The organism is Streptomyces sp. NPDC096205, from assembly GCF_044763135.1.
Lineage (GTDB): Bacteria > Actinomycetota > Actinomycetes > Streptomycetales > Streptomycetaceae > Streptomyces.
In genome coordinates, this window is the sequence record NZ_JBIWFS010000002.1 from 1,240,116 (window position 1) to 1,295,335 (window position 55,220).

A 55,220-nucleotide genomic window follows, 5' to 3' on the forward strand; every position below is an offset into this window, starting at 1 on the left:
CGCTCACCTCGGCGAGCGTCTCGCCCTCGGGGACGCCGTCGCGCCAGATCAGCCAGCCGGGGCGTATCGCCTGTATCTCGGCGGGGGTCATGCCCTCGTAGGCGCCGTAGTGGTACTCCATGAGCGCGTCCCAGGTGGTCGCGCGGTCACCGAACCCGGCGAGTTCGCAGGTCTCCCGCGCGCGGACGAGCGGGCTGGTGCGCACCTCCACGCCGGGCAGCCCGTCGAACGGCGCCCGGTGCAGGCGCTCGCCGAGCAGCTTGGCGCCGCGGCGGCCCTCCTCCAGCAGCGGCACGTCCGTGCGGCCGGTGTGCTTGCCGGACAGCGACCACTCGGTCTGTCCGTGCCGGGCCAGCAGGATGCGCGGTGCCATGGGGGGCCTTTCCGGGAGAAACCACAGGCGGAACCCCTCCATCATCGCGCACGCCGTACCGGGGCAACCCCGGGGCCGGGGGCTGCGTCTTTGAGGGCCGGAGCCCCGCACAGGCGTGGCATACGGCGTAAAGTGGCCGACCGGGCCATCCGGCGCCACGCACGGAGACAGGGGGAGGGCGATCGGATGCCGCAGTCCGAGATGTTGCGCGCGGAGGCGGCACCACCGCGTCTGCGCTGGTGGACCGAGCTGCCCCTGATCCTGCTGGTCTACGCCTGCTACTCGGCCGGCCGGCTCCTCGCCCGGGACGACGTCACGACGGCCGTCGACCACGGCCTGGCGATCCTGCGCGTCGAGAAGTTCCTCCACCTCAACGCCGAACACCCGCTCAACCGGCTGTTCACCCGTCACACCTGGCTGGGCGTGCCGGCCGACTTCTGGTACGCCTCGCTGCACTACCTGATCACGCCCGCGCTGCTGGTGTGGCTGTTCCGCTCGCGTGCGGTGCGCTACCGGGCGGCCCGCACCTGGCTGATGACCTCGACGTTCCTCGGCCTGATCGGGTTCTCGCTGCTGCCGACCTGCCCGCCCCGGCTGCTCGACGCGGGGCACGGCTTCGTGGACACGATGGCCCAGTACAGCTCGTACGGCTGGTGGGGCGGCGAGGCGAGCGCGCCGCGCGGGATGGGCAATCTGACGAACCAGTACGCGGCGATGCCGAGCCTGCATGTGGGCTGGGCGCTGTGGTGCGGGGTCATGCTGTGGCGGTTCGGCGGGACGCGCCTGGCGAAGACGGCCGGTGTGGTCTACCCGCTGGTGACCACGATCGTGGTGATGGGCACCGCCAACCACTACTTCCTCGACGCCGCCGCGGGCGCCGCCGTGATGGGCGTCGGCCTGCTGCTGACGCCGCTCGTGCTGCGGGCGGCGGACCGCGTCCGCGGGTCCGTGGCGCTGCGGTCCGGCAGTTCCCCGCAGGTCTCCGAGGGCGCACAGGCCCCGATTGTCAGTGGCGGATGCCAGACTTCGGCGGGTGAGCGATTTCCACGGCAGCGTGAGTCCGCCCTCCCCCAGGGAGCCGGGCCGGACGCCTCCCCCGCGGACACGGGCGACGGGGCTCCGGCAGCGGCTCGCTGAGCTGCGCGGCCCCGAGGTGGCGGCGAGAGCGCTGGACGCGCGCGCCCTCGCCGCGCTGGCCGCCAACCCCGGGTGCCGGCGGCGGGCGATCCTCGACGGGGCGGGGGTGGACAAGGCGGCGCTGGCGAGCGCGCTGGGCTCCCCCTCGGCCTTCGGCCAGTCCCAGTTCGCGCTCACGCGCGGCAACGCCTTCGAGGCGAAGGTCAAGGCGGACGGCGGCGCGGAGCTGCTGCGGCTGGTGCACCGGGTGCTGGCGCCGGGCACCGAGCCGCCGCACGAGGCGTCCGTGCCCGACCTGTCGGCGATCGGCCCCGAGGGCCGTACGGCGCGCACCGCGCTGGCGCTGCGCGAGGCCGTCGAGGCACCGGGCACCTGGACGCTGCTCGACCATCCGATGCTCGCGCTGGACGTCGCGGGCTCGCCGGCCTTCCTGGAGCCGGACGCGGTCGTGGTGCACCCCGACGGGTCCTGGTCGGTGGTGGAGATCAAGTCGTTCCCGATGCTGGACGGTTCGGCGGACCCGGCGAAGGTGGGCGCGGCCGCCCGGCAGGCCGCGGTGTACGTGCTGGCGCTGGAGGAGGTCGCCGCGCGGCTGGAGGCGCCCCCGCGCGTGCATCACCGCGTCGTGCTGGTGTGCCCCAAGGACTTCTCCAACCAGCCCACCGCCTCCGCCGTCGACGTACGCAAGCAGCGGGCGGTGACCCGGCGCCAGCTGGCCCGGCTCACCCGGCTCGAGGAGATCGCCGACGCCCTGCCGGAGGGGGTGTGCTTCTCCCCCGAGCTGCCGGCCGAGGAGCTGGCGGCGGCCGTCGCCTGCGTGCCCGCGACCTACGCGCCGGAGTGCCTGTCCGCCTGTGAGCTGGCCTTCCACTGCCGCGACCGGGCCCGCGCCGCCGACGTGGTGACCACGCTGGGCCGCCCGGTCCGCGCGGAGCTGGGCGCCCTGACCACGGTCACCGACGTCCTCGCGGCCGCGCGCGGGGAGAGCGGCGACCCCGATGACCCGGCGGTGGCGGCACTGCGCCGGGCGGCCCGGCTGCGGGCCGAGGCCCTGGGCGGGGCGCGGGCGGAGGTCGCCGTATGTCGCTGATCGCCACGCTCGCCCGGCTGGAGGCCGTCGAGACCGGGGTCGCGCAGCCGTTGGCCACGGTGCGGCACCGGCATCTGTCCGAGCGGCCGCTGGTGTGCGTGCCGCTGACCACCGCGGGTGAGGCGGGCGCCCCGCTGGGCGCCCTGGTGGGCACCGACCGGGACGCGCCCCGGCTGCTGGTGGTGCCGCAGCCGCGCGACCGCGACCTGAGGTCCGCGTTCCTCGCCGACCTGGCGGACGTCGTCCTGCCGTACATCGAGTCGTACGCCGATGCCGTCGAGGTCGCCGAGCGCACCGAGACCGACCCGGAGACCGGCAAGCGGGTCAAGGTCGAGGTCGACCTGTGCGCGGACGCGCCGCAGCTGATCGTGCCGAGCCGGGCCGGTGTGGAGTACGTGCGGCTGCTGGGGCGCTCGATGCGCTTTCGGCGTACGGCCGAGCAGGACCCGGAGACGCCCTATCCGGCGCCGCCGCGCGTGCCGCTGCTGGGCCGCTGGCTCACCCACTTCGGGGAGCGGGCGCGGGTGCCGGGCTCCTCGCTGCTGCTGGCGCTGACCGATGTGCTGGCCCGGCACTGGGCGACCGGCCAGTCCACCCTGGAGGACCAGCACCTGGGCGCTCTGCTCGCGTGGATCGACCCGCCCGCGGGCTCGACGGGTGCCGAGGCCGCGCTGCGGGCCGAGCTGGCGCGGGACGCCGGGGGGCAGCTGGAGTGGCCGCCCGCGGGCCCGGCCACCGACCCGGCGTTCGACAACAAGCTGCTCGCGCCGGCGTTCGAGCGCTACGACAAGGCGCGCGCGGCGCTCGCCGCCGCCGAGGACGGCCTCCAGGCCGACGACCGCCTCGGCGAGCTCACCGCGGCCGAGCGGCACATCCGCGACCTCGTCCTCAGCCGCACCCGCCCCACCTGGGACGCGCTCTGGCGGGGCCTGGACCTGCTGCGGGCCCTGCCCGAGGCGGCGCACGCCGAGGAGCGGTGGACGCGCGACCGCTGGTCGTTCACCGGGCACCGCGACCGCGTGCTGGCGGGCGAGCCCCCGCAGCCGCGCCGCGACGACGCGGTGACGGCGGCGAACAAGCTGGCCGCGCGCGAGCGCGAGCAGGCCCGCCTGGAGGCGCAGGAAGCGCTCGACGACCCGCTGGTGATGGCCGGGCGGCGGCTGGCCGGGGAGGCGTTCGCCGGTGAGGTCGTCGACGTCGTCATGGCGTACTCCGAGGGCAAGCGGCCGAGCCCCCGCCCGCTGGTGACGCTCCGCACCGACGACCGGCCGCATGTCGGGGAGCGCGCGCGGGTGTACCGCTCGCTGGGCGGCAAGCCGCAGACGGCGGAGGTGGTGGGGTACGAGGAGAGCGCGCAGGACGCCCTGGTGGTGCTGCGCATTCTCGACAAGATGGGCCGCGGCAAGGAGCCGGAGCCCGGTTCGGTGCCGGAGAAGGGCGACGCGCTCTGCTTCACCGCCTTCGAGCACGAGCAGCGCGGCGGCGCGAAGCTGCCCGACGCGGAGAACACCCCGTGGACCCACGGCGGCCCGCCCGGCGAGGAGCCGGCGCCCGCGGCCGACCCCGTCACCGAGGAGGACCTGCTGTGACCACGCAGACCGCGTTCGACCCCGGCGCCGCCGCGACCCGGGCCACCGAGGCGATCCTGCACGACACGCTGCACGGCACCGACCGCGGTGTCGTGGTGGACTCCCCGCCCGGGGCCGGCAAGTCCACGCTGGTGGTGCGCGCGGCGCTGGAGCTGGCGGAGGCGGGCCGCCCGCTGATGGTGGTCGCGCAGACCAACGCCCAGGTCGACGACCTGGTGCTGCGGCTCGCCGAGAAGAGCCCGGAGCTGCCGGTGGGTCGCCTGCACAGCAGCGACTCGGACCCGTACGACAAGGCGCTGGACGACCTGCCGAACGTACGCAAGTCGGCGAAGGCGGGCGACCTGGCCGGCCTGCCGGTGGTGATCTCCACGGCGGCGAAGTGGGCGCATGTGAAGGTCGACGAGCCCTGGCGGCATGCGATCGTCGACGAGGCGTACCAGATGCGCTCGGACGGGCTGCTGGCCGTGGCGGGCCTGTTCGAGCGGGCGCTGTTCGTGGGTGACCCGGGGCAGCTGGACCCGTTCGCGATCGTGGGCAGCGAGCAGTGGGCGGGCCTGTCGTACGACCCGTCGGCGTCGGCGGTGACGACGCTGCTGGCGCACAACCCGGGCCTGCCGCAGCACCGCCTCCCGGTGTCCTGGCGGTTGCCGGCCTCGGCGGCCCCGCTGGTGTCGGACGCGTTCTACCCGTACACGCCGTTCCGCAGCGGCACCGGGCACGGCGACCGGCGGCTCACCTTCGCGGTGCGCTCGGACGGCTCGGGCCCCGACCGGGTGATCGACGAGGCGGCGGAGTCCGGCTGGGGCCTGCTGGAGCTGCCCGCCAGACACACGCCCCGCACGGACCCGGAGGCCGTACGGGCGGTCGCGGCGGTGGTACGGCGCCTGCTGGACCGGGGCGGCGCGGCGCTCTCGGAGCGCTCACCGGACCCGACGCCCCTCACGGCCGACCGCATCGCCGTCGGCACGGCCCACCGCGACCAGGCGGCCGCGATCCGCGCAGCCCTGGCGGAACTGGGCGCGGCGGACGTCACCGTCGACACCGCCAACCGACTCCAGGGCCGCGAGTACGACGTCACGGTCGTCCTCCACCCCCTGTCCGGCCGCCCCGACGCCACGGCCTTCCACCTGGAGACCGGCCGCCTCTGCGTCCTCGCCTCCCGCCACCGCCACGCCTGCATCATGATCTGCCGCGCAGGCGTGACAGACCTCCTGGACGACTACCCGTCCACGGAGCCGGTCCAGCTGGGCACGGTGGTGAAGTTCCCGGACGGCTGGGAGGCCAACCACGCGGTCCTGGCCCGCCTGGCGGAACACCGGGTCAGCTGGCGGCCCTGAGACGGGCCGCCAGGACGGTGCGTCAGTGGCGGGTGAGAGAGCCGAGGGCGCCGGTCGCCTGGTCGAGGACGTTGCCGATGGTGCAGTGGTTGGTGTGGTCGCCCGTCCAGGCGCCCCCGACGGGCACGACCGCGAGTTCCTGGAGACAGACGGCGGCGGCGCTGAAGTTCCAGTTGTTGGCGGCGTTGACGCCGGGGCCCAACGCTGAGTCTCCGTCGTTCGCGAAGGCGGGCGTGGTGGTCATGAGGGCAGCGGCGGCCAGCAGGCCGCAGGTGATGATCTTGCGCATGCCGTGACAAACGCCGCGGAGCCCAACCGGTCACGGGCCTCGCGCCAGAGGCCCTCTTGCGCCCCGCGCGACAATGGAGGGTGGTCCGCCCGCAGGCGCGCCATCGGACACGTACGAGGAGGACATGACATGGCGGAGCACACGCCGCGCCCGAACGAGCCGCGGCTACGCCCCGCGCCCCTGCTCTTCGAGCCCGCCGAGGCCGCCGGGGACCCGGAGCACTTCTTCGACCTGGAGTCGATCGACGACCCGCGGGCGCTGCTCGCGCGGGCGACGGAGCTGACGCAGGCGTTCCGTGCGGCGGCCGACCGGGCGATGGAGTTCCAGGCGATCGCGGCGGCGCAGCTGGCCGACCCGCGGCGCTTCGACCGGCTCACGGCCGCGGCCATCGCGGAGCGGGCCGAGTGGACCGAGGACTATGCCAAGAAGATGGTGGAGTTCGGCCAGAGCCTGCTGCGCGGCGAGAACGGCGCGGGTCACGCCGACCCGGTCTGACCCGACCGCCCGCCCGCCCGGCATATGCCAGCCGGGCGGGCAAGATACTCCTGCCCGCCCACCCCTGTCCCGATTTCCGGCAACCCAGGGAGACGGCACGCTCACACCCGGTACATCTGGTGGGCATGAGCAGCTTTCGGAACGACCTCGCGGGAGTCACCCCGGACGGAGCCGCCTGGCTCGCCTCGGCAGGAACGTATCCGCGTAGCACGCTCGCGTTCTGGGAGGAGCGCCCGGACGCCCCGGTGGTCCTGCCGTGCGGCTCCGCCTTCGACGTGGTGAGCGCGCCCGCGATGTTCGGCCGCCGGATGCTGGACCGGCTGTGGGACGACGGTCCGGGCTCCGGCCCGGTGGCGGCCTACCGCGGCCGCATGCTGCTGTTCGCCGCGCCGGGCACGGCCCAGCGGCTGCCGTCGCTGCTGGAGTGGGAGGAGTTCGGCTCCCGCGACCGGGCCCGTGACCGCGACGACCGCGACCACGACCCCGACCTCGGCGGCAGCAGCCGTACGGCGGCGATCCCGCCCCTGCTCTGCCACGGCACCGGCGACGCCGTGACCGTCCCCGCGCCGGCCGGCGGCCCCGCCGAACCGGGCCCCCTGGAGTCCCGCTGGCTCGTCGCCCCCGACACCCGTCAGCCCTGGCTGCCGGGGCCGGAGGTACTGCTCTGGGCGGCCGTACGGGCGGCCCGTGCGGCGGTGCGGATATCGATTTTTCCTCCCGCCGATCAGGATGCTAAGGTCTACGACGTCAGCAGGCGCCGCTAGCTCAGTTGGTTAGAGCAGCTGACTCTTAATCAGCGGGTCCGGGGTTCGAGTCCCTGGCGGCGCACAGCTAAAAGGTCGCTGACCTGGATGAGCGCCCTCGGTTCTCCGAGGGCGCTCATCTGTTTTCTCCGTACGCGATGCCGCTGCCCGTACGCAGTCTCACGCCGGGGCGATCTTCACGGTCCACGCCCCCGCAGGGGTCCGCCCCTCCACCTCCACGCGTACGTCGTCACCCGGCACGGTGAAGCTCTCGCCGACACCGACCGGCGCGTCCGCGAGAGGCGGATAGACGGAGGTGTCCCAGCATGCCTCGGTCTCCGGGTGGGCGTCGATCACCTCCACCGGCCCGCGTCCGGAGGCGGCCGCGCTGCTCACCCGGTACACCAGCACCCCCGAGCGGCAGGTACCCCTGTCGTTGCCGACGGGGCCGCGCGCCTCGAAGGCCAGCGCGCTGTCCGGCCCGGTGCGCACGACGGCCAGCTTGGTGCCGCGGCCCAGTCCGAAGACCGGCGCGCCCGCGGCCCCGGCCACCGCGACGCCGGGGCCCGCGCCGAGCGGCTCCAGCGTGAGCCACGTCGGCCCGCCGCCCGGCACGCACACCACCTGGCGCGGCTCCAGCCAGCCCAGCTTCCACTTGTGCCAGGCGAACAGGTCCGGCGCGAGGCCGAACTGGCTGCCCATCAGGTCCCAGTCGCCGACGTACGTGTCCCAGTCGCCGGTGCCGTCGGCCGGCCGGTGATAGAGGTCCGGCAGGTCGAAGACATGCCCGGTCTCATGGGCGAGGACGAGCCGGTCCGGCGGATGCTTCTCGAACACGGTGACGAACCTGCGGATCTCCGTGCCGTCGGCCCGCAGCGGCACGTCCAGGTTGACGACCTTGGTGGCGTCGGAGTCCACCCCGGGCGCGTCCGGGTCGGCGACGAAGTACACGACGTCGTACGCCGAGAAGTCGACCTGTCCGTCGGAGACGGCGAGGGCGTCACGCAGATAGGCGGCGCGATGGGCGGCGTTCCAGTCGCGCCGTATGGCGTACGCGGTGGAGGGGCGGGGCATGGTGAGCCACTGCCGCAGCGGGCGCGGGCGCAGGGTGAACCGGCCGTAGGAGGCACGCTCGAAGAAGGTGCTGGTGGCGGGGAAGTGATCGGCCGTCAGCTGCTCCGGGCTGGTCAGCGGCTCGGCGTCCGGGAAGGACAGAAAGACCAGGACGGCGTTCAGCTCACGGGCCGGCTTCGGATAGGCGGCGTTCCAGGTGTCGACGCCCTCGGAGTGATGGGCCTCGGTGCGCGTGAGGGCGCAGGGGGAGGAGGAGAAGGGCTCGGCGACCGAGGGGGCGCCGATGAAGGAGGTGGCGGCGAGCGCCGACATCGTGGTGAGGACGGCCGCGGTGCTGCGCAGTGGGGGGCGCGGAAAACGACGCGGCACAGGAACCTCCGGATGCGGTACACGGGGACACCGCGTCCAGCCTGTGCGACTTTATTGATATATGCCCTGTTTGCCTGCATCGGACGGGTGAGCACCCGGCGGCAACGCCCCCGAGCACCCGGCAGGCGCCCCCCGAGGAGCCGGTGCGTACGCCACCGAGCGCCGGGCCACGCCCCCGACACCCCCGAACCGCTCACGGTCCGTCACAATCGGTCGGCTGCCGAAGAAACCTGTCCAGCCAGGGGCAGAAACGATCCATCAGAAAGGCGGGTCATCACGCGGCGTACGGGGGACACTGAAGAACGGCTGGAAGGGCCGGAAGGCAGCCTCTATGATCGGCACACTTTCCTGACACTTCCTGCCCGGACAGAGATCGAGCAGAGACCCAGCAGATCGAGTGCACTGCGGGAGCGAGCGGTGAGCGCAGCGTCCGAAGGGCCGACGGCCGCGGCAGACCTCGTCCGGCCGGCCGTCACAGACAGTGATCCCGAAGCTTCTCGTCGTACCGGCACGGAGGTCACCCGGGCGGTGGAGGCGGGAGCTTCCTTCCGGTCCGCGTTCGCCTCGGCGCCGCTGGCGATGGCCGTCGTCGACCGGGACGGACTGGTCGTGACCGCCAACGACAATTTCACGGCGCTCTTCGGCACCGCCGCGCGCCCGCCCGCCGGACAGGTCGCCGCCGAGCTGGTCGACCTGACCTCCGACGGCCGTACCTGGCACGCCTACCGCGAGGTGCTGCGCGGTAGGCGGGCCCGGCTGCGCTGCACCCGCCGGGTCAAGCACCCGGACGGACACGCGATGTGGGTGCAGGTCACCGTGGCCCCGCTGCACGAGGGCTTCCAGGGCGTGCTGCTGTCCGTCGCCGACATCAGCGCCCGCCGCGAACTCCAGGCGCGGCTGCGCCATCTGCAGATGCACGACCCGGTGACCCGGCTGCCCAACCGCACCCTGTTCTTCGAACGGCTGACCGCCGCCCTGGAGTCCGAGCCGGAGGAGCGCGGCAGCACCGGCCGGATCGGCCTGTGCTATCTGGACCTGGACGGCTTCAAGGCGATCAACGACACCCTCGGCCATCGCGTCGGCGACCGCCTGCTCGCCGCCGTCGCCGAACGTCTCACCCGCTGCGCCGACGAGGCCGGCTTCGCACGCGCCGGCGCGCCGCTGGTCGCGAGACTCGGCGGCGACGAGTTCGCGCTGCTCGTGGAGGACTCCACCGGCACCGAACAGCTCGCCGATCTCGCCGAGTCGGTGCTGCGCGCCCTGCGTGCGCCCTTCGACCTGTCCGGCCGGCGGCTGTCGGTGACCGCGTCCGTCGGGGTCGTCGAGCGGCTCGCCGCCGACACCACCGCGACGGGGCTGATGCAGGCCGCCGACACCACGCTGTACTGGGCCAAGGCCGACGGCAAGGACCGCTGGACACTGTTCGACCCCGAGCGCAACGCCCACCGCATGACCCGTCAGGCCCTCGCCTCCACGCTCCGGCCCGGCATCGAACGCGGCGAGTTCCGGCTGGAGTACCAGCCGCTGGTCGGCATGGCGGACGGGCGACTGCGCGGGGTGGAGGCGCTGGTGCGCTGGGACCACCCGCAGTTCGGCATCTTGACGCCGAATCGGTTCATCGGACTGGCCGAGGAGGACGGCGCGATCGTGCCGCTCGGCCGCTGGGTGCTGGCCACCGCCTGCCGTCAGGCCCGCCGCTGGCAGCTCGAACACCCCGCCGAGGAACCCCTGTTCGTCAGCGTCAACGTCGCCGTGCGCCAGGTGTGGGACTCCGACCTGGTGGCGGACGTGGACCGGGTCCTCGGCGAGACGGGGCTGGCTCCCGAGCTGCTCCAGATCGAGCTCACCGAGTCGGCCGTGATGGGCTCCGCCGGCCGCCCCCTCCAGGTGCTCCAGGCCCTCAGCGCCATGGGCGTGCGCATCGCCATCGACGACTTCGGCACCGGCTACTCCAACCTCGCCTATCTCTCCCGGCTGCCGGTGGACGTGCTGAAGCTGGACGGCTCCTTCGTCCGCGGCTTCCAGTACGAGGGGGAGGGCGCGCCGCCGAACCCGGCCGACGAGGTCGTCGTGGAGGCGATGATCCAGCTCGCCCACCGGCTCGGGCTGACCGTCACCGCGGAGTGCGTGGAGACACCCGCGCAGGCCGAACGGCTGCGGCGGATCGGCTGCGACACCGGCCAGGGCTGGCTGTACTCACGGCCGGTGGCGCCGGATCGTATCTCCGGCCTGCGGGCGGGGACGTCCTACGCCGTCGGCAAGTCGTAGGCGTCGGGCGGGTACGTCCTACGCCGTCGGCAAGTCGCAGGCATCGGGCGGGTACGTCCTACGCCCGCGGCAAGTCGTAGGCGTCGGGCGGGTACGTCCTACGCCGTCGGCAAGTCGTAGGCGTCGGCGATGAGTTCGTAGGAGCGCAGCCGGAACTCGCCGCTGTGGGCGTTGCCCGTGATCATCAGTTCGTCGGCGCCGGTGCGCTTCTGAAGGTCGTCCAGGCCCGAGCGGACCTCGTCCGGCGTGCCGTGGATCACGTTGGCGTTCCAGGAGTCCATGAACTCCTGCTCCAGGGGGCTGAACTCATAGGCCTCCGCCTCCTCCGGGGAGGGCACCAGGCCCGGCCGGCCGGTGCGCAGCCGGATCATGCTCAGCGCGGCGGCCCTGACCTGGCGGCGGGCCTCCTTCTCCTCGTCGGCGGCGAGCGCGGACACGCCGATCAGGGCGTACGGCGCGTCGAGGACGGCGGACGGCTTGAAGGACTCCCGGTACAGGTCGAGCGCCGGGACGGTGTTGCGCGCGGAGAAGTGATGGGCGAAGGCGAACGGCAGCCCGAGCAGGCCGGCCAGCCGGGCGCTGAACCCGGAGGAGCCCAGCAGCCAGAGCGGCGGCCGGTGCGGGGACTGCACGCCGCCCGGCGAGGTCGCCTGGACGGGGCCGGGGACGGCGTGGATCCGGCGGTAGGGGTGGCCGTCGGGGAAGTCGTCGTCGAGGAACCGGGTCAGCTCGGCGAGCTGCTGCGGGAAGTCGTCGGCGCCCTCGTCCAGGGTGTCGGAGCGGCGCAGCGCGGCGGCCGTGGCGCCGTCGGTGCCGGGGGCGCGGCCCAGGCCGAGGTCGATACGGCCGGGGGCCATGGCCTCCAGCGTGCCGAACTGCTCGGCGATGACCAGCGGGGCGTGGTTGGGCAGCATCACGCCGCCCGAGCCGAGCCGGATGCGGTCGGTGTGGGCGGCGAGGTGGGCGAGGATCACGGCCGGTGAGGAGGAGGCGACGCCGGGCATGGAGTGGTGCTCGGCGACCCAGTAGCGGTGGAAGCCCCGGGACTCGGCCAGCCGGGCGAGCGCCACGCTGGTGCGCAGGGCGTCGGTGGCGGTCCGGCCGGAGCCGACGGTCGCGAGATCCAGTACGGAGAGGGGGACGGGGGCGCTCCCCCGGGTCGTGCCTCGGATCTCGTCTGCCGCCACGGGGTGCCTCCAGAGTGCTGCTGTGCTGTCCTCCACGCGTTAACAGGAGACTGTCTCCGGTTATTTCCCCGGGCTCGGGCCCGTACGAGGGGATGTCGGGTGACGAGGGGGGCTACGCCGCGCCTGCTGGGTACCCGTACTGCTCGACATGCCAAGGAAGAACGGCCGGAAGAACAGCCGGAAGGGGCGACATGACCGCACTCGGATTCCTCTGCCCGAGCGATCACCCGAAGGACGACTACCCACGGATCGAGCAGCTCCTCGCGAGCGACGTCCGGGTGGATGTGATCGGCACGGACACCGACGAGGACGCCCGCCGGGTGGAGGTGCTGCGCCGAATGGGGGCCGCGGACCGGCTCGCGGCGGATGTCGAGGCGCTGCGGCTGGCGGGCGCCGAGGCGGTGGTGTGGGCCTCCACGAGCGGCAGCTTCGTGCACGGCTGGGAGGGTGCCCATGAGCAGGTGCGCTCGCTGGCCCGCGCCGCCGGGATGCCCGCGTCCTCCACGTCGTTCGCCTTCGTGCACGCGGCGCAGGAGATCGGGGTGCGCCGGGTGGCGCTCGCGGCCACCTACCCGGACGACGTGGCGGGGCTGTTCGCGGACTTCCTGCGGTCGGCCGGCCTGGAGGTGGTCGCGGTGCGCGCCGCCGGGGTCGGCAGTGCGGCGGATGCCGCGGCCTGGGGCGGCCCGGAGTTGTTCGCGCTGGCCGAGCAGGCCGACAGCGGTGAGGCGGAGGCGGTCCTCGTCCCGGACACGACCCTGCACACGGCCGCCCATCTGCCGGCCCTGGAGAAGTCGCTGGGCAAGCCTGTCCTGACGGCCAACCAGGTGACGGTCTGGGAGGCGCTGCGGCTGACCGACCGCCGGGTGAACGCGCCCGCGCTGGGCGCACTGTTCACCCGGGAGCCGATCGTTCAGGTGTGAGTGCGTATGAACAGCCGTAGAGCGAAGAAACGGGAAACGAACAAATAACGCTCATATCACCGTTGCATAACGTCCCTCCATGAGTCCGCATAGCTCCCGGGGAGCGGGCAGGCGCCACCACCGGTCTGTGTACGGGCAGATCTGGCAAGGCTCTTGGAGGTCGCGTGTCCATGTCCGAGTTCCCGAACCTGTCCCGCCGGGGCTTCCTCAACAGAACCGCGGCTGTCGGCGGCCTGCTCACCGTCCCCGGGCTGCTGGCCGCCTGCAGCAAGACGGCCGGCGCCGACGGCGAGAGCTCGAGCCTGGAGCAGCTGAAGAAGCAGGGCTATGTCCGGGTGGCGTACGCGAACGAGGCCCCCTACGGCTACGAGGAGGGCGGGCAGCTCAAGGGCGAGGCGCCCACGCTGCACCGGGAGATCTTCAAGGCCCTGGGCATCGGCGAGCTGCGCCCGACCTTCTCCGAGTGGGACGGCCTGATCCCCGGGCTGCAGGCCGGCAAGTACGACGTGATCAGCGCGGGCATGGCCATCGTCCCGGAGCGCTGCGAGAAGGCCCTGTTCTCCGAGCCCGAGTTCATCTCCCCCACCGCGCTGCTGGTGAAGCGGGGCAACCCGCGGAAGCTGACCGACCTGGCGTCGGCGAAGAAGGCCGGGGCGAGCATCGGTGTGATGGCCGGAGCGGTGGAGAAGACCTACGCCACGGCCGCCGGGATCGCCGAGGACGACCTGAAGACGCTGCAGAAGCCGCAGGACGGCGCGGACGCCGTCAAGAGCGGCCGGATCGACGCGTTCCTGCTGACCAGCATCTCGCTGAACTGGCTCGCCAAGAACAACAGCGGCCTGGAGGTCACCGACCCCTTCGTCCCGGAACTGGACGGGGTGAAGCAGTACAGCCCCGGCGGCGCGGTCTTCCGCGAGGGCCAGGAGGAGCTGCGGGACGCCTTCAACGGCGAGCTGAAGAAGATCACCGCCGACGCCGGGCGCTATGTGCGGCTCATCGGCGAGTACGGCTTCGGCAAGGAGACCATCCCGCCGGCGAACCTGCGCACCGCCGACCTGTGCAAGGCCTGACGGGGACGCCTGCCCATGGGTGACTTCTACACATACTTCTTCGACCATCTCCCGGACGTCGGCTCCGGGCTGTGGGTGACGGTCGAGGCCACCGTGCTCGGCGCGCTCGTCGCGCTCGCGCTGTCCTTCGTCTTCGGTCTCATGGCGAACAGCGGGCCCGCGCTCGCGCGGGGGGTGTCACGGGTCGTCGTGGAGTTCTTCCGCGGCACCTCGCTGTACGTCCAGTTGTTCTGGCTGTACTACGCCTTCCCGCTGCTCTTCGGCTACGAGCTCACACCGCTGTTCTGCGGGGTGCTGGCCTTCGGCATGAACTACGGCGCGTACGGCTCCGAGGTCGTGCGCGGCGCGCTGAACGCCGTACCGAAGGGGCAGTGGGAGGCGGCGGTCGCGCTGAACATGACGCCACTGCAGCGGATGCGCCGGGTGGTGCTGCCGCAGGCGTGGGTCCAGATGATCCCGTCGTTCACGAACCTGCTGATCCAGCTGCTGAAGTGCACTCCGCTGCTGTGGCTGATCACCGCGAGCGACCTGACGACGGTGGTGCAGCAGATGCGTGACCGCACCGGCGAGACGACCTGGGCCTTCGTGACGCTGCTGGTGATGTACTTCGTCCTCGCCTACGCCCTGACGCTGCTGATGAACGCCCTGGAGCGGCACGCGAAGGCCCGGCTCGGCCGGCCCGTGAACGCCCGCGGCACCGCCGCCGTGAAGGCGCCCGGCGTGCCGGGAGGTGTCCGGTGAGCTACGACTGGGACTGGGAGGCCTTCCGCGACGCGCTGCCGATCCTGCTGGAGGGCTTCCGTACGACGCTGCTGGCCACGGTGCTCGGCACGCTGGTGGCCGCCGTCCTCGGACTGGTGGTCGCGATGGCCGGGCGGGCCCCGACCCGGCTGGTGACCTGGCCGGTGCGGGCGGCCACCGAGTTCGTACGGTCCACCCCGCTGCTGGTGCAGCTGGTCGGTGCCTACGCGATCTTCGACACCGTGGAACCGCTGACCATCGGCATCACGGTGCTCGGCATCCACTACGCCTCCTATCTGTCGGAGGTGTACCGGGCGGGCATCGACGCCGTGCCGAAGGGCCAGTGGGAGGCGTGCCGGGCGCTGTCGATGTCACCGCGCCGCACCTGGCAGGCGGTGATCCTGCCGCAGGCGGTGCGCAAGGTGCTGCCCGCGCTCGGCAACTACGGCATCGCCATGTTCAAGGAGACCCCCTTCCTGGCCGTGATCACGGTCACGGAGATGGTCGCGGAGGCCCGGGAGTACGGCGCGGACCACTTCGTCTACGCCGAGACCTTCACGCTCGCGGGCCTGATCTTCCTCGCGGCGAGCTATCCGACCTCGCTGCTGATGAGAAAGCTGGAGAGGCGCCTTGGCCACTGATCCCCTGACGAAGACGAGTCCCGACGACGAGCGCGACGCGCGGCTCCCTCAGGCGGCGGACCATCTGGTCGCCTTCGACCGGGTGGTCAAGCGCTACGGCGACCATGTCGTCCTCGACCAGCTGGACTTCACCGTCGAGCGCGGCCAGCACGTGACCCTGATCGGGCCGAGCGGCTCGGGCAAGACCACGATCCTCAGGCTGCTGATGACGCTGGAGCGGGTCAGCGACGGCATGATCCTGGTGGACGGGCAGCCGCTCACCCACATGCCGGGCCCGAGCGGCTCGCTCAGGCCGGCGAACGAGAAGTACCAGCGCGAGATCCGCAAGAAGATCGGCATGGTCTTCCAGCAGTTCAACCTGTTCCCGAACATGAGCGTGCTGCAGAACATCACCGAGGCGCCGGTCAACGTGCTCGGCATGGACCGCGCCGAGGCCGAGGACCGGGCCCGGGAGCTGCTCGGGACGGTGGGCCTGGCGGACAAGATCACCGCGCATCCGACCCAGCTGTCCGGCGGTCAGCAGCAGCGGGTGGCGATCGCCCGGGCCCTCGCCATGCGGCCGGAGATCCTGCTGCTCGACGAGGTGACCTCGGCCCTGGACCCGGAGCTGGTGGCCGGGGTGCTCGACCTGCTGCGGGAGATCGCGCACACCACGGACATCACGCTGCTGTGCGTGACCCACGAGATGAACTTCGCCCGGGACGTCTCCGACCGCGTGATGATGTTCGACCGGGGCAAGGTCATCGAGTCCGGCCCGCCGGAGAAGCTGTTCGGCGAGCCGGAGCAGGTGCGGACGCGGGAGTTCCTGAGCGCGGTGCTGTGACACCGGGGCGCCGCCCGCACCGAACCGCCGGGCGGCGTCCCCACAGCGACCGAACAAGCGACCGGACAAGCGACCGGACCGGACAAGCGGCTGGACTTGCTGATGGCATATGCCAGCGGGGCATCCCCCTGCTGACGGGGCCGGAATCTCGTCAACACCCGCTCACTACAAGCCGTTTGACAGTTATCGTTGAGTGGGTCCGAGCCTCGGATCACGGCACTGAGAAGCGACCGCAGGGGGAAACCGTGGCGCTCAAGCACGAGCCGACCGCGCCGTACCACTCGGCACAGGACGCCCTGCGCGTCCTGGAGGCCGTGGCACGGCACACCACCGGCGTCACCGACGCCGAACTCGCCCGCGAGACCCGCCTCGGCACGGAGCGCCTGACCAGCCTCCTGCTGATGCTGCGCCGCGAGGGCTACGTCGAACAGGTCGCCGACGGCGCGTACGTCACCGGCGACGCGCTCGCCCGGCTGAGCTCGGCCCATCACCACGAGGAGGCCCTGCGGGAGAAGCTCCAGCAGACCCTGAACCGGCTGCGCGACTCGGTCGGCGCCGCCGTGTACATCAGCCGGTACGTCGACGGCGAGGTCAAGGTCACCCAGTACGCCGACAGCCCGGCCACGCCCGCGGTCAACGAGTGGGTGGACTTCCGCTACTCGGCGCACGCCACCGCGGTCGGCAAGAGCCTGCTGGGCCAGCTCGACCACAACGGCCGGCGCGACCATCTCTCCCGGCACAAGATGGCCCGCCTCACCTCGCGCACGATCACCAGCGACAAGCTGCTGCTGTCCCGGCTGGAGGCCCAGCCGCCGACCGTGCCCGTCCTGGACCTCCAGGAGTACGCCGTCGGCACGGTCTGCGCGGCCGTCCCGATCACCGCCGGCTCCTCGGTCGGCTGCCTCGCCCTGTCCCTGCCGCTGGAACACGCCCACCGGCTCCGCCAGGCCGCCGACACCCTCAACCGGAACGCGGCGCCCGTACTGCTCTCCCTGGCGATCTAGCCGCTGCTCCTGGTCCCGAGGCTGGTGGTCACGAGCACCCCTCGGGACCAGGTAGTATTTTCTTCGTCGCCGGCCGCGGAAAGCGGAAGGCGGGAGTCATGCGCCGCTAGCTCAGTTGGTTAGAGCAGCTGACTCTTAATCAGCGGGTCCGGGGTTCGAGTCCCTGGCGGCGCACAGCGGAAGGGCCTCTCGCGAGAGCGAGGGGCCCTTCGGCGTTCGGTCACAGCGGCAGATACGAGGAGATCGTCGCGTAGGCCACCATGAAGCCGACGCAGAGGACGACGATCCCGCCGAGGAACACCAGGACCCCTGCGGTGCCCGCCGCCGCGAGACCGCGCCGCGGGGCCAGGGCCGTGGCCCTCACCCGCGCCCCCTCCGCGTAGCGCACGGTGACGAAGTCGCCCTCGATCACCGTGCCGGGCCCGCCCTCCTCCTCGAACCGCACGACTCGGCCGTCGCGCGCGGTGAACTCGTAGACATGGCGCAGGGCCGTACGCACCGAGGAGTCACGGCCTCCGTGCGTGGTCGTGTACACGCGCAGGCAGCGCGCCTCGGCGGTGAGCCCGCTGCTCCAGGCAGCGCGCAGCCGCAGCCAGCTGCGCACCACGAAGCAGGCCATGCCGACGGCCAGGGCCATGATCAGGGCCGGGCCCAGATAGAAAATGACGTCCATCACGCTTCCCCCGAAGTCGTGTCGGTGTTCCCCCAGCGCCGCCGTGGTCGTGGCGGCGCAGGGGGAACCTACCCGCGGGGTGAGGTGTGTTCGCTCAAGCCTTGCTCAGAACGTGACGTCCGAGCAGGCGTAGAACGCGTTGCCCGTGTCGGCGATCGTCCAGACCGCGAGGATCACATGCCGACCGCTGAGCCCGGACGGCAGGGTCCCGCTGTGGGAGAGGGTGGACGGGGGCCGCTGACCGCCGTAGGGGACGGTCAGGAACGGGGTGAGGTTGAGGTCGGACCGGGCGAGGTTGTGGTTCTGGTTCCAGCCCGGCTTGGTGACGTAGTACTTGAAGTCGGTCGTGGCGTGCATCGCGGTGAACTGCCAGCGGAAGGTGTAGCTCTGTCCGCCGGTGACCTTGGTGGCGGGCCAGGCACCGCCGGACGGCGTGCGCGGCGAGCTGAGCGGGGCGAACTGGCCCAGGCCCGCGTTGCAGATCTGTCCGTCGGCGGGGCCCGAGCCGGGGAAGCCCTTCGGGCCCTCGACGCTCTGCGGCTCCCACTGGATCGACCCGCAGCCGGTCACGGTGCCGTTCTGGCACAGCTTCTGCCGGCTGATGGGGAGGTCGGTGTAGCCGTGGCCGCTGGCGCCGCCGGAGGAGAGCACGAACGCTCCGGTGGTGGCGAGTCCCACCGCGGCGGCGTAGAACTTGGTCCTTTTGCGCATACTGCCGCTCCTGGAGAACGTGGGGAGTTCAGTGAGCCGTGCAGGGGTAGGTCTAGACCAAGTTCGAGGTTATTGCCGTTAATTGAACATGTCCATACCAATCACGGCCCGGCTTCTCCCCGCCCCGCACAGAACGCCACCGTCAGGTCCTTCACCAGCGCCTTGCGCTCGTAGTCGTCCAGCTCGACCAGGCCGCGCACGGTCAGCCGCGTCAGGGTGTCCTCCACCGAGTCGACCACCGACGTCAGCACGGTCGCCCGGTTCCGGGCGTCCAGCGCGGCGATCCGGCGGCGGTGCATCGCGGCCGCCACCTCCGGGGCGTACTCCACCCGCACCGGCTGCACCGAGAACACCTCCAGTCCCACCGGCGCCGCCTCCGCCGCCACCAGCCGGGTCAGGCCCTCCCCTGCCGCCGCCACCGACCCCTCCCCCGGCGTCTCCACCGGCACCCGGGCGAGCGCGGCCTCCACGCATTCGCGCAGGTACGCCTCGTGGTCCTCCACTCCGAGCACCGCCCGCGCGGTGTCCCTCACCCGCCACACCACCAGCACGACCACCCGCAGCGCGACGCCGCTCGCGTCGGCCGCGGGCATGGCCTCGCTCCTCCAGTGCCGCAGCCGTACGTCCACACGGCGGCGCAGCAGCAGCGGGTTGATCCACATCAGGCCGGAGCGGCGGACCGTACCGCGGTAGCGGCCGAACAGGCCCAGCACCCAGGCCCTGCCCGTGCGGCCGCGCGCCAGACCGCCGAACCCGAACAGGGTCAGCGCACCCGCCCCCGCGTACGCCGCCCACTGGGCCGGGCCGAGGCCCGCCGCGTGCGGCAGTGGCAGGCCCAGGGCCTCCAGCACGGTGGGAGGCAGCAGGCCCGCCCACCATGACGTGGCCGCGCAGCCCGCCGCCCCGCAGGCTCCGGCCAGTACGCCCGCCGAGCCGGGCAGGACCCGGGCAGGCCGCTCCGCCAGCGAGGGGTCCGGCTCCGGGAGCGGCCGCGGGGTGGCTGCCGCCGGGCGGCGGACACGGGGCTGTTCCCCCGTGCCCTGTCTGCGGGCGACCACCGCGGGCTTCAGCGGCAGGAGTTCCGGGTCGGGGTCGTCCCGGAAGAGGAGGTGGACGGGGATCTCGGTCGTCGACTCGTTCTGGATCAGCCGGGCGGGCCTCGACGGGCCCTCCGGTTCCGGGGTCTGTGGAGTGGTCGTGGTCATGCTTGCCTCCAGCCTCCGCGCCAGATGCGTCATGGGTGTGCCGCGGCCCGCGGGTGCGGGCCGTATGTGGCTGGTCGCGCCCCTAGAGGGCGAACAGGCGACGCCACGTCTCCGGGCCCGGGTAGCCGTCCGCGGACGCTCCCCTCCAGCCCTGGGACCGCTGGAACGCCTCGACCGCTCTGCGGTCCGCCTCGCCCCATCTCGGGGTCGGGCCCTTGGTGTAGTACCTGCCGAACCCTTTCTGCACGAGTTGCCGGCCCAGCAGCGTGACCTGGGGGCTGACCGCTCCGGGGCGGAACACCGCCCGGCCGGGGAAGGGCGGGACCCCCGGCGAGGAGGGGGCCGGGGGGCCCGCCGCGCCGGTGGTGATGTCGCGACCCCCGCCTGTCGTCAGCAGCGCCCAGGTGCGGGGCCCCGGCAGACCGTCGGCGTCGGCGCCGGTCCAGCCCTGGGCCAGCTGGAAGGCGCGGGTCGCCCTGCGGTCGGCGTCCGACCAGCGGGGGCCGGGGCCTGAGGTGTAGAAGGAGCGCGCGCCGCGTTCCACGAGCATGCGGCCGAGGAGCGTGACGTACTCGTTGTTCGCGCCGGGGCCGAAGGACGCCGCTCCCGGGTACGGCGTCCGCGCCTGGGGCACCGGCTCCGGCACGGGCTCCGGCACGGAGCCGCCCGTGCCCGGGATCAGCCCCTTGTACCGGTAGGCGAGGTACTGGCCGGAGTGGCTCCAGTAGGCGTACGGGGTGGCCTGCCTGCGCGCATGCGGGCGGGTCGCCTCGTAGGCGATGTAGTAGCTGTGGGTGTAGTCCGTCCAGCCGCCGAAGAGGACGACGTGCGAGCCGCTCTGCGGGCTCACCGGATTGTGGAAGAGCAGGATGTCGCCGGGCTGCATGTCCTCCTTGGCGATGCGGTCGCCGAAGCGGCCGAGGGTGCCGGTCCATTCGTTGCCCGGCAGGTTCCAGGCCATCGACACGAAGCCCGAGCAGTCCTGCCGGTAACCGTCGGACCAGTAGGCGCTCATGCTGTACGGCACCTGCGCCGCGACCCACTTCTTCGCGCGGTTGATGATCTCCGCGCGGGTGATCGGGGGCGCCTCCGTGACGGTCGGACCCTGGGCGGGGCGGCCCGCCGGGCCGTGCAGCGGGGCGGCGCTGCCCTGCGGGGTGTCGGGCTCGTCACCTGCGGGAACGCCGGGGCGCTGGGCGGTGTCGGGAGCGGCGGCGGCCGGCAGGGCGGGGGCCCCGCCGAGGGCGGCGGTGGCGACCGTGGTCACCGCCAGCACCCGATGGGCGGCCGGGTGGCCCACCGCCCCGGGACGCGGTGGGAGATGCTGCCGGGCGAGGGCGCAGCCGGGGCAGTCGCAATCGCTCGCGGGATCGAATTCCTCGAAAACCGGAGTCTCCGGAGTCTCCATGCGATTCCCCTCACACTCCAGGTGGAAATGTCCAGGCCTGTGCACATGGAGCAGTTTCCCAACCGGCTTATGGGTGCGCATGTTGACGGTCCGAATGGTGTACGCGCGCCCGTTCGGGGTAGATCCCCTGGTTCCGGGTGGTCGGGAGCACCCCCGGGGGTCATGTAAAGTTGTCCACGTCAGCAGGCGCCGCTAGCTCAGTTGGTTAGAGCAGCTGACTCTTAATCAGCGGGTCCGGGGTTCGAGTCCCTGGCGGCGCACAGACGAAGAGGAAGGCCCCCCGCAGCAGCGGGGGGCCTTCTTCTGTTCCGGTACCGGTGCCGAGGGGGGCATCATGCAACCGGAAGGTCCGGGTTCCCTGTCTATAAGGTGTGCACGACGTGGGATCCAGGCCCACCACACACACGCCTTGTGCAGGTCGAGGGGGACCGTCACCAGGCGAAAGGACCGACATACACGCAGTGACTCGCGTGTGGGGGGATGACTCATGACGTCGACGCCGACGGGCGCCGGGCAGAACTCCGACCCGTCACAGACCACCCAGCTCCGGGTGCCGTGGCATCGAACGGGCAACACCGGCGCCTTCCGCCGGATCAGGACGACACTGCCGCGCTACGACTACGAGCACTACAGCCGGCTCGCCGGGCCCCTCACCCAGCCGGACCCGAACAAGCCGTACAGGGTGCAGTACCGCTCGCTGATATCCCAGGAGCCGCACCGCATCCGGGTGGCCCTGATGCTGGCGGCGGCTCCTGTGCTCTCGCTGGTCCTGCTGTTCTGGCTGCTGCAGCCGGAGCACTGGACCGAACGTGACTATCCGGCCTACGACTTCCTGCCGGCCCTCGACATCGTCATGCTCGTCTCGATCGGTCTGATCGAGTTCTTCCGCTGCATGAACGTTCTGTCGAACGCGCACGCCACCCTCGTCGCCCGCGACCCGATCCCCGTGGTCCCCGAGACCGGCACCCGGGTCGCCTTCCTCACCTCCTTCGTGCCCGGCAAGGAGCCGCTGGAGATGGTGACCAAGACCCTGGAGGCGGCCGTCAAGCTGCGCCACCGGGGCCTGATGCACGTGTGGCTGCTCGACGAGGGCGACGACCCGGCCGTCAAGGAGGTCTGCGCGCGCCTCGGCGTGCACCACTTCTCCCGCAAGGGCGTCGCCAAGTGGAACCAGGCCAAGGGCCCGCACCGCGCCAAGACCAAGCACGGCAACTACAACGCCTGGCTGGAAGCCCACGGCGACGACTACGACTTCTTCGCCTCCGTCGACACCGACCACGTCCCCATGCCCAACTACCTGGAGCGGATGCTGGGCTTCTTCCGCGACCCGGACGTCGGCTTCGTCATCGGCCCGCAGGTGTACGGCAACTACGACTCGTTCGTCACCAAGGCCGCCGAGTCGCAGCAGTTCCTCTTCCACGCCCTGATCCAGCGCGCGGGCAACAAGTACGGCGCCCCGATGTTCGTCGGCACCTCCAACGCCGTGCGCATCAGGGCGCTGAAGCAGATCGGCGGTCTGTACGACTCGATCACCGAGGACATGGCGACCGGCTTCGAGATCCACCGCCACAAGAACCCGGCGACGGGCAACAAGTGGCGCTCGGTGTACACCCCGGACGTGCTCGCGGTCGGCGAGGGGCCGAGTGCCTGGACGGACTTCTTCACCCAGCAGATGCGCTGGTCGCGAGGGACGTACGAGACGATCCTCAAGCAGTACTGGAAGGGCTGGGGCACGATGCCGCCCGGCAAGCTCTTCAACTACACGATGATGATCATCTTCTACCCGATCTCGGCCCTGAACTGGATCCTGGCGGCCCTGAGTTGTGCGCTGTTCCTGGGACTGGGCGCCTCGGGTGTGAACATCGACCCGACCGTGTGGCTGATGCTGTACGGCAACGCCTCGGCGCTGCAGATCGGCCTGTACATCTGGAACCGGCGGCACAACGTCTCCCCGCACGAGCCGGAGGGCTCCGGCGGTGTGGCCGGCATGGTGATGTCCGCGCTGTCCGCGCCGCTGTACGCCAAGGCGCTGATCGACTCGGCTCTGCGCCGCAAGAGCAAGTTCGTGGTCACGCCCAAGGGCGACTCGGCGAGCCCGGACCGCTGGTTCGGGACGTTCCGGTACCACTGGTACTTCATCCTGATCTTCGGTGGCTCGATCGCCGCCGGCTTCGTCTTCGGCCACTCCCACCCCGCGATGATCATCTGGGCGTCCTTCGCGCTGCTGATCACCGCCGCGCCGATCTTCGTCTGGCGCTACGAACTGCGCCGGGAGAGGAAGAAGCCCGCCGTGAACGCGGCCGCCGACCCGGCCGTACAGGACGCCGTACCCGCGTCGGCCCCGCACGGGGTGCCGCACCAGCAGCCGTGGGCCGCCTCCGGTTCAGGCACCGACCAGACCATGCAGATCGCCCTTGGGGGACGTAAGGAATGAAGGACCGTGCAGGCCGCCGTCGCGCCCGTCGACTCGCGATAGGCACGGCGGTGGTACTCGCGCTGGCCGGGACGAACGGGCCGTGGCTCTACCGCTTCAGCACCGAGAAGTACCACCAGTACCAGATCAACAAATCCGAGTACAAAGCCGAGAACGGCCACTGGGAGATCATCGAGTTCCCGGAGGAGTACCGGCAGAACACCATTCACGCGGCGCTGCTGCACACCGGCAAGATCCTGCTGGTCGCGGGCTCCGGCAACAACCAGGACAACTTCGACGCGAAGCAGTTCGACACCCGGATCTGGGACCCGGTCAAGGGCACGATCAAGAAGGTGCCGACCCCGAACGACCTGTTCTGCACCGGCCACACCCAGCTCGCCAACGGCAATCTGCTGATCGCGGGCGGCACCAGGCGGTACGAGAAGCTCAAGGGCGATGTCACCAAGGCCGGCGGCCTGATGATCGTCCACAACGAGAACCCGGACAAGCCGATCACGCTGCCCGCCGGCACCAAGTTCACCGGCAAGCGCAACGGCAGGACGTTCGTCTCCAAGGACCCGGTGCTGGTGCCGCGCGCGAAGAAGGTCTTCGACCCGGTGACGGGCGAGTTCGTGCGCAACGACCCGGGGCTCGGCCGGATCTACGTGGAGGCGCAGAAGAGCGGCGCCGAGTACGAGACGGGCACCCAGGACAACTACCGCGTGCAGGGCCTCAGCGGGGCCGACGCGCGCAACACGTACGGCATCGCGCAGAAGCTCGCCCTGGACAAGAAGGACTTCCAGGGCATCCGGGACGCCTACGAGTTCGATCCGGTCGCCGAGAAGTACATCAAGGTCGACCCGATGAACGAGGCCCGCTGGTACCCGACGCTCACCACGCTGAGCGACGGGAAGGTCCTCAGCGTGTCCGGGCTGGACGACATCGGGCAGTTGGTGCCGGGCAAGAACGAGGTGTTCGACCCGAAGACCAAGGACTGGTCCTACACCGGCACCATGCGCCAGTTCCCGACCTATCCGGCGCTGTTCCTGATGCAGAACGGGAAGCTGTTCTACTCGGGGTCCAACGCGGGCTACGGGCCCGACGACGTGGGGCGTGAGCCCGGCGTCTGGGACGTGGACACCAACAAGTTCACCAAGATCCCCGGGCTGAGCGACGCCGACCGGATGGAGACGTCCGGCACGGTGCTGCTGCCTCCGGCGCAGGACGAGAAGTACATGGTCGTCGGTGGCGGCGGGGTCGGCGAGTCCAAGGAGTCGAGCAACAGGACGCGGATCGTCGATCTCAAGGCGGACCAGCCGAAGTTCGTGGACGGGCCCACGCTGGAGAAGGGGACCCGGTATCCGCAGACGTCGATCCTGCCGGACGACTCCGTGCTGGTGTCGGGCGGTTCGGAGGACTACCGCGGGCGCGGGGACTCCAACATCCTTCAGGCGCGGCTCTATCACCCGGACACGAACTCGTTCGACCAGGTCGCCGATCCGCTGGTGGGGCGCAACTACCACTCCGGGTCGATTCTGCTGCCCGACGGGCGGGTGATGTTCTTCGGGTCGGACTCGCTGTACGCCGACAAGGCGAACACCAAGCCGGGGAAGTTCGAGCAGCGGATCGAGATCTACACGCCGCCGTACCTCTACCGAGGGGCTCGGCCGTCCCTGTCCGGGGGGCCCGAGAGCATCGCGCGGGGTGAGTCCGGGACGTACTCCTCGGCGCAGGCCTCTGCCATCAAGAAGGTGCGGTTGATTCGGCCTTCGGCCTCCACGCATGTGACCGATGTGGATCAGCGGTCCATCGAGCTGGACTTCAGCGTGGAGGGGGACAAGGTGACTGTCACCGTGCCTGAGAATCGGAATCTGGTTCAGGCTGGGTGGTACATGCTGTTTGTGACCGATGGGGAAGGGGTGCCGTCTCAGGCGCAGTGGGTTCGGGTTCCCTAGCGTTTGATGGCGGGTGCGGGAACTGCGTGGTTGCTCGCGCAGTTCCCCGCGCCCCTAGCTGCGCTCAGCCAGCCTTACTGCATAGTCCGGCCACCACTCCCCCGCCTTCGGGCCGCCCTTGCACTCTCCGTCCGACTCTCCGGGGCGCTTCACCCACAGGTAGGCGTCGACGAGAGGGTCGGCCGTCTTCGTGGTCGGGGCTTCGCCGAGGGCGCGGCCCGGGGGGTTGCACCAGCGTTCCGACTCCTCGCCCTCGGTGTAGGGGCCGTTGCCGTTGCGGCTGGTGTCGATGACGAAGGGCTTGCCGCCGACCTTGGCGGAGAGCTGCTTGCCGTAGGCGAGGGAGGCGTCGGTGGTGTAGAAGTTCGAGACGTTCACCGCGAAGCCGTCGGCCTTGTCGATGCCGGCCCACTTCAGGGGCTCGTGGATCTGGTCCGGGTGGCCCCAGCCGGCGTTGCCCGCGTCCAGGTAGACCTTGGTGTTCGGCAGGGCCGTGAGTTTGCCGATGGCGTACTCGAGGAGGTCGTAGCGCTCCTCGTGGAACTCGTCCGGGGTGCAGCCGTCGACCAGGTGCAGGACGGCGTCCGGTTCGAGGACGACCGTCGCGGAGCGGTCCTCGATGCCCCGGGCGACGCCGTCGATCCACGCGCGGTAGGTGTCGCCGTCGGTGGCGCCGCCGCCGGAGTACTGGCCGCAGTCGCGGTGCGGGATGTTGTAGAGGACGAGGAGGGCCGTGCGGTCGGCCTTCGCGGCGGCCTCGGTGAAGCCGCGGGCCTCCTTCTCGGGGTCCTCGGGGCTGATCCACTCGCCGGTCGGCTGCTGCGCGATCTTGCGAATCTGCCCGGCCTCGGCCTTCTTGCCGTCCTTCTCGTACGCGGCGACCTGGTCGACCGCGTTGCCGTCCGGGTTGACCCAGAACGGCGTGATGTTCTTGGGCTGTTGGGTGATGCGTATGTCGGCCTTGTCCGGCTCGTCCTTGCCGTCGGAGGAGCACCCCGCGACCAGCAGTGCCGCCCCCAGCACCGCCACGGTCGCCCGTACTCCGGCCGCCCCCCTGCTGCCGTACATCCAGCTCCCCCTCGGAGTGCAGTGTTTCAAGGCTCAATCCTGACATAGGCGCGCGGACGCCCTGGAGGTCGTCCGCCTCGACGTCGGAGACCTGTTACCCCCCGAACGCCCGCTCAGACGCCGGTGCCGGTGAGGTACGCCGACACGACCACGTTGGCGGTGTAGCTGCGGCTGGCCCGGTCGAAGGTGCCGCCGCAGGTGATGAGGCGCAGTTCGGCGCGGCCGTCCTGGCGGGGGCCGTAGGCCTGGGCCGCGTCGAAGCGGTCGCGGGCGATGACGTCGACGTCGTCGACGGTGAACTCGGCGACCGTGCCGTCGTCCCGGATCACCCGGACCGTCTCGCCCGGCTGGAGGGCGCTGACCTTGTAGAACACGGCCGGGCGCGTCTCGGTGTCGACATGGCCGACGAGGAGGGCCGCGCCGGGCGCACCCGGTGCGGCGCCGGCCGCGTACCAGCCGACGACACCGGCCTGGTCGTACGGCGGCGGCTCGACGGCCCCCTCGCGGTCCAGGCCGCGGGCGACGACGGGGGCCTGGATGCCGAGGCCGGGGATGTCGACGCGCTGTGGCAGGGCGTCGCCGAGGGGTTTCACCGCGGGCGGCAGCCTGTCGTGGGGCGGGCGGCCGACGGCGGCCATGTCGCCGGTGGTGGGGGCGGACGTGTGGTGGCCGTCGGTGATCCCGTGGCCCCACAGCCACAGGCCGAGCAGCAGGACCGTCCAGGCCAGGCCGGTCAGCAGCCGGCCCGTCCCGGAGGGGTGTTCATGACCGGACACGGCGGTCACTTCCGTCCGCGGCTCCGCCGGGCCTCGGAGGTCTTGCCGGACCGCGCGAAACCGAGGGCGCGGGGCAGCAGGACGACGGCCAAGGCGGCGGCGCCGGCGAGGATCAGTCCGGTCACCGCCTGGGCGGTGCCGGGTCCGGTGGTGCGGGCGTCGACGGGGGAAGCGAGGTGCGCCGCACCGCCGCCGCCCGCGCGGACGGGCGCGATCGGGGAGGCGGGAGCGGACGGGTGGGTGGCGACGGTGATCGAGCCCTTGCCGCGCAGGTCGCCGCAGCTGACCGTGAGGGCGTGGGAGCCGGGCTCGGCGCTCGTGCGCACTCGGGTCTCGCCGGTCAGGGTGCCTTCGCCGCCCGTGAGGCGGGCGTCGGAGACGAAGACCGGTGAGGCGACGGTGGCGGTGCGGCCCGGGCAGCCGGTGACCTTGAGGGAGACCTCGCCGCCGGGCGCCGGGGCCTGGGGCCGGATCGAGACACCTGGGTCCGCCGCGTGGGCCACCGGGGTGGTGAGGGCGGTGAGGGCGAGGACCGCTGTACAGAGAGTGACTCGTAGGGAACCCATCGTGAACCTCCAGTTCCCTGGAGCCTCCCCCGCGCGGCCGGACCCCGCATCCTCGAGCGGGGTCCGGTTGCTCCGAACGGGTCACTTTTCGCGGCAGAGACGTTTCAGCCACGCCCCCTGCCGGTCAGGACGGCAGTTCCGCCTAGATCCGCTCGACGAGGTCCGCGATCGAGTCGACGATCTTCGACGGGCGGTACGGGAAGTTCTCGACCTGGTCGGGCCGGGTCAGGCCGGTCAGCACCAGGAAGGTCTGCATGCCCGCCTCCATGCCGGCCAGGACGTCGGTGTCCATACGGTCGCCGATCATGGCGCTGTTCTCGGAGTGGGCGCCGATGGCGTTCAGGCCGGTGCGCATCATCAGCGGGTTCGGCTTGCCCGCGAAGTACGGCTGCTTGCCGGTCGCCTTGGTGATCAGCGCGGCCACGGCACCGGTCGCCGGGAGCGGGCCCTCGGTGGAGGGGCCGGTCTCGTCGGGGTTGGTGCAGATGAAGCGGGCCCCGTCGTTGATGAGGCGGACCGCCTTGGTCATGGCCTCGAAGGAGTAGGTGCGGGTCTCGCCGAGGACGACGTAGTCGGGCTCGTGGTCGGTGAGGACGTACCCGATGTCGTGCAGCGCGGTGGTCAGGCCCGCCTCGCCGATGACGTAGGCGGTGCCGCCGGGGCGCTGGTCGTCGAGGAACTTGGCCGTGGCGAGGGCGGAGGTCCAGATGTTCTCCACCGGCACGTCCAGGCCCATCCGCTTGAGCCGGGCGTGCAGGTCGCGCGGGGTGTAGATGGAGTTGTTGGTCAGCACCAGGAAGGGCCTGCCGGACTCCCGCAGCTTCTTCAGGAAGGAGTCGGCGCCGGGGATCGGGACACCCTCGTGGATCAGGACGCCGTCCATGTCGGTGAGCCACGACTCGATGGGCTTGCGGTCTGCCATGTGCTTCGGTCTCCTGGCGTTGCGTACGAGCGGAACGTTGCGTACGAGCGGAACGGGGGCGCCGGAACCACGGCGTACCGACGCCCCCAAGATTAGTCAGGAGCCGCTGATTCGTACCCCGTCGATCACCCAGTACCAGTTGTTGCCGCCGGTGTAGCGGAAGCGGACGCGGGCGGTGGTCGCACCGGGCGGGACCTGGAGGGGGACGGTCTCGGTGCGGGAGGGGACGTCGGCGGTGTAGGTGCGGACGACGGTCGGGGCGGCGCCGTCGTAGGAGACGAGCACCTCGCCCTTCTGCGGGGACTCCTGGCGGTAGTAGGTGGTGTAGGTGAGGGTGGCGGTGGTGCCGCCGGTGACCGGATGGGCGGGGCTGACCAGGGTGGAGTCGAAGGTGCCGGTGAACGTCTTGTCGGTCCACTCGTCGCCGTCCGCGACCGCGAAGACACCCCGGGCGCGGACGTTGCACTCGCGGTTCTGGTCGCGCTGGGACTGGGTCCAGAACTCGTCGGTGGTGAAGGACCAGCCGCGCCATTCGGTGACCCCGCCCGTGCCCATCGCGGAGTTGTCGACCGACCAGCCGGCCGGCGGGGTGTGCGTGTAGCCGAGCAGCCCGGACGGGATGCCCGTCTCGTCGGTTCGGGTGCGCAGTTGGGCGCGCAGGGCGTCGAAGTCGTCCGGCTGCGGCTGCTGGAGCGGGCGGCCGTCCAGGCCCCAGGCCGGGTCGAGGGCGATGCCGAGATGGGCCAGGGCCGAGGCGGCCACGTCCGGCATCTTCACGTCGTAGCGCGTCGAACCGGAGGCGATGGCCGGGCCTGTGGCGATGAGGAAGGTCTGGCGTTCGGGGAGCGTGGAGCCGCCGTGGCCGCCCGCGTCGGTGTGGCCGTGGTCGGCGGTGACCATGATCAGCCAATCCTCGTTCCCGTACGTGGGGCGGGACTTGACCGCGTTCACGATCTGGCCGACCTGGGCGTCCACCCCGCGGATCGCGTCCAGATACTGGCTGCTCGCGGCGCCGTGGCTGTGGCCGGCGTGGTCGACGTTGTCGAGCTGTACGAACACGGCGTCCGGGTTGCCGTCGCGCAGGGCGGCGACCGCGCGGGAGGTGGTGCCCGTGTCGTACTCGGCGCTCGGGGTGGAGACGCGGGTGTCGACCTTCGCCGAGAAGATCGTGTCGGTGATCGGGGCCCAGGAGGAGACGGCGTACGTCGTCAGGGCCGGGTTCACGGTCTCGGCGCGGGTGAGGAAGTCGGGGTACTGGGTGAAGCGGGCGCCGGTGAAGGAGTTGTCCTTGACGTTGTGCTTGTCGGGCCACACGCCCGTGATCAGCGTCGACCAGCCCGGTCCGGACAGGGTGGGCGCGAGCGGGTTGGCGTAGATGCTGCTGGGGGCGGTCAGGCCGGCGGCCATCAGGGCGTCGAGGTTCGGGGCGTCGGCGTCCTTGATACGGGTCAGCAGGGCGCCGTCGAGGCCGATGACCAGGACCTTGGGAGTGCGGGCGGCTGCCCGGGCCAGGCCCGTGGATGCGGCCAGGGCGGCGGCGGAGAGGAGGAGGAGGGTGCGGCGGGTGAGGCGAGGTGACGACACGTGATACTCCGTGGGTGGTGGGGTAGCGCGCTGGTCGTGCAGGCAGGGGCTCAGCTGCCGGTCGCCGACTTCCAGGCGTCGACGTAGGAGCTGAGGTTCTTGTCGATGTCGTTCCAGTCCGGCTCGAAGACGGTGACGCCGTCCATGAGCTTGTCCAGCGCGATGGCGTTGGCGTCGGTGGCCTCGATGTCCTGGCGGGCGCTGAAGCCGCCGCCGATCTCGCTGACCTGGCGCTGGGCGGACTGGCTCAGCATGAAGTCCAGGAGCTTCTTGCCGTTGCCGGAGTGCGGGGCCTCGGTGACCAGGCCGGCGGCGTAGGGCAGGGCGAAGGTGGTGGGCTCGCCGCCCTCGCGGGCCGGGAACCAGATGCCGAGGTTCGGCATGGTCTTGGCCTGGGCGAAGTTCATCTGGACATCGCCGTTGGCGACGAGGAGTTCGCCCTTGTCGACCTTGGGCGCGAGCTTGCCGGTGGAGGCGGAGGGGCCGACGTTGTTGGACTGGAGCCTGCCGAGGTAGTCCATGGCGGGCTGTTCGCCGCCGAAGTCGTGCATGGCCTTGATGAGCACGGCGGTGCCGTCGCCGGCGACGCCGGGGGTGGAGTACTGGAGCTTGTTCTTGTACGTGCCGTCGAGCAGCTCCTCCCACGTCGCGGGGGGCTGCTTCAGCTCCTTCTTGTTGTAGACGAAGCCGAAGTAGTTGTTGACGACCGACGTCCAGGTGCCGTCGGCGGCCTTGTCGGCGCCGCCGACCTGCTCGGCGCCCTTCGGCGTGTACGTCTGCAGCAGGCCCTTGCTGTCGGCCTGCTGGATGAAGGGCGGCAGCGTGACGAGAACGTCGGCCTGCGGGTTGCTCTTCTCGCGGACGGCGCGCTGCACCATCTCGCCGGAGCCGCCCTCGACGTACTCGACCTTGATGCCGGTCTCGTTCTCGAAGTCCTCGAAGACACGGTCGTACCAGCCGTCGCCGTTCTCCCCCTTGAGGCCGTCGGCGCTGTACACGGTGACGACGTTCTCGTCGGAGGCGGCGGAGTTCCCGCCGCAGGCGGTGAGCGGGGCGGCCAGCAGGGCGAGGGCGGCGACCGGCTTGAGGGCGTTTGTGGGCATGGCGAGGTGAACTCCTGGCTCTTTGACGGCTTTTCTACGGTGGTCAGCGGTAGGACGCGCGGTTGCGGAGGCGGGACATGGCGAGCAGGACCAGCAGGGTCGCCGCCATCAGGACCATGGCGAGCGCGGAGCCGGCGAAGAGGGCGCCGCGGTCGGTGGCCGCGTGGACGAGGACCGGCAGAGGGGTCCAGTCGGGCGGGTAGAGCATCATCGTGGCGCTCAGCTCGCCCGTCGAGAGGGCGAAGCACAGGCCGGCGGCCGCGGTCAGGGACGGCAGCAGCAGGGGCAGCCGGACCCGCCACAGGACATACGCGGGGCGGGCGCCCAGCGAGGCGGCGGCCTGTTCGTATGCGGGGTCGAGGCGGGTGATCGCGGCGGAGACCGACTGGTACGAGAAGGCGGTGACCAGGACGGTGTGGGCGAGGATCACGATCTCGCGGGTGCCGTTGAGCAGGAAGGGCGGCTTGGAGAAGGCGACCAGGATCGCCAGGCCGACGACCACCGAGGGCACGGCGACCGGGAGCACGAACAGGGCGTCCATCACCCTGCGGTACCGCCCCCGCAGGGCCGCGGCCGCGAGGGCCGCCCAGGTGCCCGCGGCCAGCGCGAGCAGGCTCGCGGCGAGCGCGGTGAGCAGGCTGGTGGTGAGGGCGCTCAGGGCCTCGCCGCGGGTGGCGGCGTCGTAGTGGCCGGTGGTGAAGCCCGACGGCAGCACGCCGGACCAGTTCGTCGCGAAGGACGCGGCCAGCACGACCAGCAGGGGCAGGGCGAACAGGGGCAGAAAGAGGACGAGGAACACGGCCCACACGGCCCACCTCGCCCCGCGGCTATGCACCAGCACGGCGGCTCACCACCCGGTAGAGGCCGTACAGGCCCACGGAGATCAGGACGTTGACGACGGCGACCACACAGGCGCCCGGGTAGTCGGACTCCAGGATGGCCTTGCCGTAGACGAGCATCGGCAGGGTCGTGACGCCCTTCGCCCCGGTGAACAGGACGATCCCGAACTCGTTGAGACACAGCACCAGGACGAGGCTGCCGCCCGCGGCGAGGGCGGGCAGCGCCTCCGGCAGGATCACCTGCCGGACGATCCGGGGGGCCTTGGCGCCCAGGGAACTCGCCGCCTCCAGCTGGGCGGTGTCCAGTTGCGCGAACGCGGCGAGCAGCGGCCGCATCACGAACGGGGTGAAGTACGTGATCTCGGCGAGCAGTACGCCCCACGGCGTGGTGAGGAACTGGAACGAGCCGACGATGCCGGTGCTGCCGTAGATGAACAGCAGCGCCAGCGTGATGAGGAAGGACGGGAAGGACAGGTAGACGTCGATGAACCGCGCCACCGTCCGCGCGCCCGGGAACGGGACGAACGCGATGATCAGCGCCAGCAGGAAGCCGAGCACCAGACATCCGGCGGTGGAGGCGAGCGCCAGCCACACCGTAATCCACAGCGCGCGCCGGAACGACTCGGAGGCGAAGACGTCGACGTACGGCTGGAGGGAGGTGCCTGTGTCGTCGGGCTGGAAGGACTGCTGGACGACGAGGGCGAGCGGGTAGAGGAAGACGAGGCCGAGGAGAGCCACCGGGGGCAGGGTCCAGAGCAGGCGCCTAGGGCCTGTCGTTTGGACGCCGGCATGATCCAAACGACAGGCCCTAGCCATCGGTGGCCCCCAGCAGGACGGCGTCCTCCGGCGCGAAGTGCAGGGTGACGGTCTCGTCGAGCGCGGGCGGGTGCTTGAGCTCGCCCAGGTCGGCCAGGACGCGGTGGCCGTCGACGTCGACGTGGAGCCGGTGGGTGGCGCCACGCCACTGGATCTCGCGGACGGTTCCGGTGAGGCGGTTGGGGCCGTCGCCGAGGCCGACGAGGTGGGGGCGCAGACAGAGTGTGGCCGGCCCCGGAGGGGTCGTGGTGGCGGTCTTGAGCTCCGTACCCGCGAAGATCACGCTTTCGGCGGTCACCGTCACCGGCAGCAGGTTGGCGTTGCCGACGAAGGACGCGGTGAACTCGTTCGCCGGGGCCCGGTACAGCTCCTGCGGGGTGCCGCAGGCCTGGAGGCGGGCCTTGTCCATCACCGCGATCCGGTCGGCGAGGGTGAGCGCCTCGACCTGGTCGTGGGTGACGTACAGCATCGACACGTCCGGCAGGTCGCGGTGCAGCCGGGCGAGTTCGGTGAGCATGCCGGAGCGCAGCCGGGCGTCGAGCGCGGACAGGGGCTCGTCCAGGAGCAGTACGGCCGGGCGGATGGCCAGGGCCCGTGCGATGGCGACGCGTTGCTGCTGGCCGCCGGACAGCTCGCGCGGGTGGCGGCGGGCGTACGCGGCCATGCCGGTCATCTCCAGCGCCTCGGCGACCCGGGTGCGGATCTCGGCCCTGGCCACCTTGCGGGCCCTGAGCCCGAAGGCGACGTTGTCCTCGACGCGCAGGTGCGGGAAGAGGGCGTAGCTCTGGACGACCATGCCGATGCCCCTTTTGTGAGGCGGAAGTTCGGTGACGTCCCGGTCGCCGAGGTGGACCCGCCCCAAGGCGGGCCGCACGAATCCGGCGACGGCCCGCAGGGCGGTGGTCTTGCCCGACCCGGAGGGGCCGAGCAGGGCCATGACCTCTCCGGGGCGGACGGTCAGATCGAGGCCGTCCAGGACCACGTTGCCGTCGTAGGCGACGGTGACGGAGTCGAAGCGGATGCCGCTGCTGCTCACCGGAGCACTCCCGGCAACTGAGCGACGTTCTCCAGGACATGGGACGCACCGGCGGCCCTGAGTGCCTCTTCGTCATGCGCCCCGGTCAGCACACCGGCGACCAGCCCGGCGCCCGCGCGGACCCCGCTGAGCATGTCGTACGACGTGTCGCCGACGACGGCGATCCGGTCCACGGAGTCGGCTTTCCGCGTCCGCAGGAAGGCGGTGAGGACCATGTCCGGGTAGGGGCGTCCGCGGCCGCCGGCGTCGGCGGGGCACAGGGTCAGCGGCACCAGGTCCTGCCAGCCGAGGGCGGCGAGGATGGCGTCCTGGGTGGGGCGGGCGAAGCCGGTGGTGAGGACGACCGTGCGGCCCTGGCGCTGGAGTTCCTCGATGGTCTCGCGGGCGCCGGGCAGGGCGGTGACGCTGCCGCCGTCGAGGAGTTCGGCGTACGCCGCCTCGAAGGCCCTGTTGGCCTCCTGGGCCCTGGCCTCGTCGCCGAACAGGTGCCGGAAGACGGAGATCTTGGACTCGCCCATGGTGGCGCGGACGTGGTCGATCATGCCGGCCGGGTCCTCGCCGAGGTGCCGGGCGGCGGCGGTGAAGGCCTGCTCGACGAGGCCGCCGTCGGCGACGGTGGTGCCGGCCATGTCGAGGACGATCAACTGAAGGTCGTGGGTCATCGTGGTGCTCACCAGCCCAGTTCGTTCGCGGTGGTCTCGGCTATCGCCGGGGAACAGGTCATGCCGCGCCCGCCGGGCCCGGTGACCAGCCACACCCCGTCGCGCACCCGCTGGCGGTGCACCACACGGGAGGTGTCGGTGCACTGCGCGTACACACCCGCCCAACGGCGCCGGACCTTCGGCAGCGGGCGGCCGAGGAAGGACTCGACGACCTCGGTGAGGTGGTCGTAGGGGTCCTCGACGGTGTCGAAGGCGAAGGGGTGCTCGTACTCGTGGGTGTCGCCGATGGTGAGCCCGCCGTCGGCGCGCTGGACCATGAGCAGCTGCATACGGTGGTCCGCGGCCGTCCTCGCCTGCGGCTGACCGGCGTTGAGGGCGTCGAGTGCCGTGGATGCGTACGCCGGGTAGTAGCGGAAGCTGTCGGCGTCGGCGACCGAGGTGGTCAGGGGCTCGCCGAGCGGGTCGGTCTGCATCATCTGGAGGCGGACGCGGCGCACGGGCAGGTCGGGGCCGGCTACTTCGCGGACCAGGCCGCCGAGCCAGGCGCCGGTGCACAGGAGGACGGCGTCGCCGTGATGCACGTCGCCGTGGTCGTCGCGTACGGCGTTCTCGCCGACGACGTCACGGACCTCGCGGCCGGGCAGAAAGCGGTAGTTCGGCGACTTCTGCAGCTCGGCGCGCAGGGCGAGCTGGGCGGTGCGGGGTTCGACGGCCGCGTCGCGCTCGCAGTACAGGGCCGCGGTGAACTCGCCGCGCAGGGCGGGGTTCAGGGCGCGTGCCTCGGCGGGGCCGAGCAGCTTGTAGCCGCGGGCGGTGGCGTCCTCGCGGGCCACGGCCGCCTCGGCGACGGCGAGTTCGAGGTCGCCGCGGACCGGGGTGAGGGAGCCGTTGGGGCGGAAGCCGAGTGCGGGCACCCGGGCGCCGATCTCCTCCCACAGCTCTCTCGCCCGCAGGGCGGTGTCGAGTTCCTCGCCGCCCGCGCGGCCACTGACCCAGATCTGGCCGAAATTGCGCAGGGAGGCACCGCGGGCCTCGGCCTCGCGCTCGATCTGTACGACCTCATGGCCGCGCTGAATTGCGTGCCAGGCGTGCAGGGTGCCCACCACGCCGGCTCCGACGACTATCACTCTCACGGCGGCAACACTCCTCGGGGTCGGGGAACCGGAAGGGTCCGGCTGACAACGAGAGCGTGAACTGGTCATCACGTTTGGGCTAGACCCGTTATGCGTTCGTTATTTTCCGAGAGTGCATCGGAGGGTGATTTTCAGCCGCCGAGGCGGGTGGTGAAGGAGAAGCGGTCGCCGCGGAAGAGGGTGCGGACCCGCTCCAGGGGGCGGCCCTCGGTGTCCCGCGAGATCCGGTGGATCAGGAGCATGGGCAGGGCGGGCGGGGTGCCGATGAGGAGGGCCTCGCGCGGGGTGGCCAGGACGGTCTCGATGCGCTCGTCGGCGTCGCCGAAGGTGATGCCCCGGGCGTCGAGGTAGGCATAGAAGGAGGAGTCGGGTTCGAAGCCGGTGTCCAGGTCGGGCACGCGCCCGACGGCGACGTAGGTGCTCTCCAGGCCGACCCGCTCGTCGTCGGCGAGCAGCACGCGCTCCATGTGCCAGACGGGCTCGCCCCGGCTGAGCCCGGTCTCGGCGGCGAGGGCCTCCGGGCAGGGAAAGCGGTCGAGACCGACGAGGTGCCGGCCCGGGGTGCGGCCCTGCCGCCGTACGCCCTCGGTGTAGCTGGCGAGGGACAGCGGTTGTTCCAGTTTGGGCCCCGCGACGACGGTGCCGCGGCCCCTGCGGCGCAGCTTGCCCTCAAGGACCAGCTCGCGGATGGCCTGCCGCAGGGTCTCGCGGGCGACCTCGTACCGCTCGGACAGGTCGCGCTCGGTGGGCAGCGGGGCGCCCTCCTGGAGCTCCTCGACGAGTCGGTCGAGCTGGGCCTTGACCGCGTAGTACTTGGGGATACGGCCATGCTCGGGGATGCCGCGGCGGACGGGGGCGCCGGGGGCCTGGTCGTTCGGGTAGTCCACGAAATGATCGTCGCAGACGGCGCGTGGCGGCCCACCGCAGGGCCGGGCTCCTGTCAGCGGCCGTTCCTGCGGTGTCGCAGCGCGGCTCCCGCGGCCAGCAGCAGGGCCGCGGTCGCGAGGGCGGCGGGCAGTGCGGTGGGTCCGGTGCGGGCGAGTTCTCCTACGGAGGGGAGGCGGTCGGAGCGGGGGTCGGCGGGAGGGGACGGGTCCGCCGGATCGGTAGGGCCGGTGGGGTCGGTGGAGCCGGAATCCGTGGGCTCGGTGGAGTCCGTGGCGTCCGGGTCGGTGCCGATGGTGAAGCGGTAGTCGTTCGAGTGGCCGACCCAGTCCCCGTCGTCGTCCCGGCGCTGTACGACGGCTGCGGTGGCGGTGACCTCGTTCGGCACGGTGCCCTCGGCGAGCGCGAACCGCACCTTCACCGTGAGCGTCCTTCCCGGACCCACGCTGAACCCCGGGAACTTCGCGGCGTCGTCGGCGAACGCCCCGACCAGCTCGTCCTCGTCCGTGGCCTCGAACCGCACCCGGTGCGGGCGGCCTCCGGCGTAGAAGTCCAGGCGCGGCTGGCCCGGCCGCAGGGCACGTTCCTCGTCGGTCAGCACGACCACCGGGTGAATGCCGGTGCAGATGCGGTCGGTCGTGTTGGTCAGCACCAGCGACCAGACACCGGGCGCCCCGCCCGGTTCGTAGGTCTCGGGGCCGCCGTGGATACGGGTGGTGAGGGGAAAGGCACGCCCCTCCTGCGCCGCGCACGCCGGACCGGCCTCGACGGCCTGTGCGGGGGCCGGCACACCGAGAAGCCCGGCGGCGGCTGCGGCTGCGGCTCCGGCTGCCGCGAGGCGGAGGGCGGGGGGTGAGGATGGGCGCATTCGTCGCATGAACACATGAGCATGACGGGCGGGGTGGGGGCGGGGCGGGTGCCGCACCGCGGGTGTGGGGGAGTGCGCTCGGTCGGGGGAGGGGGTTGCTGTAGGTGGAGGAGGAGGGGTTGCGGTGGGGTGGGCGGCATCCTCCGCGCATTGCAGGCCGGGGGCGGCCTCTCCAGATGCCGCCGGGGGCGGGGGCAGCTTGCCGTGCAGGGGCCGGTTCGTGTGCTTCAGGCGCCGGGGCGGCCGACGGGGGCGAGGAGCAGTTGGGCGGCGTCCCTCGCAAGTGCCACCAGGGGCGCCCTCCGCGGATGCCGTCAGGGCGGGGCAACTTGCCGTACCGGGGCCGGTTTCCGCGTGTCAGGCGTCGGCCCGGCCGAACAGGGGGGCCAGGAGCAGTTGGGCCGCGCCCTCCGCGACGCCGCGGGTGCCGCCGGGGGCGAGGCGAACGGGGACCGGGGAGCCGGGGCCGCCGCCGCGCCGGGCGTGGGCGTCGAGGACCGCGCCGACACCCCGTACGAAGGCGTCGGGCGCGGCGGCGACGGTGCGGCCGCCGAGCAGTACGAGGTCGATGTCCAGCAGCCCGACGACGTTGGCGGCGCCGACCCCGAGCACCCGGGCCGCCTCGGCGACCTCGCCGCGGGCGACGGCGTCCAGGCACAGCACCTCGACGCAGCCGCGGTTGCCGCAGGGGCAGGGCGGGCCGTCGAGGGCGACGACCTGGTGGCCGAACTCCCCCGCCCCCGTGCGGACACCCCGGTGCACGGCCCCGCCGATGACCAGGCCGGCCCCCAGCCCCGTACCGAGGTGGAGATAGGCGAAGGACCCGCCCTCACCGGACGCGGCGAGGCCGAGGGCGGCCGCGTTGGTGTCCTTGTCCACCACCACCGGCACCCCGAGCCGAGCCGCGAGCGCGTCCCGCAACGGAAACCCGTCCCACTCCGGGAACCCGGTCACGCGGTGCAGCACGCCGCTGGTGTGGTCGAGGGGGCCGGGCAGGGCGACCCCGAGCCCGAGGAGGGTGGGCCTCTCGGCGAGGGACTCCACCCCGGCCAGCGCGGCCGCCTCCCGGCCCACCGCCTCCAGGACGGCCTCGGCACCCGCGCCCAGGTCCAGAGCCGTGCGCCGCTCCCCCACCACCTCCCCCGCGAGGTCGACCAGCACCGCGCGGAGCTCGTCACGGTCGAGGTGGATGCCGATCGCGTGCCCGGCCCCGGGCACCAGCCGCAGCACGGTACGAGGCTTGCCTCCCGTGGAGGCCCTGCGCCCGGCCTCCTCCGCCAGCCCGTCCTCCCGCAACCGCGCGGTGATCTTGCTGACGGCCTGCGGTGTCAGCCCCGTCCGCTCGGCCAGCTCCAGCCGGCTGATCCCGTCCCTCCCGGCCGCCCGCAGGAGCCCGAGCACGAGCGCGGTGTTGTGACTGCGCAGGGCGGGGAGATTCGCCCCCGCAGCACGGCGGGCTCCGCCGACCCGACCGACTGTTCCTGGAGTGTGCCGCACAGCGGCCCCCTCAGGACCACTCACTCCGCCCCCTCCGTCCACACCCACAACCACACCCGCCTCCGCCCGTATCACACCCCCCATTCTCCCCCGCGCTTGCACTTTGGCAACAGCGTTGCGAAAGTGGGCTGCATGACTGGTCGCACTCCTCCCCTCGGCAGCTCCTCCGCCCCCCTGCGCGTGGGCCTCGTCGGATACGGCCTGGCCGGGTCCGTGTTCCATGCCCCGTTGATCGCGGCCACCGAGGGCCTCGCTCTCGACACGGTCGTCACGTCGAACCCCGAGCGGCAGGAGCAGGCGCGCGCCGAGTTCCCGGACGTACGCGTCGCCGCAAGCGCGGACGACCTCCTCGCCCGTGCCGACGAGCTGGACCTCGTCGTGATCGCCTCGCCCAACAAGACGCACGTCCCGCTGGCCACGGCCGCCCTCAAGGCGGGCCTCCCCGTCGTGGTGGACAAGCCGATCGCCGGCACCGCGGCGGAGGCGCGCGAACTGGCGGCGCTCACCGAGGAGCGCGGCCTGCTGCTGTCCGTGTTCCAGAACCGCCGCTGGGACAACGACTTCCTCACCCTGCGGGGGCTGATGGAGGACGGCGAGCTGGGCGACGTATGGCGCTTCGAGTCCCGCTTCGAGCGCTGGCGCCCGCAACTCAAGGGCGGCTGGCGGGAGTCCGGCGACCCGGCGGAGATCGGCGGACTGCTGTACGACCTCGGCAGCCATGTCGTCGACCAGGCACTGGTCCTCTTCGGCCCGGCCACCCACGTATACGCCGAGTCGGACGTCCGGCGCGCGGGCGCGCAGGCCGACGACGACACCTTCATCGCGATCACGCACGCCGGCGGCGTCCGCTCCCACCTCTACGTCTCGGCGACCACCGCCCAGCTCGGCCCCCGCTTCCGGGTCCTCGGCTCGCAGGCCGGTTACGTCAAGTACGGCCTGGACCCGCAGGAGGCGGCCCTGCGCGAAGGCGCCCGCCCCGGCGACGGCACCGAGTGGGGCACGGAGCCCGAGGCGATGTGGGGCCGCCTCGGGTCCGGCGAGTCCCCGCTGACCGGCGGCGGCCGCCCCGTGCCGACCCTGCCCGGCGACTACCCGGCGTACTACGCTGCCGTCGCCGCCGCCCTGCGCGACGGCGCCCCGAACCCGGTGACCGCTCTGGAGGCGGCCGCCGCCCTCGACGTACTGGAAGCGGCCCGCCGTTCGGCCCGAGACGGAGTGGTGGTCTCTCTCTGATGAACACGCACAGCACGCACAAGCCGGCCATGACCCCGAAGATCACCCCGGAGCTCACCCCCGGCATCGAGGAGCTGGAGGCGCAGGAACGCCGCCTGGTCTTCCGGGAGTTCACCGCCGACGACGCCTGGCGGCTCGGCTCGCTCCTGGTGGAGCTGGCCCGCGAGCGGCAGGCGCCGGTCGCGATCGACATCCACCGCGCCGGCCAGCAGCTGTTCCACGCCGCGCTGCCGGGCGCCACGCCCGACAACGACGCCTGGATCGCCCGCAAGCGCCGGGTCGTGGAGCGCTACCACTCCTCCTCCTACCTCGTCGGCGCCCGCTTCCGCGCCAAGGGCACCACCTTCGAGGACTCCTCCCGCCTGGACCCGGACACGTACGCGGCCCACGGCGGCTCCTTCCCGATCAACGTCGAGGGCGTCGGCGTGATCGGCGCGGTGACGGTCTCGGGCCTGCCGCAGCTCCAGGACCACCGGTTCGTGGTCGAGGCGCTGGAGGAGTTCCTGAAAGTCTGACGGCCGAGGATGACTCCGGAGGGCCGGCGGCGTTGGGATGTCCGCGGGAACCGCAGGGTTCCGCCGAGACAGCAGCACTCACCGCCGCCCCCGGAGAGGTCGCCCGATGAACCCGACGAAACAAAGCGTTGGCCGGTACGGCATCTGGAGCATCGGCCTGCGCGCGGAGGACCCGGCCCGCCGCTCCGAACAGGCCGAAGCCGCCGCCGAGTTGGAGCAGCTCGGCTACGGCGCCCTGTGGCTGGGCAGCAACAGCACCGCCCGCCACGCCGCACCCCTGCTGGCGGCCACCGGGCGGATCGCGGTGGGCACCAGCATCCAGAACATCTGGCAGTACGAGGCACCCGTCTCGGCCGCCGCCTTCGCGCAGGTCGACGCCGCCCACCCGGGCCGGTTCGTGCTGGGCCTGGGCGTGGGGCACGGCGGGGCCCCGAAGCCGTTCCGGGGCCCGGTGTCCGCCCTGGCCGCCTACCTCGACGCCCTTGACGCGGCAGGCGTCCCCGCGGACCGCAGGGTCGTCGCCGCGATCGGCCCGCGCGCCCTGCGTCTGGTCCGCGAGCGCGCCGCGGGCACGGTGCCGTATCTCGTCACCCCCGACTACACGGCCGCCGCCCGCGAGACCCTGGGCGAGGGCCCCCTGCTCGCCCCGGAGCTGAAGGTCGTCCCCGAGTCGGACCCGGCCCGGGCCCGCACGCTCGCCCGCGCCTTCCTCGCCCCGTACCTCACCCTGCCCAACTACACGTCCAACTTCCTGCGCCACGGCTTCACCGAGGACGACCTGCGCGGCGGAGGCAGCGACCGCCTGGTCGACTCGGTGTTCGCCTGGGGCACGCAGGACGCGATCCGCGACCGGATCAACGCGTTCCTGGACGCGGGCGCGGACCACGTGGCCCTCCAGGTGGTGGACGGCAACCCGCGGGAGAGCCTGCCGAGGGAGACCTGGCGCCGCCTGGCGACCCTGCTCGGGTGAGGCACCCCGCGGCCCCGCCCCGTCAGGCGTCCTTCAACTCCTGCCGCTGCCGCCCGAGCCCGTCGACCTCCAGCTCCACGACATCCCCGGCCCGCAGATACGGCTTGGGCTCGGGCTGCCCCATGGCCACCCCCGCGGGCGTCCCGGTGTTGATGACGTCCCCGGGGTACAGCGTCATGAACTGACTTACGTACCGCACGACCTCCCCCACGGGGAAGATCTGCTCGGCGGTCGTGCCGTCCTGCTTCAACTCCCCGTTCACCCACAGCCGCAGACCCAGCCGCTGCGGATCGGGAACCTCGTCCGCGGTCACCAGCCAGGGCCCCAAGGGGTTGAACGTCTCGCAGTTCTTCCCCTTGTCCCAGGTCCCGCCCCGCTCGATCTGGAACTCCCGCTCGGACACGTCGTGCGCGACGGCGTACCCGGCGACATGCGCGAGCCCCTCCTCCGCGGAGTCGAGGTAGCGGGCCGTACGCCCGATGACGACCGCGAGTTCGACCTCCCAGTCGGTCTTCGCCGATTTCCGCGGTACGAGGACGGTGTCGTACGGCCCCACCACCGTGTCCGCCGCCTTGAAGAAGACGACCGGCTCGGCGGGCGGCTCGGCCCCGGTCTCGCGGGCGTGGTCGTGGTAGTTCAGCCCGATGCACACGATCTTGCCGATGCGCCCCACCGGCGGCCCGACCCGCAGGCCGGTCGCGTCCAGCACGGGCAGCTCACCGGAGTCGGCGGCGGCCCGGACGCGGCCCAGCGCGGCGTCGTCGGCGAGCAGCGGTCCGTCGATGTCCGGGACGATCCCCGACAGGTCCCGCAGGGTTCCCTCGGCGTCCAGCAGAGCGGGTCGCTCCGCTCCGGCCGTCCCGACACGCAGCAGCTTCATGATCACAATCTCCTTCGATCGCGTTCGCCCCGCCGATGTGTGCAGCCATCTCAGGACTTGGCCGATCCTCCAAGCTCACCGTCCACTCCGCAAGACCCGGTTCACGTACTGGACCGTAGCGCTACGCCGGGTACAGCAGGGCGCGCTCCACCGCGCTCCAGGCCGTGCTGGTCACGACGTACAGCGCGGCCGCGAGCGGTACGACGGCGACGGTGACCAGGGTGAAGAAGGACAGGAACGGCATGACCTTGGCGACACCCCCGGCACCGGGCGTGCCCGGGGCCCCACTGCCGGCGAGGGCCCCACCGTCGGCCAGGGCCCCGTTACCGGCCAGGGCCGTCCGCGCCCGCCGGAAGTTGAAGACGGCGACGGCCGTAACGACGGCGAACAGCACGACGTACACCAGCCCGGCACCCCCGAAGACCCCACCGGCGGTCAGCGCGTCGGCCCACCGGTCCCCGAGGGGCGCGGCCAGCAGCTGGTGCCCGAGCAGCGCGTTGGGCTCGCCGCCGATGTCGGAGCTGGAGAACAGGTGGTACAGGAGGAAGAACGCGGGCGCCTGCAACAGGCTCGGCAGACAGCCCGACAGCGGCGACACCTTTTCCTCGGCGTGCAGCTCCAGCACGGCCCGCTGCAGCTTCTCGGGGTTCTTCGCGTGCTTCTTCCGCAGCTCGGCGATCCGCGGCTGCAACGCGGCCCGCGCCCGCGCGCCACGCGCCGCGGCCCGCGACAGGGGGTGGACGAGGAGTCGTACGACAGCGGTGAACAGGACGATCGCGGCGGCGGCCGCGGAACCGTGGAACACGGGACCGAGCAGATCGGCGAGCTGCTCGACAAGACTGGCGAAAACGGACATGAAGGCGGACATGGGTGAGCCCTCCGGGGCAGGTCGTGCCGGATGCGGACATGACGGCATGACGACCCGCGCGGGCAGACGTCTTGGGTGAGCTGCTCTACGCGGGGGTCGCCGGGAGGGCGTACCCGGGTGCTCGCGGACGGCGGCGGCCCCGTGCATCCGGGTCGCGTTGCGGCAGGAAGGCCGTACGCCGGTCCCGGTCGCGGATCGCCGTACGCACGCGCGTGGGCGGCACGGACGGCGTGCAGCGCGCCGTGATCACCGCGCAGACGGCGAGCGCGGCCCCGGCCGCGGCGGTCGCGGCGAGCGCGACGGTGGCGTAGAGGCCGCCGGAGTCCAGGAGGGCGGCGGCGAGGCCGAGCACGAGAAGCAGCAGCACGCCGGCATGGCGACGGATCACAGGCTGCTCCCTTCTCACGGCCCCCAGGCTACTGCCCCGGGTCGACGAGGCCGTACCGAGGCCAGCTTTCCCCACACCACGAGGCGGTACGCCGACGAGTACGCGGGCGTGCACGTGGTGAGAGTCAGGTAGTACCCGGGCTCCCGGTACCCCTGCCCGGGATGGACGAGGCTGGCGGGCACCGGCCGCAGGACACCGGAGTCGCGGGGCGAGGTGCGCGCCAGGACGCGGTCGACGACGTACGTGTACGAGGCGAGGGCCGTTTCGACGACGACCCGGTCCCCCTCGCCCACCCGGTCGAGGTGGCGGAACGGCTCCCCGTGGGTGTTGCGATGCCCGGCGAGCGCGAAGTTTCCGGCCTGGCCGGGTTGTTGGGTGCCGGGGTAGTGACCGGCGTACCCGCGGTCGAGGACATCGGCCCGGCGGACGCCTTCGGCGACGGGGACGCGGAGGTGGAGGCGGGGGATGGTGAGGATGGCGTAGGCGGGGAGGTGGGGGGCGGGGGCCGTTGTGGCGGCGGAAGCGACGGGGGCAGGGGTCCCGGGACGGGAACGGGTGGGCGCACGAGTCGGAGAAGCAGGGGGAACCCGGGTGGAGGGATGGGCGGTCCATTGACGCTCGAGGGCCTGGACGGTGCGCTCGGCTCCGGCCCTGGCCTGCCGGTTGGTCCACCACGTCTGATGGACGACGAGAAGCAGCAGGACGACACCGAGGGTGACGAGCAGCTCACCGCCGGCCCGTAAGGCACGGCGGCGCCGTGCGCGGCGGCGGAGGGTGCGGTGCTGGACGACGGGCACGCGCATGGGAGCCTCCCGGGACAGGGACCGCGGGCACGATAAGGGGAAGAGGCAGAGGTCACCAGGGTCGGGAAGGGGTCGGGAAGAGGTCGGGACCCGAGGATCTCTCTCCTTTGTCGGCGCCCGGCAGTACCGTGTGGACCATGCGCCCCGACACGCCCGCCGAGAACGTCGACCACTCCGCCGAAGCGGCACGCCTGGAGCGAACCGCCGGCCTGTACCCCGAGGACGCCGAGGCCCTCCTGCTGCGCGCCGCGGCCCACCTGGAACTGTCCGGCGCCCGCCCCGAGGCGACCGCGCTCTACGACCGCCTGCTGGCGTCGGGAGAGAGCCTGGACGACCCGGCCCTGATCCGCGCCCTGAAAGCGTCGAACCTGTGGGAGTACGGCCACGAGGCCGAGGCCAGGGCGATCATCGAAGGCATCCGCACATCGGCCCCGCGGGACCCGGCCCCGTGGGTGATCGTCGCCGAGGCCCTGGAGTCGCACGACGAGCTGGAGGCGGCGGAGGCGACCTTCACGGAGGCCGCCCGCCTGCTGATCCCCTCGGACCAGGACTCCCCCGCCCAGTCCACGCACCCTCTCCTGTTCGGCCGCCACCGGGTCCGCCGCATGCTGGGCGTCCCCCACGACGACTGGGACACCCTGGCGGACATGCTCCACTCCTCCCCGGTGTCGCTGGACGAACTGCACGACCCGAAGCGTGTCTGGTCCCTGGGCTCGAACAACCCGGCCGAACTGGAGGCGGAGATCACCCGCCTGCGCGCCGAACTGGGCACCTACCGGGAGGCGTTGTCCCGCCCCTTCCCGGTCGCGATCCTCCACTGGCCGGCCCCGGAGTTCGCCGAACTCCTGGAGGCGTACCCGGCCCTCGCGACGGAGTACCCCTCCTACGAGGACCACCTCGCCACCACCGAGTCCGCCCTCCGCGAACTCGCCGCCTCCGGCACGGGCAACCTCGGCATCGTCACGGGCACGGTCCCCTCCTACGAGGCCTTCGCGGCTTCCGAGGGGGCCTCGCCTTCTGACGCGACGCTGCTGCCGCAGTATGCGACGACTCTGGCCGCGCGGGGGCGGGCTGTGGCTTGGCCTCCGGGGCGGGGGGGTGGGTGTTGGTGTGGGTCGGGGCGGGGGTATGGGGAGTGCCATGGGGCGTCAGGGGCCTGAGGATCACAACCCTGCGCTTGACGGATAAGGGGAAAATCCGCCAAGTTCACCGCTCAACCTCACACTATGTCCCACCTTTGCAGTACGGTCACATTTACCTTTCGACCGGAAGGGCTCCCTCCTAGGAAGTGGGGCCCTGAGCTGCGCACTTGAGGAAGCGATGCCCTACGAGCCTGGCACCGTCTGGCAGTACGACGTCCCCACGACCGGAAGCGCACACCTGCCGCCAGACGCAGGCTACGGCCGGGCTCTGACCAACCAGGGCTACGGGTTTGAGGTCGCCGTCGCAGACTTGATCGACAACTCAATCGACGCGGGCGCCGACGAGATCGTCGTTCATTTCCTGCGCGACGCAGAGCGCATACTCACCCTGCTGATCATCGACAACGGCCAGGGCATGGACGAGTCCGGCCTGGACGCGGCGATGACAGTGGGGCGGCGGCGGGACTACGGCGATAGCGCCCTCGGCATGTACGGCACCGGTCTGAAGGCGGCATCGCTCTCTCATGCCTCCTCCCTCACCGTCGTCAGCCGGACCAAGCGCAGCCGTGCGGCGGGCCGCCGCCTCACCGCAGAGGGCATCGCGGACAGCTTCCGATGCGACACGGTTGACCCCCGGTATGCCCAGGACCTCGTCGACCGCTACGACGGAATCATCGAGTGGCACGGCACGGTCGTGCGCTGGGACGGTGTCCGTGCCTTCGAAACGGTCACTCGGGGCCAGAGCGACCAATTCCTTTCGAAGGCGATCTCGCGCCTGGAGACTCACCTGGGCCTCTACCTCCACCGCTTCCTCCAGCAGGGCCTCAAGCTGGACATCGCTGTCTGGGACGTCAGCACCGGTGAGAGCGGCCTCGGTGAGGAGGTGGACCACATCGCCGTGGAAGCGCTGGACCCCTTCGGGTACACGGTCCCCGGCAAGAAGGGCTATCCGAAGGAGTTCACCGCGCCCGTCGAGGGCATCGGGGATATGCGCCTCACCGCCCATATCTGGGCCGCCAAGTCCAAGCAGGCCGGGTTCCGGCAAGTCGGATCTCTCACGGAGAGACAGGGCTTCTACTTTTACCGCAACAACCGCCTTGTGCAGGCGGGCGGTTGGAACGGGTTGCGCAGCCCAGAGGGGCACCTCGTGCTGGCCCGGGTGGCAGTAGACCTCCCGGCCCAGGAGAACAGTGTCCTGAGCCTCGACGTGAAGAAGGAAGGCGTCACCGTCACTCCGGCTTTCACCCTGGGCGTGGAGAAGGCGGTCGATGCCGACGGGCACACCTTCCACCAATACCTTGCAGACGCTGAGAGCGCGTATCGGGACGGGGCGAAGCGAACCGAGATCGTCCGTAAGGCGGTCACGCCTCCCGGCAAGGGCCTGGACCCGAAGGTGAAGCGGGTCATCAAAGAGGAGCTGCCGGAGAAGCCCGGCGAGGAGCCCATCTCCTTCACGTGGGGGACGCTTCCAAGCGACCGCTTCTTCGATCTCGATCGCGAGAACAACAGCGTCATTTTGAATAAGGAGTTCCGGGAAGACTTCAACGACGGCAGGCGTGGCGGAGCCAACGACACTCCGGTGACGAAGACCCTGCTTTACCTCCTCCTTGAGGACTGCTTCGGCCTCGGACGCTGGGAGCGCAGCCGCCAGGACCGCGTGGACTACTGGAACACGATCCTCCTGGCCTCAGCGGAGGCCCACCGCGCGCGACGCATGCAGTCGGTTTCCTGAACTGCCCGCGTCTCTCCGAGGACCCGCTCCCCCTGATCCGTGATTGAGGACTTGCATGAGCTACACCCCCGCCAACGTGCTGCTGGACATCCACACGTCGGCGCTGGCTGGCATGGTGAGCAGCCCCCGCCACTTCGCTAAGTGGGCAGCGCTGGCCGCCGACGAGGACTACCCGGACGCCGACCTGAGCGAAGAGCGCTTCCGGGAAGCCCTGATCAGTGGAGACGAAGCGCTGATCACGCTGTGGAGCCGCCACCTCACTGCCTGGGACTTCGCCGAGGGGCCCCGCTGGGCGCAGGACAGCCCTGCCCGCACTGACGAACGGCGAGCGGCCGTGTATGAGCGGCTCAAGTTCGGAAGTGATCTGCGCAAGACACTCGACACTGCGGTCCCAGTGGCCAAGCTGCCAGGGCCTACGGTGATCACCCGCGAGTTCGCCCCCTGGTACACCCCCGAGCGTGCGGCCGCTCGGTCCTTCTACTGGACGTCGTACGAGCGCAAGCTCCGAGCCAAGGGCTGGCCGGACTCAGCGATCGCAAGTCTGGACGAGGCAAGCCGGGCGGTCGTCGAACGGCTTACTGACCCGGAGCAACCTGCGGCCCGGCAGGCAAAGGGCCTGGTGGTCGGTTATGTGCAGTCCGGCAAAACGGCGAACTTCACCGGCGTCACGGCAAAGGCCATCGACGCTGGCTACCGCCTTGTCATCGTTCTCGGCGGCACGCTCAACCTCCTGCGAGCCCAGACCCAGCGACGCCTCGACATGGAGCTGATCGGCCAGGAGAACATCCTGCGCGGTGCGGATGTCGCGGACATCGACTCCTTGGTGGGCGTGGACTACGTCGGTGACGGGGACGCAGACTGGCCGGACTTCGTGCAGCACGGCGGACGTCCTTCATCCCTGGGCGCCTTCGACATTGAACGCCTGACAACACGCGACAACGACTACAAGAGCCTGGCCCAGGGCATTCGCGCCCTGGAGTTCGAGAAGCGTGAACCAGCACTTCCGCTCTGTGCCCCGGTGAACCTGCACCATGCTGCCGCTCGCATCCTGGTGGTGAAGAAAAACAAGTCGGTCCTCGAGAAGCTGGTCAAGGATCTCAAGCAGATTCACGGCCTGCTCGGAGAGCTCCCGGCTCTGATCATCGACGACGAGTCCGACCAAGCATCGGTCAACACCTCGGACCCTAAGAAGTGGGAGCGCGGCAGCACCGATCGCACCGCGATCAACGGCCTGATCTCCCAGCTCCTGGGGCTCCTGCCGCGGGCGCAGTACGTTGGCTACACCGCAACTCCGTTCGCCAACGTCTTCGTCGATCCGGGCGATGACGCGGACATCTTCCCGAGCGACTTCCTCATCTCGCTTCCCCGTCCCTCCGGATACATGGGCGCCCAGGACTTCCATGACCTGGACTCCTCCATCCCGGTGGACGAGAAGACCTACGCCAACTCACAAGAGAAGACGCATGTCCGGGGCATCTACGAGTCGACCGGCGACCGGCTCCAGGAAGCCATGGACGCCTTCGTGCTCTCTGGTGCCCTGAAGCTCTACCGAGCTGAGCACGGCATCTCCGACGGTCCGTTCCGGCACCACACCATGCTCGTCCATCAGTCAGTGCGGAAGGACGACCACGCCGAACTCGCGCTACGCATCAACACCATGTGGCACGAATCCGGCTACAGCTCCACCGCCGGCCATGAACGCCTGGCCGCCCTATGGCAGTCGGATTTCGCCCCAGTCAGTGAGTCTCGCGCAGCCGACCTGCCGATGCCGGCTACCTATGAGGAGCTGCGCCCGTACGTCAATAAGGCCAAGCAGCGCATCGGCTCAGGGGGACAGCCGGTCGTCGTCGTAAACGGAGACACCGACCGCTACTTCGACCAGCTCGACCTCGACTTCGACCGGACCCCTCATGTCTGGAAAATCCTGGTTGGAGGCACGAAGCTGTCGCGGGGCTTCACCGTGGAGGGCCTCACCGTTACGTACTACCGGCGTACTACGCAGCAGGCGGACACGCTCATGCAGATGGGGCGCTGGTTCGGATTCCGGCCAGGGTACCGGGACCTGGTCCGGCTCTACATCGGGCGCGAAGAACCGTTCGGTCGCGACGGGTCGGTCGATCTGTACGAGGCGTACGAGGGCATCTGCCGGGACGAGGAGACGTTCCGGGAGCAGCTGGCCCAGTACGCCGAGATGGTGGATGGGCAGCCTCAGATCACGCCAATGGAAGTGCCTCCTCTGGTGGCGCAGCACCTTCCGTGGATCAAGCCCTCCGCCCGCAACAAGATGTTCAATGCCGAGCTGGTAGAAATCCGCTCACCCGGCCGCCCCATTGAGCCCGCCTCATACCCCCTGGACAGCTCGGCACTCAAGCGCAACACCGAGCGGTGGCGCCCGCTGCTGGATGCCCTCGTCACAGCGCCTGAGACGTTTATCAATCCGCCGGACGACTCCAGTGCCGTCGCGCGGAAATTCGAGGCTCTGACCGGGGTCGTCGATCACGACGACCTGGTGCGGGTGCTGGCGCAGCTTGAGTGGGAGCGGCCCCGGTACTTCGACCCGCATCTCACCTACCTGCGGCAGCTCGACGGAGCCCTCGCGAAGGTGGCCAACTGGCTGCTCATCTCTCCCCGCCTGTCCTCCGGCAAGCGAGTAGAAGCCAGCATCCTCGGTTCCGTGCCTCTGTCTCTGGTCCGACGGCGTCGGCAAACCGGCAAGACGTCTTTCGGCCGCATCGCCAGCGTCGAACACCGCATGGCGGCGCAGCGCCTCATCGATGAAGCTGCCGCCTCAAGCGGCCACTCCGCCGTAGGGCCCACAACGGGAGTGGTCCTGCTGTATCCCATCGTGGAAGGCAGGGTCAACAGCGACGTGCAGAGCGCCGTCCGCAACGGCTCGGCCGACCCGGCCAAGGTTGTCATGGCCTTCACGCTCATCCCGCCGGCCTCGGCAGTGAGTGCGGACCGCAGGCTGGTGCGGTTCCGTGCGAAGGACTCGCGGTACGGCAACGACGCTACTATCCCGGTTAGCTCGTCCTGAAGGGGAGGGATCTGCTTGCTGCCCATTGATATCCAGGCCGCACAGAACGTTGGCCTGGCAGAAGAGGTGAGGCGAGATGCCGAACTTCAAGCTGTCCACGCTGCTCTGACCGGTATGGAGCGCTCGGAAGAGCGGTTTGCGGGAGTGTTACGGAACACTATAGATCAACTGCTCAATGGGGAAGTCACGGGCCGTTACGACTGGGCCCAGCTCTATAAGACTGAGAGAACTCACGCCGGCACCCTCGTTGAAATCAACCTGCAACGAGAGTTCAAGTTCGCCGATGGCGCAGCTATGGACTACCGCATCGCAGATCTAGACGTCGACTGCAAGTACTCCCAGACGTTTGGCGGTTGGATGATTCCGCCAGAGGCCATGGGACACCTCTGTCTGCTTGTGTGGGCGAATGACTACGACAGCCTCTGGAGCGCAGGCCTTTTCAGAGTGTGTCAGGAGTGGCTGAACCGGGGCAGCAACCGCGATGCGAAGCTCACCGTGAAGGCAGCACACCGAGACAAGATCCAGTGGCTGTGGCGTGACTCGGAGCTGCCGGAGAACGTGCTCCTCCATATGGATGCCGCAGACCGTGCAGCGGTCTTCGCGTTGCCATCAGGGCAGCAGCGGCTCAATGAACTCTTCAGGCGAGTCCAGCAACGTCGCATAGGCCGCAATGTGGTGCGTACCGTGGCCCAGCAGAAGGACTACATGAAGCGAGTCCGCGGGAACGGCGGGTCCCGCTCGGCACTCCAGCCCGAGGGAATCCTGATCATGGGCGACTACGACAGCCATCGCACGGTAGCGGAGCAGCTCGGCCTTCTGCCGCCTCGGGAAGGTGAGTTCGTCAGCGTACGAGTAGCCAGGAGGCGCCCGCATCATGGCGACGCCAGCCATGCCGTAATGGGGGACGGACAGGCTTGGGTAGTGGCGCTCCCCCAGGATGCGCCTGAGCCTGCCCCACCGTTGCCCTCTCACACCAAGTAGAGGGGCGGCAGGCATGAGCGCACCATTCGCCACCGCACTCCTCGGGTGGAAGAAGCTCAAGGCTTCAGGGAAGCCTGTACCGAATAGTGCAGACAGTAGCAGCAACGCCTCGAAGGCCCTCGCTGGAAAAATACTTGAGCATCTAGGGGTCACGCCCAGCGTGATTATTCCCGGCCTCCCGAAAAGCCCAGGTCCAGCCCTGGAGCGACTCGTGCAAACAGATCTGGAAAGCGCACTTCCGGAAGCCGACGCCTCCCGCACCTGGCTCGTGGACCACAAAAAGAAGGTCGAGGATTTTTCCCAGTATTCACATTTGAAGGAGCTGAGGAAGGCCATCAGCGGCGCGGCCGTGCTGAGCGCGGATCTGGGTCTCCTGGACTATCTGATCAAGCCCGACGTTACAGTGGGTGTCGCCCACAGCAGTTCCCTCCCGGATGGGAGTCCGTTCCTGCACGCTGCCGTTTCCTGCAAGTGGACGATTCGATCAGACCGAGTCCAGAACGTTCGGCATGAATTTTTGCAGATGATCCGGCACAGGCGTGGCAGACTTCCACATCTTGTGGCCATAACTGCAGAGCCGATGCCGAGCAGAATTACCGCTATCGCACGGGGAACTGGTGAAGTAGACGCCGTTTACCACATCGCTTTCGATGCTCTGCGGCAGGCTGTGGCGGAGGTAGGCAGCAAGCAGCAGAAGAACGATCTTGCTGAGTGCATCGGCCAGGGACGACTGCGGCCCTATGAGGAACTCGCCTCAACCCTGGCGACCTGGTAAGAGTCGGAGGGGTATGAGTAAGTCTTCAGATTCTCCGGAAGTGCCCGGCACCGCGTGGTCGCCGCCGGCCGGATCATGGGCGTCGTCGGCAGCCCGACGCAGGAACATGCAGGCGATCCGCAGCCGCGACACCACACCGGAGCGGCTGATCCGTCGCCTTGTCCACGCGCAGGGGCTCCGCTACCGCGTGGCCGCACGTCCACTGCCGGACGTTCGCCGGACCGCTGACTTGGTCTTCGGCCCGGCGAAGGTCGCTGTCTTCATTGACGGGTGCTACTGGCATGGCTGCCCTGAGCACTACGTCCCCCCGAAGACCAATCCGGGGTACTGGTCCGACAAGGTGGCCCGGAATATGGCCCGTGACCGGGACACCGACCAGCGTCTGGAGGAGGCCGGCTGGACGGTGCTCCGGTTCTGGGAACACGAGCCGTCGGAGGAGTGTGCTGCGCGGATCGCCGCTGAGGTGGAAAAGCGGCGGCCCGCGCTTCGGAAGGGCAAGCCGGGAAGCTGATCAGCCCTTCTTCTCGTCACGCTCCCGCGCGGCCTTGAGGACCTCGATGATCGACGTGCCGACGGCCCGGGCAACCGGCGGCGGGAAGGCGTTGCCGACCTGCCGGTACTGGGCAGTCTTGCCGCCGGAGAAGTCCCAGCCCGTGGGGAAGCCCTGGATGATGGCGGCTTGTCGCACGGTGAGCATCGGTCCGTCGTCGCCGAGGAGGTCGCGTCCCTGCGTCTTCTTCGTCTTGCAGGTGTCGATGTCGTTCGCGACGCCCATTCCGGAGACACCGAGCTGCTTCCAGGCGGCCTTCGCGCGGCTGGGTCCGAGGTCTGCACCGCCGTGCTTCTTCGACCCGCCGACGAGCGTAGGCGCGATGCCGCCGCCCTTGCCCTTGAGTTCGGCGTCACGGTCGCGCGCCATCTTCAGCCAGCGGTCAAACCTCTCTTGCGCCAGCCCGGCAAGGGTCCCCGTGCAGCACTCCTCGAACCGCTCACGCATGGACGCCTCAAGGCTGTCAGCGACGCTGACGGGTTCCTCATGAGTCGCGGTAGGCCACTCGTACTTCAGATCCTCGATCACGTCCGCCCGGAAGGCGACAAGAATGGCGCGCGGTCGCAGCTGCGGTACGCCGAAGTCGCTGGCCTCCAGGACGCCCCACCGGACGACCTTGTAGCCGAGGCCCTCTTCGTAAACCGTCTGACCGTCCTCGCCGCGGTAAGAGCCGCCTTCAAGCCGTGCCTTGATCCAGTCGCGGTAGTCCGAGAACTTCGGGTCCATGATCCCCCGCACGTTCTCGATCATGACCGCGCGCGGTTCCAGGATCTGGACCAGCTCCAGCATCCGGGGGAAGAGGTCTCGCTCGTCGTCCCTGCCCAGTTGCTTGCCCGCGTGAGAGAAGGGAGGGCAGGGCACACCTCCGGCCAGCAGATCAAGAGAACGAGGCTTCAGCAGCTCGGCACTCTTGGTCACGTCACGGAAGGGATCAAACTCCTTCACGTCCTTCGACAGGACGTCGCAGTGCACTCTCTCCCACGCCCACACCTCGTGTTCCTCGATGTTGAGCTTGAGCGTGTCAACCGCGTACTTGTCGATCTCCACGAGGGCCAGGTGGCCGAAGCCCGCCTGGTGCAGACCGATCGCCTGCCCGCCGGCTCCTGCGCAGATCTCGATCGAAGTGAACTCGGGCACCGCCGGCGCTGCATTGACGCCCTCGGGTTCCTTGGTGTGGGTCATGCCCCCTCCTTACAGCCGTACCGCGGCAGACTCATCTTGCAGTCCACCATCACTGAGGGTGACAGACCCCACTGACAACGAGACCCACCAAGTGTGCAACACGCCCGGCAGTTCACTGAACGCCCCCTCCGTCACACCGAACACTCATACGATATTGCCCGTGCGGATACCTGCGTGGACTGAAGACGAGCTCCTGCTGGCTGGAGCTCTGGTTGTAAAGAACGGCTGGCGCGAGTTGCGGACGGGCGACAGGGAGGTGCAGGAGCTTTCGGAACTGCTGCGCTCGCTCCCGCTCCACGCCCCCGCAGTAATAACGGAGCCCTCCTTCAGGTCGCCTGACAGCGTCAGCCGCAAGACCAGCGACTTCGCCACCAACCACAGCTCGCACTCCGGCAAGGCCACGCGCTGCGGCAAGCCCACTCTGCTCATGATCGACGCCTTCACGGAACGTGAAGCCGAGATGCTCCAGGCTGCTGCGGCGCTGGAGGAGGCCATCGCGTCGGGTGAGATGCATCGCATTCCGCGACAGCCCGACGAATTCGATGACACGGGCGCGACGGCGATCGAGGGGCGGCTCCTTGTGCGCCGTGCCCTGGCGCGCGAACGGGACCCGAACCTCCGGCTCCGGAAGATCAAGCAAGTCCTGGCCCGTGGAGGCGCGCTCCAGTGCGAGGTCTGCACCTTCGACTTCGCTCGCGCCTACGGCGACCTGGGCGAAGGCTACATCGAAGTGCATCACGTCACTCCCCTCCACATTTCCGGAACAAGGGAGACCGCTCTCGACGACCTTGCGTGCCTGTGCGCCAACTGCCACCGCATGTGCCACAGGAGCCGTCCCGGAGAATCCTGGCGCACTCCGGCATCTCTCCGGGAGGAGATGCGTAAGGCCGC

General features: G+C 70.8%; 52 protein-coding genes and 3 tRNA genes (2 of these 55 cut by a window edge). 28 read left to right on the forward strand and 27 right to left on the reverse strand.

Annotated features, from left to right (window positions below):
* Positions 1-373 carry the 5' portion of a histidine phosphatase family protein gene (locus ACIQ6Y_RS12035; RefSeq protein WP_404036124.1) on the reverse strand. The gene continues 224 nt to the left of window position 1, outside the view, so only the first 373 of its 597 coding nucleotides appear in the window; the start codon lies at positions 371-373; the stop codon falls past the left edge of the window.
* Between the two features lie 186 nt (positions 374-559).
* Here ACIQ6Y_RS12035 and ACIQ6Y_RS12040 point away from each other — a divergent pair, with 186 nt between their 5' ends.
* From ACIQ6Y_RS12040 to ACIQ6Y_RS12055, 4 genes are read left to right on the forward strand one after another with little or no spacing between them, the layout of a single operon-like run.
* Positions 560-1,510, forward strand: coding sequence for a phosphatase PAP2 family protein (locus ACIQ6Y_RS12040; protein ID WP_404036126.1), 951 nt, complete (start codon positions 560-562; stop codon positions 1,508-1,510).
* Positions 1,428-2,600 (forward strand): hypothetical protein, encoded by a 1,173-nt coding sequence (locus ACIQ6Y_RS12045; RefSeq protein ID WP_404036417.1) that lies wholly within the window; start codon positions 1,428-1,430, stop codon positions 2,598-2,600. Before ACIQ6Y_RS12040 ends, ACIQ6Y_RS12045 begins: the two co-directional genes overlap by 83 nt.
* Positions 2,591-4,189 carry a hypothetical protein gene (locus ACIQ6Y_RS12050; RefSeq protein WP_404036130.1) on the forward strand — a complete coding sequence of 533 codons (1,599 nt, stop codon included), beginning with the start codon at positions 2,591-2,593 and terminating at the stop codon, positions 4,187-4,189. The genes ACIQ6Y_RS12045 and ACIQ6Y_RS12050 overlap by 10 nt, the downstream gene beginning before the upstream one ends.
* Positions 4,186-5,526, forward strand: a complete 1,341-nt coding sequence (locus tag ACIQ6Y_RS12055; RefSeq protein WP_404036133.1) for an AAA domain-containing protein — start codon at positions 4,186-4,188, stop codon at positions 5,524-5,526. The genes ACIQ6Y_RS12050 and ACIQ6Y_RS12055 overlap by 4 nt, the downstream gene beginning before the upstream one ends.
* 22 nt (positions 5,527-5,548) lie before the next feature.
* Here the strand turns inward: ACIQ6Y_RS12055 and ACIQ6Y_RS12060 are convergent, their stop codons facing one another.
* Positions 5,549-5,815 (reverse strand): hypothetical protein, encoded by a 267-nt coding sequence (locus ACIQ6Y_RS12060; RefSeq protein ID WP_404036136.1) that lies wholly within the window; start codon positions 5,813-5,815, stop codon positions 5,549-5,551.
* 129 nt (positions 5,816-5,944) lie between these two features.
* Between ACIQ6Y_RS12060 and ACIQ6Y_RS12065 the strand changes: the two genes are divergently transcribed.
* The 3 genes from ACIQ6Y_RS12065 (at position 5,945) to ACIQ6Y_RS12075 (ending at position 7,138) form a co-directional block, all read left to right on the forward strand.
* Positions 5,945-6,310, forward strand: coding sequence for a hypothetical protein (locus ACIQ6Y_RS12065; protein ID WP_404036139.1), 366 nt, complete (start codon positions 5,945-5,947; stop codon positions 6,308-6,310).
* A gap of 125 nt (positions 6,311-6,435) precedes the next feature.
* Positions 6,436-7,074: a bifunctional DNA primase/polymerase gene (locus tag ACIQ6Y_RS12070; protein ID WP_404036142.1), complete on the forward strand. Its 639-nt coding sequence runs from the start codon at positions 6,436-6,438 to the stop codon at positions 7,072-7,074.
* A tRNA-Lys gene (locus ACIQ6Y_RS12075) sits at positions 7,065-7,138 on the forward strand. The genes ACIQ6Y_RS12070 and ACIQ6Y_RS12075 overlap by 10 nt, the downstream gene beginning before the upstream one ends.
* A gap of 95 nt (positions 7,139-7,233) precedes the next feature.
* Here ACIQ6Y_RS12075 and ACIQ6Y_RS12080 read toward each other — a convergent pair.
* On the reverse strand, positions 7,234-8,496 hold the full coding sequence (locus ACIQ6Y_RS12080; protein ID WP_404036145.1) for a M6 family metalloprotease domain-containing protein: 1,263 nt from the start codon (positions 8,494-8,496) through the stop codon (positions 7,234-7,236).
* Positions 8,497-8,913: 417 nt separating this feature from the next.
* Between ACIQ6Y_RS12080 and ACIQ6Y_RS12085 the strand changes: the two genes are divergently transcribed.
* Positions 8,914-10,764, forward strand: a complete 1,851-nt coding sequence (locus ACIQ6Y_RS12085; protein WP_404036147.1) for a putative bifunctional diguanylate cyclase/phosphodiesterase — start codon at positions 8,914-8,916, stop codon at positions 10,762-10,764.
* 98 nt (positions 10,765-10,862) lie between these two features.
* Here the strand turns inward: ACIQ6Y_RS12085 and ACIQ6Y_RS12090 are convergent, their stop codons facing one another.
* Positions 10,863-11,951, reverse strand: a complete 1,089-nt coding sequence (locus ACIQ6Y_RS12090; protein WP_404036150.1) for an LLM class flavin-dependent oxidoreductase — start codon at positions 11,949-11,951, stop codon at positions 10,863-10,865.
* 191 nt (positions 11,952-12,142) lie between these two features.
* On the opposite strand from ACIQ6Y_RS12090, the gene ACIQ6Y_RS12095 reads away from it, so the two are divergent.
* From ACIQ6Y_RS12095 to ACIQ6Y_RS12125, 7 genes are all read left to right on the forward strand, one after another.
* A complete protein-coding gene (locus tag ACIQ6Y_RS12095) occupies positions 12,143-12,874 on the forward strand; it encodes a decarboxylase (RefSeq protein WP_404036152.1) in 732 nt (243 codons plus the stop codon).
* Between the two features lie 170 nt (positions 12,875-13,044).
* Positions 13,045-13,944 carry an ectoine/hydroxyectoine ABC transporter substrate-binding protein EhuB gene (ehuB, locus tag ACIQ6Y_RS12100; protein WP_404036155.1) on the forward strand — a complete coding sequence of 300 codons (900 nt, stop codon included), beginning with the start codon at positions 13,045-13,047 and terminating at the stop codon, positions 13,942-13,944.
* A gap of 15 nt (positions 13,945-13,959) precedes the next feature.
* The gene (gene ehuC, locus ACIQ6Y_RS12105) at positions 13,960-14,685 is read left to right on the forward strand and encodes an ectoine/hydroxyectoine ABC transporter permease subunit EhuC (protein ID WP_404036157.1); all 726 of its coding nucleotides are present in this window, start codon (positions 13,960-13,962) and stop codon (positions 14,683-14,685) included.
* Positions 14,682-15,326 (forward strand): ectoine/hydroxyectoine ABC transporter permease subunit EhuD, encoded by a 645-nt coding sequence (gene ehuD / locus ACIQ6Y_RS12110; RefSeq protein WP_404036160.1) that lies wholly within the window; start codon positions 14,682-14,684, stop codon positions 15,324-15,326. Before ehuC ends, ehuD begins: the two co-directional genes overlap by 4 nt.
* The gene (gene ehuA / locus ACIQ6Y_RS12115; RefSeq protein WP_404036163.1) at positions 15,316-16,149 is read left to right on the forward strand and encodes an ectoine/hydroxyectoine ABC transporter ATP-binding protein EhuA; all 834 of its coding nucleotides are present in this window, start codon (positions 15,316-15,318) and stop codon (positions 16,147-16,149) included. The genes ehuD and ehuA overlap by 11 nt, the downstream gene beginning before the upstream one ends.
* A 245-nt stretch (positions 16,150-16,394) precedes the next feature.
* The gene (locus tag ACIQ6Y_RS12120; RefSeq protein ID WP_404036166.1) at positions 16,395-17,153 is read left to right on the forward strand and encodes an IclR family transcriptional regulator; all 759 of its coding nucleotides are present in this window, start codon (positions 16,395-16,397) and stop codon (positions 17,151-17,153) included.
* 100 nt (positions 17,154-17,253) lie between these two features.
* Positions 17,254-17,327, forward strand: a tRNA-Lys gene (locus tag ACIQ6Y_RS12125).
* Positions 17,328-17,373: 46 nt separating this feature from the next.
* Here ACIQ6Y_RS12125 and ACIQ6Y_RS12130 read toward each other — a convergent pair.
* From ACIQ6Y_RS12130 to ACIQ6Y_RS12145, 4 genes are all read right to left on the reverse strand, one after another.
* Positions 17,374-17,826, reverse strand: coding sequence for a hypothetical protein (locus ACIQ6Y_RS12130; RefSeq protein ID WP_404036169.1), 453 nt, complete (start codon positions 17,824-17,826; stop codon positions 17,374-17,376).
* A gap of 105 nt (positions 17,827-17,931) precedes the next feature.
* Positions 17,932-18,537: a lytic polysaccharide monooxygenase gene (locus ACIQ6Y_RS12135; RefSeq protein WP_404036171.1), complete on the reverse strand. Its 606-nt coding sequence runs from the start codon at positions 18,535-18,537 to the stop codon at positions 17,932-17,934.
* Between the two features lie 101 nt (positions 18,538-18,638).
* On the reverse strand, positions 18,639-19,742 hold the full coding sequence (locus ACIQ6Y_RS12140) for an SPFH domain-containing protein (protein ID WP_404036173.1): 1,104 nt from the start codon (positions 19,740-19,742) through the stop codon (positions 18,639-18,641).
* Between the two features lie 82 nt (positions 19,743-19,824).
* Positions 19,825-21,150: a peptidoglycan-binding protein gene (locus ACIQ6Y_RS12145; protein WP_404036176.1), complete on the reverse strand. Its 1,326-nt coding sequence runs from the start codon at positions 21,148-21,150 to the stop codon at positions 19,825-19,827.
* Positions 21,151-21,336: 186 nt separating this feature from the next.
* On the opposite strand from ACIQ6Y_RS12145, the gene ACIQ6Y_RS12150 reads away from it, so the two are divergent.
* The 3 genes from ACIQ6Y_RS12150 (at position 21,337) to ACIQ6Y_RS12160 (ending at position 25,518) form a co-directional block, all read left to right on the forward strand.
* Positions 21,337-21,410, forward strand: a tRNA-Lys gene (locus tag ACIQ6Y_RS12150).
* 227 nt (positions 21,411-21,637) lie between these two features.
* The gene (locus ACIQ6Y_RS12155) at positions 21,638-23,584 is read left to right on the forward strand and encodes a glycosyltransferase family 2 protein (RefSeq protein ID WP_404036180.1); all 1,947 of its coding nucleotides are present in this window, start codon (positions 21,638-21,640) and stop codon (positions 23,582-23,584) included.
* Positions 23,581-25,518, forward strand: a complete 1,938-nt coding sequence (locus ACIQ6Y_RS12160) for a galactose oxidase-like domain-containing protein (RefSeq protein ID WP_404036183.1) — start codon at positions 23,581-23,583, stop codon at positions 25,516-25,518. Before ACIQ6Y_RS12155 ends, ACIQ6Y_RS12160 begins: the two co-directional genes overlap by 4 nt.
* A 54-nt stretch (positions 25,519-25,572) precedes the next feature.
* Here ACIQ6Y_RS12160 and ACIQ6Y_RS12165 read toward each other — a convergent pair whose 3' ends face one another.
* The 14 genes from ACIQ6Y_RS12165 to ACIQ6Y_RS12230 form a co-directional block, all read right to left on the reverse strand.
* Positions 25,573-26,586, reverse strand: coding sequence for a glycoside hydrolase family 6 protein (locus ACIQ6Y_RS12165; protein ID WP_404036186.1), 1,014 nt, complete (start codon positions 26,584-26,586; stop codon positions 25,573-25,575).
* Between the two features lie 113 nt (positions 26,587-26,699).
* Positions 26,700-27,362 (reverse strand): class F sortase, encoded by a 663-nt coding sequence (locus ACIQ6Y_RS12170; RefSeq protein ID WP_404036189.1) that lies wholly within the window; start codon positions 27,360-27,362, stop codon positions 26,700-26,702.
* A gap of 5 nt (positions 27,363-27,367) precedes the next feature.
* Positions 27,368-27,928: a hypothetical protein gene (locus ACIQ6Y_RS12175; protein ID WP_404036192.1), complete on the reverse strand. Its 561-nt coding sequence runs from the start codon at positions 27,926-27,928 to the stop codon at positions 27,368-27,370.
* Positions 27,929-28,070: 142 nt separating this feature from the next.
* Positions 28,071-28,850 carry an HAD-IIA family hydrolase gene (locus ACIQ6Y_RS12180; RefSeq protein ID WP_404036195.1) on the reverse strand — a complete coding sequence of 260 codons (780 nt, stop codon included), beginning with the start codon at positions 28,848-28,850 and terminating at the stop codon, positions 28,071-28,073.
* A gap of 96 nt (positions 28,851-28,946) precedes the next feature.
* On the reverse strand, positions 28,947-30,434 hold the full coding sequence (locus ACIQ6Y_RS12185) for an alkaline phosphatase family protein (protein WP_404036197.1): 1,488 nt from the start codon (positions 30,432-30,434) through the stop codon (positions 28,947-28,949).
* Positions 30,435-30,484: 50 nt separating this feature from the next.
* A complete protein-coding gene (locus ACIQ6Y_RS12190) occupies positions 30,485-31,537 on the reverse strand; it encodes a 2-aminoethylphosphonate ABC transporter substrate-binding protein (RefSeq protein ID WP_404036200.1) in 1,053 nt (350 codons plus the stop codon).
* A gap of 43 nt (positions 31,538-31,580) precedes the next feature.
* Positions 31,581-32,378, reverse strand: coding sequence for an ABC transporter permease (locus tag ACIQ6Y_RS12195; protein ID WP_404036203.1), 798 nt, complete (start codon positions 32,376-32,378; stop codon positions 31,581-31,583).
* Positions 32,365-33,192 carry a 2-aminoethylphosphonate ABC transporter permease subunit gene (locus tag ACIQ6Y_RS12200; RefSeq protein ID WP_404036206.1) on the reverse strand — a complete coding sequence of 276 codons (828 nt, stop codon included), beginning with the start codon at positions 33,190-33,192 and terminating at the stop codon, positions 32,365-32,367. Before ACIQ6Y_RS12200 ends, ACIQ6Y_RS12195 begins: the two co-directional genes overlap by 14 nt.
* On the reverse strand, positions 33,185-34,228 hold the full coding sequence (locus tag ACIQ6Y_RS12205) for an ABC transporter ATP-binding protein (protein WP_404036208.1): 1,044 nt from the start codon (positions 34,226-34,228) through the stop codon (positions 33,185-33,187). The genes ACIQ6Y_RS12200 and ACIQ6Y_RS12205 overlap by 8 nt, the downstream gene beginning before the upstream one ends.
* The gene (locus ACIQ6Y_RS12210) at positions 34,225-34,890 is read right to left on the reverse strand and encodes a phosphonatase-like hydrolase (protein WP_404036419.1); all 666 of its coding nucleotides are present in this window, start codon (positions 34,888-34,890) and stop codon (positions 34,225-34,227) included. The genes ACIQ6Y_RS12205 and ACIQ6Y_RS12210 overlap by 4 nt, the downstream gene beginning before the upstream one ends.
* Positions 34,891-34,898: 8 nt before the next feature.
* Positions 34,899-36,023, reverse strand: a complete 1,125-nt coding sequence (locus ACIQ6Y_RS12215) for a TIGR03364 family FAD-dependent oxidoreductase (protein ID WP_404036211.1) — start codon at positions 36,021-36,023, stop codon at positions 34,899-34,901.
* 131 nt (positions 36,024-36,154) lie between these two features.
* Positions 36,155-36,910, reverse strand: a complete 756-nt coding sequence (locus ACIQ6Y_RS12220) for a GntR family transcriptional regulator (protein WP_404036213.1) — start codon at positions 36,908-36,910, stop codon at positions 36,155-36,157.
* Between the two features lie 53 nt (positions 36,911-36,963).
* The gene (locus ACIQ6Y_RS12225; protein ID WP_404036216.1) at positions 36,964-37,785 is read right to left on the reverse strand and encodes a hypothetical protein; all 822 of its coding nucleotides are present in this window, start codon (positions 37,783-37,785) and stop codon (positions 36,964-36,966) included.
* A 348-nt stretch (positions 37,786-38,133) separates the two neighbouring features.
* A complete protein-coding gene (locus tag ACIQ6Y_RS12230) occupies positions 38,134-39,357 on the reverse strand; it encodes an ROK family transcriptional regulator (protein ID WP_404036219.1) in 1,224 nt (407 codons plus the stop codon).
* 48 nt (positions 39,358-39,405) lie between these two features.
* On the opposite strand from ACIQ6Y_RS12230, the gene ACIQ6Y_RS12235 reads away from it, so the two are divergent.
* From ACIQ6Y_RS12235 to ACIQ6Y_RS12245, 3 genes are all read left to right on the forward strand, one after another.
* Positions 39,406-40,506, forward strand: coding sequence for a Gfo/Idh/MocA family oxidoreductase (locus ACIQ6Y_RS12235; RefSeq protein WP_404036222.1), 1,101 nt, complete (start codon positions 39,406-39,408; stop codon positions 40,504-40,506).
* The gene (locus ACIQ6Y_RS12240) at positions 40,506-41,021 is read left to right on the forward strand and encodes a heme-degrading domain-containing protein (protein ID WP_404036225.1); all 516 of its coding nucleotides are present in this window, start codon (positions 40,506-40,508) and stop codon (positions 41,019-41,021) included. The genes ACIQ6Y_RS12235 and ACIQ6Y_RS12240 overlap by 1 nt, the downstream gene beginning before the upstream one ends.
* A 106-nt stretch (positions 41,022-41,127) precedes the next feature.
* The gene (locus ACIQ6Y_RS12245; RefSeq protein WP_404036228.1) at positions 41,128-41,991 is read left to right on the forward strand and encodes a TIGR03620 family F420-dependent LLM class oxidoreductase; all 864 of its coding nucleotides are present in this window, start codon (positions 41,128-41,130) and stop codon (positions 41,989-41,991) included.
* Positions 41,992-42,013: 22 nt separating this feature from the next.
* Here ACIQ6Y_RS12245 and ACIQ6Y_RS12250 read toward each other — a convergent pair whose 3' ends face one another.
* The 4 genes from ACIQ6Y_RS12250 to ACIQ6Y_RS12265 all read right to left on the reverse strand — a co-directional run bounded on the left by ACIQ6Y_RS12250 (position 42,014) and on the right by ACIQ6Y_RS12265 (position 44,930).
* On the reverse strand, positions 42,014-42,871 hold the full coding sequence (locus ACIQ6Y_RS12250; RefSeq protein WP_404036231.1) for a fumarylacetoacetate hydrolase family protein: 858 nt from the start codon (positions 42,869-42,871) through the stop codon (positions 42,014-42,016).
* A 121-nt stretch (positions 42,872-42,992) separates the two neighbouring features.
* The gene (locus ACIQ6Y_RS12255; protein ID WP_404036234.1) at positions 42,993-43,727 is read right to left on the reverse strand and encodes a YidC/Oxa1 family membrane protein insertase; all 735 of its coding nucleotides are present in this window, start codon (positions 43,725-43,727) and stop codon (positions 42,993-42,995) included.
* A 97-nt stretch (positions 43,728-43,824) separates the two neighbouring features.
* Entirely contained in the window at positions 43,825-44,127 is a 303-nt protein-coding gene (locus ACIQ6Y_RS12260; RefSeq protein ID WP_404036237.1) for a DUF6412 domain-containing protein, read from the reverse strand.
* Positions 44,128-44,141: 14 nt separating this feature from the next.
* Entirely contained in the window at positions 44,142-44,930 is a 789-nt protein-coding gene (locus ACIQ6Y_RS12265; RefSeq protein ID WP_404036239.1) for a class E sortase, read from the reverse strand.
* A 137-nt stretch (positions 44,931-45,067) separates the two neighbouring features.
* On the opposite strand from ACIQ6Y_RS12265, the gene ACIQ6Y_RS12270 reads away from it, so the two are divergent.
* From ACIQ6Y_RS12270 to ACIQ6Y_RS12295, 6 genes are all read left to right on the forward strand, one after another.
* Entirely contained in the window at positions 45,068-46,090 is a 1,023-nt protein-coding gene (locus ACIQ6Y_RS12270; protein ID WP_404036242.1) for a YecA family protein, read from the forward strand.
* A gap of 160 nt (positions 46,091-46,250) precedes the next feature.
* The gene (locus ACIQ6Y_RS12275) at positions 46,251-47,804 is read left to right on the forward strand and encodes an ATP-binding protein (protein ID WP_404036245.1); all 1,554 of its coding nucleotides are present in this window, start codon (positions 46,251-46,253) and stop codon (positions 47,802-47,804) included.
* 55 nt (positions 47,805-47,859) lie between these two features.
* Positions 47,860-50,841: a Z1 domain-containing protein gene (locus tag ACIQ6Y_RS12280; RefSeq protein ID WP_404036248.1), complete on the forward strand. Its 2,982-nt coding sequence runs from the start codon at positions 47,860-47,862 to the stop codon at positions 50,839-50,841.
* A gap of 15 nt (positions 50,842-50,856) precedes the next feature.
* Positions 50,857-51,822: a NaeI family type II restriction endonuclease gene (locus ACIQ6Y_RS12285; RefSeq protein WP_404036251.1), complete on the forward strand. Its 966-nt coding sequence runs from the start codon at positions 50,857-50,859 to the stop codon at positions 51,820-51,822.
* Positions 51,823-51,835: 13 nt separating this feature from the next.
* Entirely contained in the window at positions 51,836-52,597 is a 762-nt protein-coding gene (locus ACIQ6Y_RS12290) for an NgoMIV family type II restriction endonuclease (RefSeq protein WP_404036254.1), read from the forward strand.
* A gap of 13 nt (positions 52,598-52,610) precedes the next feature.
* Positions 52,611-53,108 (forward strand): very short patch repair endonuclease, encoded by a 498-nt coding sequence (locus ACIQ6Y_RS12295; RefSeq protein ID WP_404036257.1) that lies wholly within the window; start codon positions 52,611-52,613, stop codon positions 53,106-53,108.
* Here ACIQ6Y_RS12295 and ACIQ6Y_RS12300 read toward each other — a convergent pair whose 3' ends face one another.
* Positions 53,109-54,329, reverse strand: a complete 1,221-nt coding sequence (locus ACIQ6Y_RS12300) for a DNA cytosine methyltransferase (protein ID WP_404036260.1) — start codon at positions 54,327-54,329, stop codon at positions 53,109-53,111.
* Between the two features lie 160 nt (positions 54,330-54,489).
* Between ACIQ6Y_RS12300 and ACIQ6Y_RS12305 the strand changes: the two genes are divergently transcribed.
* Positions 54,490-55,220: the 5' portion of an HNH endonuclease gene (locus tag ACIQ6Y_RS12305; RefSeq protein ID WP_404036263.1), read on the forward strand. It continues 19 nt past the right edge of the window; the window shows 731 of its 750 coding nt (coding positions 1-731); it begins with the start codon at positions 54,490-54,492; the stop codon falls past the right edge of the window.

Excerpts from the sequence above, each read along its gene's own strand:
- ACIQ6Y_RS12040 (WP_404036126.1), top strand. The coding sequence starts at position 560 with ATGCCGCAGTCCGAGATGTTGCGCGCGGAGGCGGCACCACCGCGTCTG.
- ACIQ6Y_RS12050 (WP_404036130.1), top strand. The coding sequence starts at position 2,591 with ATGTCGCTGATCGCCACGCTCGCCCGGCTGGAGGCCGTCGAGACCGGG.
- ACIQ6Y_RS12060 (WP_404036136.1), bottom strand. The coding sequence starts at position 5,815 with ATGCGCAAGATCATCACCTGCGGCCTGCTGGCCGCCGCTGCCCTCATG.
- ACIQ6Y_RS12065 (WP_404036139.1), top strand. The coding sequence starts at position 5,945 with ATGGCGGAGCACACGCCGCGCCCGAACGAGCCGCGGCTACGCCCCGCG.
- ACIQ6Y_RS12070 (WP_404036142.1), top strand. The coding sequence starts at position 6,436 with ATGAGCAGCTTTCGGAACGACCTCGCGGGAGTCACCCCGGACGGAGCC.
- ACIQ6Y_RS12095 (WP_404036152.1), top strand. The coding sequence starts at position 12,143 with ATGACCGCACTCGGATTCCTCTGCCCGAGCGATCACCCGAAGGACGAC.
- ehuB (WP_404036155.1), top strand. The coding sequence starts at position 13,045 with ATGTCCGAGTTCCCGAACCTGTCCCGCCGGGGCTTCCTCAACAGAACC.
- ehuC (WP_404036157.1), top strand. The coding sequence starts at position 13,960 with ATGGGTGACTTCTACACATACTTCTTCGACCATCTCCCGGACGTCGGC.
- ACIQ6Y_RS12130 (WP_404036169.1), bottom strand. The coding sequence starts at position 17,826 with ATGGACGTCATTTTCTATCTGGGCCCGGCCCTGATCATGGCCCTGGCC.
- ACIQ6Y_RS12135 (WP_404036171.1), bottom strand. The coding sequence starts at position 18,537 with ATGCGCAAAAGGACCAAGTTCTACGCCGCCGCGGTGGGACTCGCCACC.
- ACIQ6Y_RS12140 (WP_404036173.1), bottom strand. The coding sequence starts at position 19,742 with ATGACCACGACCACTCCACAGACCCCGGAACCGGAGGGCCCGTCGAGG.
- ACIQ6Y_RS12145 (WP_404036176.1), bottom strand. The coding sequence starts at position 21,150 with ATGGAGACTCCGGAGACTCCGGTTTTCGAGGAATTCGATCCCGCGAGC.
- ACIQ6Y_RS12155 (WP_404036180.1), top strand. The coding sequence starts at position 21,638 with ATGACGTCGACGCCGACGGGCGCCGGGCAGAACTCCGACCCGTCACAG.
- ACIQ6Y_RS12160 (WP_404036183.1), top strand. The coding sequence starts at position 23,581 with ATGAAGGACCGTGCAGGCCGCCGTCGCGCCCGTCGACTCGCGATAGGC.
- ACIQ6Y_RS12165 (WP_404036186.1), bottom strand. The coding sequence starts at position 26,586 with ATGTACGGCAGCAGGGGGGCGGCCGGAGTACGGGCGACCGTGGCGGTG.
- ACIQ6Y_RS12175 (WP_404036192.1), bottom strand. The coding sequence starts at position 27,928 with ATGGGTTCCCTACGAGTCACTCTCTGTACAGCGGTCCTCGCCCTCACC.
- ACIQ6Y_RS12180 (WP_404036195.1), bottom strand. The coding sequence starts at position 28,850 with ATGGCAGACCGCAAGCCCATCGAGTCGTGGCTCACCGACATGGACGGC.
- ACIQ6Y_RS12190 (WP_404036200.1), bottom strand. The coding sequence starts at position 31,537 with ATGCCCACAAACGCCCTCAAGCCGGTCGCCGCCCTCGCCCTGCTGGCC.
- ACIQ6Y_RS12200 (WP_404036206.1), bottom strand. The coding sequence starts at position 33,192 with ATGGCTAGGGCCTGTCGTTTGGATCATGCCGGCGTCCAAACGACAGGC.
- ACIQ6Y_RS12210 (WP_404036419.1), bottom strand. The coding sequence starts at position 34,890 with ATGACCCACGACCTTCAGTTGATCGTCCTCGACATGGCCGGCACCACC.
- ACIQ6Y_RS12225 (WP_404036216.1), bottom strand. The coding sequence starts at position 37,785 with ATGCGACGAATGCGCCCATCCTCACCCCCCGCCCTCCGCCTCGCGGCA.
- ACIQ6Y_RS12230 (WP_404036219.1), bottom strand. The coding sequence starts at position 39,357 with ATGGGGGGTGTGATACGGGCGGAGGCGGGTGTGGTTGTGGGTGTGGAC.
- ACIQ6Y_RS12235 (WP_404036222.1), top strand. The coding sequence starts at position 39,406 with ATGACTGGTCGCACTCCTCCCCTCGGCAGCTCCTCCGCCCCCCTGCGC.
- ACIQ6Y_RS12240 (WP_404036225.1), top strand. The coding sequence starts at position 40,506 with ATGAACACGCACAGCACGCACAAGCCGGCCATGACCCCGAAGATCACC.
- ACIQ6Y_RS12245 (WP_404036228.1), top strand. The coding sequence starts at position 41,128 with ATGAACCCGACGAAACAAAGCGTTGGCCGGTACGGCATCTGGAGCATC.
- ACIQ6Y_RS12250 (WP_404036231.1), bottom strand. The coding sequence starts at position 42,871 with ATGAAGCTGCTGCGTGTCGGGACGGCCGGAGCGGAGCGACCCGCTCTG.
- ACIQ6Y_RS12255 (WP_404036234.1), bottom strand. The coding sequence starts at position 43,727 with ATGTCCGTTTTCGCCAGTCTTGTCGAGCAGCTCGCCGATCTGCTCGGT.
- ACIQ6Y_RS12265 (WP_404036239.1), bottom strand. The coding sequence starts at position 44,930 with ATGCGCGTGCCCGTCGTCCAGCACCGCACCCTCCGCCGCCGCGCACGG.
- ACIQ6Y_RS12270 (WP_404036242.1), top strand. The coding sequence starts at position 45,068 with ATGCGCCCCGACACGCCCGCCGAGAACGTCGACCACTCCGCCGAAGCG.
- ACIQ6Y_RS12275 (WP_404036245.1), top strand. The coding sequence starts at position 46,251 with ATGCCCTACGAGCCTGGCACCGTCTGGCAGTACGACGTCCCCACGACC.
- ACIQ6Y_RS12280 (WP_404036248.1), top strand. The coding sequence starts at position 47,860 with ATGAGCTACACCCCCGCCAACGTGCTGCTGGACATCCACACGTCGGCG.
- ACIQ6Y_RS12290 (WP_404036254.1), top strand. The coding sequence starts at position 51,836 with ATGAGCGCACCATTCGCCACCGCACTCCTCGGGTGGAAGAAGCTCAAG.
- ACIQ6Y_RS12295 (WP_404036257.1), top strand. The coding sequence starts at position 52,611 with ATGAGTAAGTCTTCAGATTCTCCGGAAGTGCCCGGCACCGCGTGGTCG.
- ACIQ6Y_RS12300 (WP_404036260.1), bottom strand. The coding sequence starts at position 54,329 with ATGACCCACACCAAGGAACCCGAGGGCGTCAATGCAGCGCCGGCGGTG.